The 57671-nt window shown below is 61.3% G+C and carries 41 protein-coding genes and 1 tRNA gene (1 of these 42 cut by a window edge); 28 read left to right on the top strand and 14 right to left on the bottom strand.

Annotated features, from left to right (window positions below):
- Nucleotides 1-283 carry the 5' portion of a hypothetical protein gene (locus ISP15_RS01125; RefSeq protein ID WP_404544130.1) on the bottom strand. Its footprint begins 446 nt before the window's first position, so only the first 283 of its 729 coding nucleotides appear in the window; the start codon lies at nucleotides 281-283; its stop codon lies beyond the left edge, outside the window.
- Between the two features lie 279 nt (nucleotides 284-562).
- On the opposite strand from ISP15_RS01125, the gene ISP15_RS01120 reads away from it, so the two are divergent.
- Both ISP15_RS01120 and ISP15_RS01115 read left to right on the top strand, forming a co-directional pair.
- Nucleotides 563-1969 carry a serine hydrolase domain-containing protein gene (locus ISP15_RS01120; protein WP_404544128.1) on the top strand — a complete coding sequence of 469 codons (1407 nt, stop codon included), beginning with the start codon at nucleotides 563-565 and terminating at the stop codon, nucleotides 1967-1969.
- A gap of 141 nt (nucleotides 1970-2110) precedes the next feature.
- A complete protein-coding gene (locus ISP15_RS01115; protein WP_404544125.1) occupies nucleotides 2111-3169 on the top strand; it encodes a DNA topoisomerase IB in 1059 nt (352 codons plus the stop codon).
- 68 nt (nucleotides 3170-3237) lie between these two features.
- On the opposite strand, the gene ISP15_RS01110 is transcribed toward ISP15_RS01115, so the two are convergent.
- Complete coding sequence (locus ISP15_RS01110) at nucleotides 3238-3717, bottom strand: DUF1641 domain-containing protein (RefSeq protein WP_404544121.1); 480 nt, start codon at nucleotides 3715-3717, stop codon at nucleotides 3238-3240.
- Nucleotides 3717-6689 (bottom strand): formate dehydrogenase subunit alpha, encoded by a 2973-nt coding sequence (gene fdhF, locus ISP15_RS01105; protein ID WP_404544120.1) that lies wholly within the window; start codon nucleotides 6687-6689, stop codon nucleotides 3717-3719. Before fdhF ends, ISP15_RS01110 begins: the two co-directional genes overlap by 1 nt.
- A 316-nt stretch (nucleotides 6690-7005) precedes the next feature.
- On the opposite strand from fdhF, the gene ISP15_RS01100 reads away from it, so the two are divergent.
- The 3 genes from ISP15_RS01100 (at nucleotide 7006) to ISP15_RS01090 (ending at nucleotide 9781) form a co-directional block, all read left to right on the top strand.
- Nucleotides 7006-8967 carry a hybrid sensor histidine kinase/response regulator gene (locus ISP15_RS01100; RefSeq protein WP_404544118.1) on the top strand — a complete coding sequence of 654 codons (1962 nt, stop codon included), beginning with the start codon at nucleotides 7006-7008 and terminating at the stop codon, nucleotides 8965-8967.
- A gap of 133 nt (nucleotides 8968-9100) precedes the next feature.
- On the top strand, nucleotides 9101-9346 hold the full coding sequence (locus ISP15_RS01095) for a hypothetical protein (protein ID WP_404544116.1): 246 nt from the start codon (nucleotides 9101-9103) through the stop codon (nucleotides 9344-9346).
- Between the two features lie 126 nt (nucleotides 9347-9472).
- Nucleotides 9473-9781 carry a DUF3247 family protein gene (locus ISP15_RS01090; protein WP_404544113.1) on the top strand — a complete coding sequence of 103 codons (309 nt, stop codon included), beginning with the start codon at nucleotides 9473-9475 and terminating at the stop codon, nucleotides 9779-9781.
- 29 nt (nucleotides 9782-9810) lie between these two features.
- Here the strand turns inward: ISP15_RS01090 and ISP15_RS01085 are convergent, their stop codons facing one another.
- The 3 genes from ISP15_RS01085 to ISP15_RS01075 all read right to left on the bottom strand — a co-directional run bounded on the left by ISP15_RS01085 (nucleotide 9811) and on the right by ISP15_RS01075 (nucleotide 14734).
- On the bottom strand, nucleotides 9811-12666 hold the full coding sequence (locus ISP15_RS01085) for a bifunctional diguanylate cyclase/phosphodiesterase (RefSeq protein WP_404544111.1): 2856 nt from the start codon (nucleotides 12664-12666) through the stop codon (nucleotides 9811-9813).
- Nucleotides 12667-13354: 688 nt separating this feature from the next.
- The gene (locus ISP15_RS01080; protein ID WP_404544110.1) at nucleotides 13355-14380 is read right to left on the bottom strand and encodes an aldo/keto reductase; all 1026 of its coding nucleotides are present in this window, start codon (nucleotides 14378-14380) and stop codon (nucleotides 13355-13357) included.
- Nucleotides 14381-14467: 87 nt separating this feature from the next.
- On the bottom strand, nucleotides 14468-14734 hold the full coding sequence (locus ISP15_RS01075; protein WP_404544107.1) for a hypothetical protein: 267 nt from the start codon (nucleotides 14732-14734) through the stop codon (nucleotides 14468-14470).
- Between ISP15_RS01075 and ISP15_RS01070 the strand changes: the two genes are divergently transcribed.
- From ISP15_RS01070 to ISP15_RS01040, 7 genes are all read left to right on the top strand, one after another.
- Nucleotides 14733-16040, top strand: a complete 1308-nt coding sequence (locus tag ISP15_RS01070) for a diguanylate cyclase domain-containing protein (RefSeq protein WP_404544104.1) — start codon at nucleotides 14733-14735, stop codon at nucleotides 16038-16040. The two genes, ISP15_RS01075 and ISP15_RS01070, sit on opposite strands and share 2 nt — an antisense overlap.
- Before the next feature lie 141 nt (nucleotides 16041-16181).
- A complete protein-coding gene (gene folC, locus ISP15_RS01065; RefSeq protein ID WP_404544100.1) occupies nucleotides 16182-17492 on the top strand; it encodes a bifunctional tetrahydrofolate synthase/dihydrofolate synthase in 1311 nt (436 codons plus the stop codon).
- Nucleotides 17493-17687: 195 nt separating this feature from the next.
- Nucleotides 17688-18665, top strand: coding sequence for an SPOR domain-containing protein (locus ISP15_RS01060; RefSeq protein WP_404544097.1), 978 nt, complete (start codon nucleotides 17688-17690; stop codon nucleotides 18663-18665).
- A 25-nt stretch (nucleotides 18666-18690) separates the two neighbouring features.
- The gene (locus ISP15_RS01055) at nucleotides 18691-19287 is read left to right on the top strand and encodes a CvpA family protein (RefSeq protein ID WP_404544094.1); all 597 of its coding nucleotides are present in this window, start codon (nucleotides 18691-18693) and stop codon (nucleotides 19285-19287) included.
- A gap of 14 nt (nucleotides 19288-19301) precedes the next feature.
- Complete coding sequence (gene purF, locus ISP15_RS01050) at nucleotides 19302-20777, top strand: amidophosphoribosyltransferase (RefSeq protein WP_404544092.1); 1476 nt, start codon at nucleotides 19302-19304, stop codon at nucleotides 20775-20777.
- Nucleotides 20778-20833: 56 nt separating this feature from the next.
- A complete protein-coding gene (locus ISP15_RS01045) occupies nucleotides 20834-21637 on the top strand; it encodes a ferritin-like domain-containing protein (protein ID WP_404544091.1) in 804 nt (267 codons plus the stop codon).
- 1005 nt (nucleotides 21638-22642) lie between these two features.
- Nucleotides 22643-27394 carry an Ig-like domain-containing protein gene (locus ISP15_RS01040; RefSeq protein ID WP_404544089.1) on the top strand — a complete coding sequence of 1584 codons (4752 nt, stop codon included), beginning with the start codon at nucleotides 22643-22645 and terminating at the stop codon, nucleotides 27392-27394.
- A gap of 134 nt (nucleotides 27395-27528) precedes the next feature.
- Here ISP15_RS01040 and ISP15_RS01035 read toward each other — a convergent pair whose 3' ends face one another.
- Nucleotides 27529-27687, bottom strand: a complete 159-nt coding sequence (locus tag ISP15_RS01035; RefSeq protein WP_404544087.1) for a hypothetical protein — start codon at nucleotides 27685-27687, stop codon at nucleotides 27529-27531.
- Between the two features lie 10 nt (nucleotides 27688-27697).
- On the opposite strand from ISP15_RS01035, the gene ISP15_RS01030 reads away from it, so the two are divergent.
- Nucleotides 27698-28867, top strand: coding sequence for a glycoside hydrolase family 5 protein (locus tag ISP15_RS01030; protein ID WP_404544085.1), 1170 nt, complete (start codon nucleotides 27698-27700; stop codon nucleotides 28865-28867).
- Between the two features lie 187 nt (nucleotides 28868-29054).
- Here ISP15_RS01030 and ISP15_RS01025 read toward each other — a convergent pair whose 3' ends face one another.
- Both ISP15_RS01025 and ISP15_RS01020 read right to left on the bottom strand, forming a co-directional pair.
- Entirely contained in the window at nucleotides 29055-29816 is a 762-nt protein-coding gene (locus ISP15_RS01025; RefSeq protein WP_404544082.1) for a class I SAM-dependent methyltransferase, read from the bottom strand.
- A 232-nt stretch (nucleotides 29817-30048) separates the two neighbouring features.
- Nucleotides 30049-31011, bottom strand: a complete 963-nt coding sequence (locus ISP15_RS01020) for a transporter (protein ID WP_404544080.1) — start codon at nucleotides 31009-31011, stop codon at nucleotides 30049-30051.
- A gap of 311 nt (nucleotides 31012-31322) precedes the next feature.
- On the opposite strand from ISP15_RS01020, the gene pdxR reads away from it, so the two are divergent.
- The 3 genes from pdxR to ISP15_RS01005 all read left to right on the top strand — a co-directional run bounded on the left by pdxR (nucleotide 31323) and on the right by ISP15_RS01005 (nucleotide 40006).
- Complete coding sequence (pdxR, locus tag ISP15_RS01015) at nucleotides 31323-32801, top strand: MocR-like pyridoxine biosynthesis transcription factor PdxR (protein ID WP_404544078.1); 1479 nt, start codon at nucleotides 31323-31325, stop codon at nucleotides 32799-32801.
- Between the two features lie 910 nt (nucleotides 32802-33711).
- Nucleotides 33712-39108, top strand: coding sequence for a DUF4011 domain-containing protein (locus ISP15_RS01010; protein ID WP_404544077.1), 5397 nt, complete (start codon nucleotides 33712-33714; stop codon nucleotides 39106-39108).
- Between the two features lie 130 nt (nucleotides 39109-39238).
- Nucleotides 39239-40006, top strand: coding sequence for a DUF2971 domain-containing protein (locus tag ISP15_RS01005; protein ID WP_404544075.1), 768 nt, complete (start codon nucleotides 39239-39241; stop codon nucleotides 40004-40006).
- A 137-nt stretch (nucleotides 40007-40143) separates the two neighbouring features.
- On the opposite strand, the gene ISP15_RS01000 is transcribed toward ISP15_RS01005, so the two are convergent.
- From ISP15_RS01000 to ISP15_RS00985, 4 genes are all read right to left on the bottom strand, one after another.
- A complete protein-coding gene (locus ISP15_RS01000) occupies nucleotides 40144-41376 on the bottom strand; it encodes a phospholipase D-like domain-containing protein (RefSeq protein ID WP_404544073.1) in 1233 nt (410 codons plus the stop codon).
- 330 nt (nucleotides 41377-41706) lie between these two features.
- Entirely contained in the window at nucleotides 41707-42825 is a 1119-nt protein-coding gene (locus ISP15_RS00995; protein ID WP_404544071.1) for an AAA family ATPase, read from the bottom strand.
- Nucleotides 42737-44392: a hypothetical protein gene (locus tag ISP15_RS00990; protein WP_404544069.1), complete on the bottom strand. Its 1656-nt coding sequence runs from the start codon at nucleotides 44390-44392 to the stop codon at nucleotides 42737-42739. The genes ISP15_RS00995 and ISP15_RS00990 overlap by 89 nt, the downstream gene beginning before the upstream one ends.
- Before the next feature lie 152 nt (nucleotides 44393-44544).
- Entirely contained in the window at nucleotides 44545-44868 is a 324-nt protein-coding gene (locus ISP15_RS00985) for a hypothetical protein (protein ID WP_404544068.1), read from the bottom strand.
- A 176-nt stretch (nucleotides 44869-45044) separates the two neighbouring features.
- Between ISP15_RS00985 and ISP15_RS00980 the strand changes: the two genes are divergently transcribed.
- A complete protein-coding gene (locus ISP15_RS00980) occupies nucleotides 45045-45533 on the top strand; it encodes a hypothetical protein (protein ID WP_404544066.1) in 489 nt (162 codons plus the stop codon).
- Between the two features lie 181 nt (nucleotides 45534-45714).
- On the opposite strand, the gene ISP15_RS00975 is transcribed toward ISP15_RS00980, so the two are convergent.
- Nucleotides 45715-45791 (bottom strand) — tRNA-Pro (locus tag ISP15_RS00975).
- Nucleotides 45792-45953: 162 nt separating this feature from the next.
- On the opposite strand from ISP15_RS00975, the gene hisS reads away from it, so the two are divergent.
- From hisS to hisIE, 11 genes are all read left to right on the top strand, one after another.
- A complete protein-coding gene (gene hisS / locus ISP15_RS00970) occupies nucleotides 45954-47327 on the top strand; it encodes a histidine--tRNA ligase (RefSeq protein WP_404544064.1) in 1374 nt (457 codons plus the stop codon).
- 249 nt (nucleotides 47328-47576) lie between these two features.
- On the top strand, nucleotides 47577-49466 hold the full coding sequence (locus ISP15_RS00965; protein WP_404544061.1) for an HAL/PAL/TAL family ammonia-lyase: 1890 nt from the start codon (nucleotides 47577-47579) through the stop codon (nucleotides 49464-49466).
- A gap of 806 nt (nucleotides 49467-50272) precedes the next feature.
- The gene (locus tag ISP15_RS00960) at nucleotides 50273-50608 is read left to right on the top strand and encodes a YerC/YecD family TrpR-related protein (protein WP_404544059.1); all 336 of its coding nucleotides are present in this window, start codon (nucleotides 50273-50275) and stop codon (nucleotides 50606-50608) included.
- Nucleotides 50605-51498 carry an ATP phosphoribosyltransferase gene (hisG, locus tag ISP15_RS00955; protein ID WP_404544057.1) on the top strand — a complete coding sequence of 298 codons (894 nt, stop codon included), beginning with the start codon at nucleotides 50605-50607 and terminating at the stop codon, nucleotides 51496-51498. Before ISP15_RS00960 ends, hisG begins: the two co-directional genes overlap by 4 nt.
- 9 nt (nucleotides 51499-51507) lie before the next feature.
- Nucleotides 51508-52815, top strand: a complete 1308-nt coding sequence (gene hisD / locus ISP15_RS00950) for a histidinol dehydrogenase (RefSeq protein ID WP_404544055.1) — start codon at nucleotides 51508-51510, stop codon at nucleotides 52813-52815.
- Nucleotides 52812-53873 carry a histidinol-phosphate transaminase gene (hisC, locus tag ISP15_RS00945; RefSeq protein ID WP_404544052.1) on the top strand — a complete coding sequence of 354 codons (1062 nt, stop codon included), beginning with the start codon at nucleotides 52812-52814 and terminating at the stop codon, nucleotides 53871-53873. The genes hisD and hisC overlap by 4 nt, the downstream gene beginning before the upstream one ends.
- Nucleotides 53870-54934, top strand: coding sequence for a bifunctional histidinol-phosphatase/imidazoleglycerol-phosphate dehydratase HisB (hisB, locus tag ISP15_RS00940; RefSeq protein ID WP_404544049.1), 1065 nt, complete (start codon nucleotides 53870-53872; stop codon nucleotides 54932-54934). The genes hisC and hisB overlap by 4 nt, the downstream gene beginning before the upstream one ends.
- Nucleotides 54934-55524: an imidazole glycerol phosphate synthase subunit HisH gene (gene hisH / locus ISP15_RS00935; RefSeq protein ID WP_404544047.1), complete on the top strand. Its 591-nt coding sequence runs from the start codon at nucleotides 54934-54936 to the stop codon at nucleotides 55522-55524. The genes hisB and hisH overlap by 1 nt, the downstream gene beginning before the upstream one ends.
- Entirely contained in the window at nucleotides 55521-56249 is a 729-nt protein-coding gene (gene hisA, locus ISP15_RS00930) for a 1-(5-phosphoribosyl)-5-[(5-phosphoribosylamino)methylideneamino]imidazole-4-carboxamide isomerase (protein ID WP_404544045.1), read from the top strand. Before hisH ends, hisA begins: the two co-directional genes overlap by 4 nt.
- Nucleotides 56243-57034, top strand: coding sequence for an imidazole glycerol phosphate synthase subunit HisF (hisF, locus tag ISP15_RS00925; RefSeq protein ID WP_404544043.1), 792 nt, complete (start codon nucleotides 56243-56245; stop codon nucleotides 57032-57034). The genes hisA and hisF overlap by 7 nt, the downstream gene beginning before the upstream one ends.
- The gene (hisIE, locus tag ISP15_RS00920; protein WP_404544041.1) at nucleotides 57027-57659 is read left to right on the top strand and encodes a bifunctional phosphoribosyl-AMP cyclohydrolase/phosphoribosyl-ATP diphosphatase HisIE; all 633 of its coding nucleotides are present in this window, start codon (nucleotides 57027-57029) and stop codon (nucleotides 57657-57659) included. The genes hisF and hisIE overlap by 8 nt, the downstream gene beginning before the upstream one ends.
- Nucleotides 57660-57671 lie beyond the last annotated feature (12 nt).

Genomic DNA, 57671 nt, shown 5'->3' with positions numbered 1-57671 from the left:
CCTTGCTGATCGATTTCCGGAATAGCCAAAAGTACAAGAAGTAAAACGCTCCATTTCCGATGCCTGGGCCGGCAAAGGCAATCAGCGCCGCGCTAAGGCCATGGTGTGAAGCGAAGATCGGGTCGTACTGAACGTTTTCGTCGACCTCCTGCTGGAAGAGGATGTTCGAAGCATTGCAACGGCCATAGTCCAAATCCAGCGGGTGTTGCTTGAATCCAAGCAGCCAAGCCGTGAACGAATGGAAGTATTCGTGCGTGAAATAGGCCAGGGCGTGGGCGATCAATATGAAAAGGCAGCTGGCTGCTACCCAACGAATTGCTGGAAATCCGGCTCCCTTGTGTCCTGCCTTCATAGCCGCCCCCGAACGGTATGGTCGAGTCGCATCAGCGCGCGATCGCCAAGGATAATGCCTATCCGGCCTTCGGCATGCAGCCGTGTCCGTCGTTAAAAGCGGCTTGCACGGAATTCGTCCCTGCCATGCCGGCGTTCGTCCCCAAAGCGCGCACTTCGCTCCCTGTGCCGGCGCATGCTCGTCTCATCGAAACCAACGGAGGACAACGGCATGGCGAAGCGGATCGGCAGATGGGCGGGGATGGTCGTATTGGTGGCGCTGGTTTCGGCGTTGGCGATCTACCGGCCGGATCGCGCTGGACGGGTTGGTGCCGGCATGGCGGCGCACAACCTGTGTTCGGCGGTATTCGTGGCGGGCCTGGACCCGGATGCGACACTCAAGCAACTGGTGCAGCCGATCATCGGCGCTCCCTTGGGACAGTTCGTGCACTATCGCGTCGATCGCGCCGAGCGCAGCGTCGAAACGAGCTTCCTCGGCATTTTCCATGCGCGTGCGGACTTCACGCCGGGCTACGGTTGCCGGCTTGCGTATGCGCATACCCCACCCGCGCCGCCGCCGCGCCCTCTATTGCCGGCGCCGGTGCTGGACGGATTCGCTCCGGCCGCCGCGGTAATCAGTCGCGATCCGGCGATCAACGCGGCGCTGAACCAGGTCTTCGACGAACACGCCGGGCAGCCGATCAAGGATGTCAAAGCCGTTGTGGTGGTAAAAAACGGCCGTGTGATCGCCGAGCGCTATGCGCAGGGTTTTGGCGTCGATACGCCGCTGCTGAGTTACTCGGCGGCGAAATCCTTTACCAACGCGCTGCTCAGCATCCTGGTGCGGCAAGGACGCCTGCGTGTCGACCAGCCGGTTGGTGCATCGGAATGGAGCGGTCCGGGCGACCCGCGCGCACGCATCACCATTGAGGATTTGCTGCGCATGCGCAGCGGGCTCAGCGTGGAAGAAGCCGACAACGGTTTCAGCCCGGTAGCGCGGATGGAATATCTCAGCGACGACATGGCCGGCTATGCCGCCAAGTTTCCGCTAGGCCATCCCGTTGGCAAGGAGTGGGACTACACCTCGGGCAACACCTTGATCCTGGACCGCCTGCTGGGCCAGACCGTGGGCGGGGGCGCGGCGGGCATGCGCAGCTTTGCGGAACGGGAATTGCTGAAGCCGGCGCGGCTGAGTGGTTTGACGATGGAGTTCGATGGCTCCGGCGTGTTCTTCGGCTCGTCCTATGTCTATGCACCGGCACGCAGCTATGCCCGCTTCGGCGAGCTTTATCGCAACGATGGCATCGCTCCCGACGGACAGCGCATCCTGCCGGAGGGTTGGGTGGAATGGTCGCGCCGCGCCACGCTGGGTACCGGTTATGGTGCCGGCTTCTGGACCAATGACGGGCCCAGCGAATCGGCTGCCTGGCGCGTCGCGCACGGCTTTCCGAAAGACGGGTTCTACGCCAGCGGTTTCCTGGGACAACGCATTTACGTCATTCCTTCGGAGAAGCTGGTCGTCGTGCGCTTCGGTTATTCACGGCCGCCGGATTTCGGCATGGAGGACGACATGGCGCTGATTGCCGCGGTGATTCGCGCCACGCGGCCTGGCGCGGATGCGACTGTTGCACAGCGATAGCCAGTGACGTGGCATGGCAGGCAGGCATGGCATGCCTGCCATGCCGCCGCGTCCGATGAAACCGGGTGTCGGTACGACCTATAAAAGGTTCGGCAGGCTAGTGCACGAATCATTGACCGCCGTTGCTGATACTCGACAGCAATGAGCAAACGCAGCCCCGATCCCGCATTGCGCAAGGAGGTGCGATCCGCCGGCCTGGTCTACGTCAGCGACCTGCAACCCGGCTTGCTGCGCATGCGCCGGGGCAAGGGCTTTGCCTATTACAACCACGCCGGCCGGCGCGTGACGCACCCGCGTGAACTGGCGCGTATCCGCAAGCTGGCCATACCGCCGGCCTATTCCAAGGTATGGATTTGCGCAGATCCGCGCGGTCACTTGCAGGCCTGTGGACGCGATGCGCGCGGCCGCAAGCAGTATCGCTATCACCCGGACTGGCGCCGCCTGCGCGATCACGGCAAGTTCGACCGGCTATTGGCGTTCGGTAAGGCGCTGCCCTCCTTGCGCAGGCGCGTCCGCCACGATCTGGCGCTGCCGGGGCTGCCCTGCGACAAGGTGCTGGCGCTGGTGGTGCGCCTGTTGGACGACACCCTGATTCGCGTCGGCAACGAAAGCTACGCGCGCGATAATCAAAGTTATGGCTTGACCACGCTGCGCTCCCGCCATCTGCGCCAGGAGCGCGGGCGATTGCACTTCGTGTTCAAGGGCAAGAGCGGCGTGCATCGCGATGTGGTGCTCGATGACAAGCGGTTGATGCAGATCATCCGTCGCGTGCAGCAACTGCCGGGACAGCAACTGTTCCAGTATCTGGACGACGATGGCAAACGGCATCCCATCGATTCGACGCTGGTGAACCGTTATCTATGCGAAGCCGCCGGCAACGGCGAGCAACGCGAGTTCAGCGCGAAGGATTTCCGCACCTGGGGCGGCACGGTGACGGCGGCGGGCGTCCTCTGCCGCACGCCACTGCCGACCAAAGGCGGCGAGAGGGCGCGGCGCGCCGCATTGGCCGACGCGATCAAGCAGGTGGCGCAACGGCTGGGCAATACGCCAGCGGTCTGCCGGGCGTCGTATATCGCACCGCAGGTGCTCGATGCATGGCTGGACGGAAGCCTGGGCCAATGCATTCCCGCTGCCGTGGCGGCGCATCCGCGGCAATTGGAACGCGCGACCTTGCGCTTCCTGAAGCAGCGTGCGTCATAGGCGAAATACAAACTATGCGACGGCGCGCGGCGTATCGTTCCGTCGCGCGCACGCCTGCTCCATCGCAGTTATGCGTTGCTGGGTTTGCCGGTAAAGGCGGAAATGGGTTTTTCGGGCGCGGGTTTGCGCAGGCCTGCGCCGAGTGCGCTCCACGCGCGCAGCAACGGCGAGAAGGCGCGCCAGGTGTCATCATCATTGAGCAGACGGTAAAGGCCGCGCACGCCCGGCGCTTTCTGGTCGGGATCGGGTTCGGCTGCGGCGGCGAGCAGCATATCTTTCAAGGTGGACGCTGCCTTGTAGAACTCCGGCGGCGGCACCTGCGCCAATACCATCGCGAGCGCGGCGATATTCTGCATCGCGTTGCGCGAGCCTTCGAGGTTCAGGCCATGCACGAGGATGCCGGCGATATCCTGCCGTCCGGCGGCAAAATCGTTGGCCAGCCGCAGCACGCCGGTCCGGTGCAGGGTTTCGAGCAAACGATCGAGCTCTTGCCGGGCGGTGGGCTCGATCCGCGGAGGAATCGTCTGATAGGAAATAGGTTCGGCCATCACAGTGTCTCGGGATGTTCGATGGTTGCCGGCGGTTCGGCATATTCGCGGCGCTCCCACTTTTGCTCCGCGCTGGGCCCGAGGTTGGGCGTGCGCCGTCCGTAGCGATGGTTGCGGTAGGGCAAGGGCGGCTCGCCTTTCGGCTTGGGCAGCTTTTCGATGCGCACGGCCAGTTCCTTGTAGGCCGGCGTATTCACCTCGGTATCGCGATGTTCGCCGGTGAGCGTGTTCACGCCAGGCTTGGATTGATGGATGGGTATGTACAAGGTATTGCCGCTGACGCGATCGGTAATCGTGGCGCGCACTTCGACCTCGGCGCGGCGGGAAATGACGCGCAGCCAGGTGCCATCCTCGATGCCGCGTTCGGCGGCCAGTTCCGGGCTGACTTCGACGAACCAGTTCGGCGATTCGTGCTTGATGCGCGGCCCGCGCCCGGTTTGGTTGGTCGACTGGAAATGTTCCAGCAGGCGGCCGTTGTCGAGCATCAGGTCGAATTGTCCGTCGGCGGCTTCGGCGGGTTCTTCCCAGGTCAGCGCAAACAGCCTGGCCTTGCGGTCGGGAAAGTGGAAGCCGTCGGTGTAGAGCACGGGCGTATCGCTGCCGTCGGCGTTGACCGGCCATTGCAGTGACTTCCAGCCTTCCAGGCGTTCGTAGCTGACGCCGGCAAACATCTTCGCGATCCCCGCGCATTCGGCCATGATCTGCGAGGGATGCGTGTAGCCCCAATCGTGACCGAGACGGCGCGCCAGTTCGGTGAGGATGCGCCAATCCGGCCAGCTGTCGCCCAGCGGCTCCATCACCTGGTAGAAGCGCTGGATGCGGCGTTCGGTGTTGGTGAAGGTGCCGTCCTTTTCCACGCTGGGGCAGGCCGGCAATACCACATCGGCGAACTCCGCCGTGCGGCTCACGAACATATCCAGCACCACCAGGAAATCGATCTTGCTGAAAGCTTCGATCACGTTGCGCGTATCGGCATCGGCAATGGCGGTTTCCTCGCCGATCACCACCATTGCCTTCAATTCGCCCTTGGCGGCTTTTTCCACCATGCTGAAGTTGTCCAGGCCCACTTCGCCGGAAAGATATTCCGGCGCCACGCCCCAGGCCCTGGCCCAGCGTTCGCGTGCTTCTTGATCGGTGACTTTCTCGTAGCCGGGATAAACATTCTTCAGGCAACCGAAATCACTCGCGCCTTGTACGTTGTTGTGGCCGCGCATCGGATAGCCGCCGGTGCCGGGCCGTCCATAGTTGCCGGTGACCAGCAGCAGGTTGGAAAGCGCGGTGCTGGTATCCGAGCCATGGCTGTGCTGGGTGATGCCCATGGCCCACAACAGGCATATGGTGGGCGCGTGCGCGATCATCTCGGCGGCTTGTACGATCTGCGCTTGCGACAGGCCGGTCATGCGTTCGGCGAATTCGAGCGTGAACGGTTCCAGCGACGCGCGGAATTCTTCTACGCCATTGACGTGTTGCTGCAGGAATGCCTTGTCTTCCAGGCCGTGATCGAAAATGTAGCGGGCGGTGGCGCATGCCCACACCAGATCGGTGCTCGCCTTGGCCTTCAGGTAAATATCCGCGCGTTCGGCCATCTCATGCTTGCGCGGGTCGACCACCAGCAGCTTCTGGCCATGCAGTTTGTGCGATGACTTGATGCGCGAGGCGATCACCGGATGGCATTCGGCCGTATTGGAACCCACCAGGATCACTAGCGACGCCGCTTCGATATCCTTGATCGAGCCGGCGTCGCCGCCGTAACCCACGGTGCGGAACAAGCCTTGCGTCGCCGGGTTCTGGCAATAGCGCGACGAATTGTCGACGCTGTTGGTGCGGAAAATCAGCCGGGCGATCTTCTGGGTCAGATAGGCCTCTTCGTTGCTGGCCTTGCTGGAACCGATGAAGCCGATCGACTTAGAGCCGTGCTGCTCGTGGATGGTCGTCAGGCGCGTGGCGACCAGGTCCAGCGCTTCGTCCCAGCTGGCTGGCCGGAACTTCCCGTACTCGCGGATCAGCGGCGTAGTCAGGCGCTCCTTGGCATTGACGAAATCCCAGCCGAACTTGCCCTTGATACAGGTGGAAATGCCGTTGACCGGCGCTTGCTCCATCGGCTGCACCTTGAGAATGTGGCGATCGCGCGTCCACATCTCGAACGAGCAGCCCACGCCGCAATAGGTACACACGGTCTTGGTGCGCTTGATCTCGCTCTGGCGCAACGCGATATCGATCTTGGAGACGGCCGTGACCGGTGGCGTCCCGGTGGTGTCCTCGAGTGCCTTGACCAGGTCGATCAACGGACGCTTGGTGACTGCCGGAATCGCGGTGAAGGGGCCGGCATCCGGTTGCATCGTGCGTTCGAGCAACGCATTGCAGGGGCAGACCGTTACGCAGTGGCCGCAGGAGACGCAACTGGATTGTCCGATCGGCTTGCCGCCATCCCACAACACGCGAGGATGAGGGCTGCTGTAATCGATGCTCAGCGTTTCGTTGACCTCGACGTTTTGGCACGCCTCCACGCAGCGGCCGCAGAGAATGCACTGGTCCGGATCGTAGGTATAAAACGCATTCGATTCGTCCTTTTGGTACGGCTTGCGCTTGAAAGGATAGCGCTGGATGGCGATATCCATGTTCGCGAAAGTATTGTGCAGCTGGCAATCGCCGGTATTGTTTTCGCATACGGTGCAATACAACTCATGCTTGGACAGGATGCGGTCCATGCCTTCTTCGCGCGCCTGGCGCGCTCGCGGCGAAGAAGTGACGATTACGTCGCCCTCGTGCACCGTTGCCGCGCAGCCGCGAACCAGATCGCCGTTGATTTCCACCAGGCAGGTATCGCAGGTTTGCAGCGGCCCGAGGGCCTTGAGGTAACACACGTGCGGAACGTCGATGTCCAGCGTTTTCAGCGCATCGATCAGTCGTTCGCCGGATACAAGACGGTGTTCGAAGCCGTCAATCAGAACTGTGCACAGGGCATCTTGCATGGCGCGCTCGGCAGAAAAGGGCAATAAGGCCTTGATATGTCACAAGGCTGGTTTGCTTTTTGCCATCGTGCCGGTGTGCGTGCCGGTTAAGCCAGGTGATGCGCGGGTGAAACGGCTGCATTGATCGGTTGTCGTGAATTGTGCGCCAGGGGGTTTCGTGAAATTCATCCAGGGTCCACAATCGGCCGCTAAGCGCCGCCGCAGAAATGTTGCGTGCGGAACGGTCATCATCGCAGGTAGTCGCCGTGAGTCCCCATCAGTTATTGACGCAGTGTTGTGGCTTGTTTCAACTATGCCCGGAAGGCGAATGGCACCCATGTCCGCAAAACCTGTCGCGTTATCCAACGCAACGATGACCGCCGAGCGGAAGTACCGCCTCCTGGTCGAGGCGATCACCGACTACGCCATCTACATGCTGGACCCCCAAGGCCTGGTGGCGAGTTGGAACCTGGGCGCGGAACGCATCACCAAGTACACCGCCGAGGAAATCATCGGACGCCATTTCGAATGCTTCTATACGCAAGAAGAAAAGGCGGCAGGCGTGCCCGGCCGCGAACTGGAAATCGCCTGCAGCAAGGGACGTATCGAAACGGAGGGGTGGCGCCTTCGCAAGGACGGCAGCCGCTTCTGGGCACAGGCGTTGATTGACCCGATCCGCGACGATCACGGCCAACTGATCGGATTTGCCGAGATTACCCGCGACCTGACCGATCGCAAGCGAGCCGAAGAAGCCCTGCGCCGCAGCCACGAGCAGTTCCGCTTGCTGGTGCAAAGCGTTACCGACTACGCGATTTACATGCTCGATAGCAGCGGCCACGTATCCAGCTGGAATTACGGCGCCGAGAGGATCAAGGGTTATTTGCCGGTGGAAATCATCGGCGAGCATTTTTCCCGCTTTTATACGCAGGCCGACCGCGAAGCGGGCGAGCCGCAGAAGAACCTGGCGTTGGCCGCGTCGGTGGGACGCACGGAAAGCGAAGGCTGGCGTGTGCGCAAGGACGGCTCGCGGTTCTGGGCGCACGTGGTGGTCGACCGCATCCTGGACGACAACGGCGACCTGATCGGCTTCGCCAAGATCACACGCGACGTCACCGAGCAGCGCGACGCGGCCAGGGAGCTGGACCGTGCGCGCGACGCGCTGTTCCAGTCGCAGAAGACCGAGGCGATCGGCAAGCTCACCGGCGGGGTGGCGCACGATTTCAACAATCTCCTGATGGTGATCCAGAGCTGCCTGGATATGGTGGAGGTTAAATTGCCCAGCGATTCGCCATTGCACCGATTGCTGGGCAACGCGCAATCGGCGGTAAAGCGAGGCTCGGCGTTGACGCAGCGCATGCTGGCTTTCGCCCGCAAGCAGGAATTGCGCATGGCCCCGGTCGACATCGTGTCGCTGGTTGCGAACATGACCGACTTGCTGCGCCGTTCGCTGGGTCCGCTGGTCCATATCAGTACATTGTTTCCGGCATCGCTGAATGCGGTGCGGACCGATGCCAACCAGCTGGAACTGGCCTTGATGAACCTGGCCGTGAACGCGCGCGACGCCATGCCGGAAGGTGGCCATATCACCATTGCCGCCAGGAACGTGGCCATCGACGCCTCGCACACCACCCGGTTGGCGCCGGGCGAATACGTCTGCCTTTCCATCACGGACGAGGGCGAAGGCATGGACGAGGAAACGCTGGCCAAGGCGACCGAGCCGTTCTTCACCACCAAAGGCGTGGGCAAGGGCACCGGGCTGGGGCTGTCGATGGTGCATGGCCTGATCGAGCAATCGGGCGGCCGGATGGTGATCAAGAGCAGCAGGAATTTCGGCACCCGCGTCGAACTGTGGCTGCCCGGCGTCCATTCCGGTACGGTCGTGCTGGCGCCAAAGGAAGAGCTGCCGCCGCCCAAATCCTTGCAACGCCTGCGCAGCCTGCGGGTGGTGGTGGTGGACGACGATCCGCTGGTCTTGAACGCCACCGGCGCGGTACTGCAGGACCTCGGGCACGACGTTATCGAAGTTCCGTCGGCGGAAGATGCGCTGCAGATACTGGAAAACAAACCGGACGTCGATATTCTGATTACGGATCACGCCATGCCCGGCATGACGGGCGCCCAGTTGATCGGCGAGGTCAACATCCGCTGGCCCTCGTTGCCGGTAGTGCTGGCCACCGGCTATGCCGAGATTCCCGCGGACCTGAGCGACGGCGCCACCCGCCTGGCCAAGCCCTATGATCGGACGGACCTTGCCGAGGCGATCACCAAGGCCATGTCGGATCGGCGTCTGCACGCCTGAGCCCATGTGCGCCGGATGGTAAGTCTTCATTACCGTCGGCGTTACGGACACGTAACGGAACCTGGGGCACATTGGTCGTCCGCCCAGCGCATGGCTGCCGCGGGTCATTGTCCATTGTGGTGGAGGCCGATTCATGAACGCCCAAGACTCGTCTCATTCGCCATGGCATATCCGCACATGGTCCGATTACTTCAACCGCATCGTCCATCCTGCGGCAAAATCCACCGCGCGACCGGCTCCTGCGGGCATGACAAGGCGGCAGGTATTGCTGGCCGCGCAAGACCAGAAGCGGCGGGAAAAGCGCGCGCGTGTGCTGGAACTTTTGCGGGAGGTCAAGGACAAGCATCAAGTGCCTGCGCAGATGAAGCTGAAGGCGTAGGCGTTCGCGCTGCCGCGATTCCACAGCGCAGGCTGGAGGATGCGGCAAACGCATCACGGGCCTGCCACATCCGCTTTACGCGCGGCCTTTCAAGCTGATCTCCTACGAACCAGCGAAGGTCAGGTCATGGGACGCAGAGCCGAACGGGTCTACACCGCAGCCAGCGATATCGCGCTGCTGCAACAGTGGGTGGACCAACTTGCCGTCAACGCAGCGGTGCGCATCGTCAGGCGCGATGGCGCTGCCGTGGAAGGCGTCGTGAGCGTCACGCCCACCGTGCAGGTTTTTCTCGACGCCGACCATCAGGAAGGCATGAACGGGGTAGTGCGTCTGATCGATAGCCAACGTCCGGAATGGGATGGCCTGGTGTGGCTGGATGACATCCGCGACATCGAACACCTGGACTCGGTGCGGACTGGCACGAGCAGGGCGTAGTGCGAGCTATGCGTGGAAATGGGCAGTGGTCACTCCGTCCAATGCGCCAGCGGCGCGGGACGGCCGAGCAGGTAACCTTGTCCCATTTCGCAACCCATGCTCAGCAACGTATCGAGTTGGGCCTGGGTTTCTATGCCTTCGGCGATTACCTGGATATTGAGGGCGTGGGCGAGCGCCAGAATGGCGGCGACCACCGTCGTGCTGTTGCTGCGGCCGTCCTTGTCCAACTCCAGCACGAAGGCGCGATCGATTTTCAACATGCGCAACGGCAGCGAATGCAGGTAGCTCAGCGATGAATAGCCGGTGCCGAAATCGTCGAGCGCCGCCCCTACGCCGGCGATCCGCAGGCGATCGAGCACGGTGCGCACGCTCTCGGGATTATCCAGCAAGGCGCCTTCTGTTACTTCGGTAATGAGCCTGGACGGCGAAAGCCCGGTGCGTTCCAGCATCTTCAAAACCCGGGTGTCGAAATCAGTATGGCGAAGGTGCAACGCCGACACGTTGAAGGTAATGAAGAGGTCGCTGGGAGCCTGTTGCGCGAGTAGCCGGCAGCTCAGTTCGAACAGGCGCCAGTCGATGGCCTCGATCAGGCCGCTGTCCTCGGCGATCTTGACGAAATCGTGCGGCTTGAGCAGGCCGCGCTGCGGGTGGTTCCAGCGGATCAGCGCTTCATAGCCGACCACCTTGTTGTCGGCGAGCCGGTAGATGGGTTGGAAATGCGGTTCGAATTCATTCTGCCGCAGCGCCTTGCGCAGTTCGCTCTCCATCGCCAGCACGTCCACCATGTCCTTGGCGAGCGCTTCGTCGAACACGGCAAAGCGTTTGCGGCCGAGTTGCTTGGCCTGATAGAGAGCCATGTCGGCATCGCGGATCAATTCGTCGGCATCGAGGTAGCTGGCATCGCCGCAAGCGATGCCCACGCTGACGGAGGGCTCCAGTTCCTTGCCGGAAATGCGCAGGGGCACCGCCACCGCTTGCAGTACGCGGTCGGCAATGGCGGTAGCGGTGGCGATCATTTCGATGTCTTCGAGCAGAATCGCGAACTCGTCGCCGGAAAGCCGCGCCACCATGTCCGGCTCGCGCACGTGCGTGAGCAGTCGCATGGCGATGGCTTTGAGGAATTCGTCGCCAGCCAGGTGACCAAGGCTGTCGTTAATCACTTTGAACCGGTCGATATCCATGTACAGCAGCGCGCAGCGGCGATTCGGCTCGCCCTGGATGCGCTGGAGCACGCGGTCCAGGCGTTCGCGCAAATAGCCGCGGTTGGGCAGGCCCGTCAACGGATCGTGCATGACCTGATGGTGCAATTGCTGCTGCATCTGCTCGCGCCGCACGATTTCGGCACGCAGTTCGCGGGTGCGTTCTTCGACGCGGTGCTCCAGCCGCAGGTTGGCCATGTGCAGTGCCGCGGCGGAACGCCGGCGATAAATGCTGTTGGCGATCTGCAGGGCGACGAAGCTGAGCAATTCCTGTTCGGGCGCGCCGTAGCTGGTGTTCTTGTCGTAGCTCTGCACCACGACGAGGCCGATCACCGCCTCGTCGACTTTCAGCGGCACACCCAGCCAGCAGACGGACGGTTCGCCGATATGGTGCGGCACCATTTCGCCTTTGCGCGCCAGTTCCATGATGTCTTCGCGGCTGCCGGACCACGGCTGGCCGCGGCGCAGCACGTATTCGCTCAGGCCGCGCCCGATCGGGCGGGTCAGCGTGTGGTGCACGCCGGCATCCATGTAATAAGGGAACTCCAGTTTGGTGCGATCGTCGCTGAGCAGGGCGATGAAAAAATTCTTGGCGTCCAGCAGCCGGCCAACCACGGTATGCACGCGCTCGTAGAAAGTGTTCTCGTCGATGTCGGCGGTGGCCAGTTGGGCGATCTGGAACAGCGCTTCCTGCAGGCGCTCGGCGCGGTGGCGTTCACGGACCTCCTGGCGCAGGCCGCGATTGACCCGGTCCAGCTCTTCGGTACGCTGGCGCACGCGCAGTTCGAGTTCGTCCTTGCTTTCCTTGCGCGCCAGCGCGGTGAGGATATGGCTGCCGACGAATTCGAGCAGGGCGAGGTCGTCGCGCGAGTAGACGATGCCGCTGCCGTAGCTCTGCACCACCAGCGCGCCCAGCACCTGGCCGTTATGCAGCATCGGCACGCCGAGCCAGTCATCGCTGTCCGGGCCGGAAAGGATGAGCGGGCCATCGACCTGTTCGAGCAGTTGCTCGTTGCTGCCCATCAGGGGCTTGCCCTGAGCCAGCAAGTACCAGGTCAGTGTGTGCTGGCGATCTTCCAGCCGGATGTCGCGGTTGGTGTCGGGCTGGTCCTGGTCGTTGATATCCGCGTAATACAGGAAGCGCAGGGTTTCCCGTTCCGGGTGATAGCGGACGATAAAGAAATTTTCCGCATACATCAGGCCGCTGACGATGCGATGGATTTCGCGCAGCATTTCCGGCATGTCCAGGTTTGATCCGGCCAGGTCGGAAATGGCGAACAATGCGCGCTGCAGGTTTTCCGAATGTTCCAGCTGGCTGTGCGAGTCGTACAGGTCGGCCAGCTTGATCGCGTGGTGCAGCTGGCGCACGCCCAGTTGCAGGTATGGCCCCGCATTGGCCAAGACCGTCTTGGCGGACCCTTCGGCGGACAGCATCAGCAACAGCACGACCCGTTCTTCGTTGAGCAGCGACAGCGCGTATTGCCTGCCGTCGACCGAGACCTTGACGCCATCGACCGCCCTGGTGGCCTCTTGTGCCAGGAGCAGTTCCTCGGCGGAGGTGGGGGCTTCCGGGTGCTCGCTCTGCACGTCCAGCCGCAGCACCCTGGCCTGGAGACATCCTGGCTGGGACTGGAACAGGTTCTCGATAAGTGTGCCGACTTCGCCGGGTGTGGCCGCTTCGATCAAACAGCCCAACCAAGCCGCGTTTTCCGGCTCGCGTGTGGGTCGTGCTGGGATAGGAAGAGTTCGGCTCATGGCCACCCAGTTTGCCGTTAATGGCGTCCCTATCAACGAGTACCTACCGTGCAAAAAACGTGAAAGTATTTGGAGCGGAGGTAAACGTGCAGGTACATTGCCAAGCTATCGACCAAATAGCCAGCGCCTTTAGTTAAAGCGTAATCTTTCCGTTATTGCATGGACGACACAAGCTGCGGCCGCCGCGCTTGTCCAAGCCGAGGCCGAGCTGGGACAGCCGTTGCAAGCCACACACCTGCCGGATGGTGGCTAACAGCCGCGATGCATCAGCAAGGTGCAGGCGGTGGACGACCTGCCCTCAACGGGCTCATTGATTTCCCAAGCATGCGCAAAAGATCGTCTCCCCCTGCTGAGCTTCGACCCGAACGGCCACTGCGTGCGCGCATGACCAATTCGACCGGCAAGGGCGGCAAATGGCCAGCGATCCTGGCACGCCCGATCAGTGCGACATCCTGATGCGTGCCGGCGGCGGGTCGCGACCCGCCACGCGGCATAAGCCAAGCCCGCTCCGTGGCGGGCTTTTTTTATTCTCGCGCCTGGGCTGCGCCCTGCCGGAGATATGACGTACGGCGTTATTGGACCGCAGGCGCGTATCCCCGAGTTATCAATGCACGGGTGATCAAACTGGCGACGGGTTGCGCTCGGCAAAGCCGCGTTGGTGCCAATAGGGGTAGGCGGGGGTGAGATCGCTGGCGGCATCGAGCCTGGCGACCTGCTCGGGGGTGAGGTTCCAGCCGACCGCATCCAGGTTCTGGCGCAGTTGTTCCTCGTTCCGCGCGCCGATCACGACGGTGGAGACGGTGGGACGCTGCAGCAGCCAGTTCAGTGCAATCTGCGGCACGCTCTTGCCGGTCTCCTTGGCGATTTCGTCCAGCGCGTCGACGACACGGTAGAGGTAATCATCCTGTACCTGCGGACCGGCGTCGGCGGTCTTGTGCAGGCGGCTCGTGGCCGGCAACGGTTGGCCGCGGCGGATCTTGCCGGTAAGGCGGCCCCAGCCCAGCGGGCTCCACACCACCGCGCCGAGGCCCTGGTCCAGGCCCAGCGGCATCAGCTCCCATTCGTAATCGCGGCCGACCAGCGAGTAATAGGTCTGGTTCGCGACGTAGCGCGAGTAGCCGTAGCGGTCGGCGACAGCCAGCGACTTCATCAGGTGCCAGCCGGAAAAATTGGATACGCCCAGGTAGCGGATCTTGCCGGCGCGCACCAGGTCATCCAGCGTGGACAGCGTTTCTTCTACCGGCGTCATGGCATCGAAGCCATGCAGTTGGAACAGGTCGATGTAGTCGGTGCCCAAACGTTTGAGCGCCGACTCGCACGCCTGGATCAGGTGATAGCGCGAGGAACCCACGCTGTTGGGCCGATCGTCGGAACGGAAAGTGGCCTTGGTGGAGATCAGCACTCGATCGCGCTTGCCTTTGATCGCCTCGCCCAGCACCGATTCGGCGGCGCCGGAGGAATAGATGTCGGCACTGTCGAACAGGGTGACGCCCGCTTCCAGGCAGATGTCCACCAGCCTGCGCGCCTCGGCTACATCGGTATTGCCCCAGGCGCCGAAGAATTCGCCCTTGCCGCCAAATGTGCCGGTGCCGAAGCTGAGCACGGGAACCTTGAAGCCTGATGCGCCTAAACGTCGATATTCCATGGAGCTGTCCTCTTGGAGATTGGGGTGCGATGGTTTTATCCCCGCATCTGATAGCGGCGTGCGCGTTGAATGCAAGTGAGCGTTGCGTCATGCCGGAGGATCGGGCAGGAAACGAAGCCAACCGGGCAGTGCCGTGCAATAGCGGAAAACGCCCCTGGCTTTTTTTCTTTTGTTTGCGTGGCGCAACCAAAAGAAAGTGCGTTTTTTCCTGCATGCCGCCTCAAGTTTTTGTTGCTGCGGCCGATGCAGCGGCGAGCGACCAATGCCCGGCGGCCGCGCAGCGTACAGCGGCAAGGCCCGGGCGGCAGCGCAATTTTCCATGGTCTTCCCGCGAGGTGGTTCAGGCGCCTGCATGAATTTCTCCGTCGTACCTGACTTCGTCGCGATAAGTGGCCTGATCGGGGTGTTCGGGTCGTTGCTCCGACGCACGCGCCAGACACGCCTCAACTACTGGCTGGTCGGTTGGATCATGTTGTTGATCCATATCGCGGCGCAGTTCGTTTGCCAGAATTCCGAAGGGGATGCATCCGGCGCCAATGCGATATCGGTGTCGATGCTGGTGCTGGCCGCCAACGCCTTCATCTGGGCCAGCAACGGCCGCCACGGCGACCGCTGGCGCAATTTCACCCGGGCCCTGGTGAGCGCGCTGCCGGATGCCGCGTTCATTGCCTGCGCGACGTATGGCGTGGATTCGCCATGGCCGTATGCCTTGCTGACCTGCGCCGGACTGGGCCTTTCCATCTGGGCGTTCGGCAGTGCCAGCTCAGGTGCGGGGCAGAACCATGGTGGATGGCGAACCGCGATGACGGTGGTGGTATATGCGGTCCAGGGTGCGTTGCTGGCCAGCCACCAGCTGTCCTCGGCGGTGAGCTGGATCCTGTGTTGGCACTACCTGGCCGTTGCCGCGTTCTATCGCCTGGGCGCGCCGGATGCTTCAACCGGCGTCATGTTCACCATGGTCAGTTTCATCGCCTGGGCCTTTGTTTTTCCGGTCGGCGATCTGATGGACGTGCTGTGGCCGGCGGTGCACGTAGAAGAGGAAGTGTGGAACCTGCCCAAGTTCCTGGTCGCCACCGGCATGATTTTCACGTTGCTCGAAGAGCAACTGTCGAATGCCGAACACGCCTCGCTGCACGATGCACTGACCGGTCTTCCGAATCGGCGCATGTTCGCCGATCGTCTCCGTCGTGCGTTATTGGACGCGCGTGCCGAAGGCGAGTCGCTGGCGTTGTTGATGATCGACCTGGATGGTTTCAAGCAGATCAACGATCGCCTGGGCCATGCGGTGGGCGATGAATTGCTCCGCTGGGCGGCGATGCGCTTCAGCGAAGAGCTGCACGGGGAAGACGTGCTGGCGCGCGTGGGCGGGGATGAATTCGCGGTGATCCTTTCGCGGGTCGATCATCGCGAAGCCGCCCAAGGCATCGCGCACAGGTTGCAGCGCTCATTGGCGGCGGGCATGTCGATCCATGGACATGCGCTTTCGATCCAGGCCAGTATCGGCATATCGATGTACCCCGAGGATGCCGGCGATGCGACGCTGCTGTATGCCGCCGCGGACCTTGCCATGTACGAGCGCAAACCCTATCGGCAGGAAGGTAGCGGCGGCGAAGGGACGGAGAGCGAGGCTGCGTTAGCCGCCACTCGTATGGACGACTAGTTTTCTGTTGCATGCCAAAAGCGCAGGCTTTTACGTCAATGGCATGCGGTAAAAAATCGAGCGCAAGTCTTCATCGTGGTTGCTGCAAGGCCCGCTCGCCGCGGGCTTGGGCCAGCCAACAAGGATTGTGTCGCGGGCTCGATGCCCGTATGTTGCGCGGGCCCAGGCCCGGAGCTTCGCGTGAAGCCAACCACCCTTTCCGAATGGCTCGATTATCAGCAGCGCATCCACGCACTGGGCGTCGACCTGGGCTTGGAACGGGTGCGCGCCGTGTGGCAGCGCATGGGGGCGCCGGCGCCGGCGCGCCGGGTGATCACCGTGGGCGGCACCAACGGCAAGGGTTCGACGGTCGCTTTCCTGGAGGCCATGCTGGCCGCGGCGGGTTTGCGCGTGGGCAGCTATACCTCGCCGCACCTCATCCATTACAACGAGCGCATTCGCATCGGCGGGGCGGATGCGGACGATGCCGCGCTGGTGGCGAGCTTCGAGCGCATCGAATTCGCTCGCCGCGACATTCCGCTGACCTATTTCGAATTCGGCACCCTGGCGGCGCTTGACCTGTTTGCCCGCGCCGATCTCGATGTCGCCCTGCTGGAAGTGGGCTTGGGCGGGCGCCTGGATGCAGTCAACGTGGTCGATGCCGATGCGGTGATCATCACCACGGTGGACCTGGACCATGTGGAATGGCTGGGACCGGATCGCGACAGCATCGGCCGCGAGAAAGCCGGCATCGCGCGCCGTGATCGCCCGGCGATCGTGGGCCAGTCCGATCCGCCGGACGGTTTGCTGGAAGCGCTCGCTGCGCACGGTGCCCGTGTCGAGCGAGCCGGTCGTGATTTCCAGCTGGAGCGTGGGTCAACCGGCTGGCGTTGGCAGCACCGTGACGGCACGCGCCTGCAGTTGCCCGATCCCGACCTGGCCGCGCCGGTGCAATACGCGAACGCCGCGGCGGCCATTGCCGCGCTGCATGCCTTGCCGCTGGTCGATGCGGTGGAGCTTGAGCGCATCGCCTCCATCGGCATGCAGTTCCCGCGCGCGCCGGCCCGCTTGCAATCGCTGGGTGGCGACCCGGCGCTGATTGTCGACGTGGGCCACAATCCGCAAGCGGCGAGGGCGCTGGCGGAGTGGCTGGATGTTCAGCCTGGTGGACGTGTGCATGCGGTATATGGCGCGCTGTCCGATAAGGACGTGGGTGGCGTAATGGGGGCGCTGGGCGCGCGCGTCGCGCATTGGCACCTGGCGGGGCTGGAACAGGACACGCCGCGCGGCCTGCCGGCGGCGGTACTGGCGGGCGTGTTGCACCAGACATTGCCGCGCGCGCCCTTCGACACCCACGACGATGTACGCCAGGCACTGACCGCCGCGCGCAACGCGGCCCGCCGAGGCGAGCGCATTCTTGCGTTCGGCTCGTTTTTCGTCGCTTCGGCGGTGCTGGCGCAGTCCGGCAGCTGAGCGCGCTCCATCCAAACGATGCGCTTTCCCTCCGTGGAGGTGGCTTAGGGGCCCGCTTCGCGCAGGCCGCAAGATACTGTCGATGGACCTGAAGCCGCGCATCCATAGGCGCCCGATCCAATAACTGTCATGCAAGGCGACGTGGGCAGGTATAATCCGCCGCGTCACGCACAAGCTGGTTGTCTGGAGTCGATCTTGAACACACGCCTGTTGGGAGCTGCCGTCCTTGTTGCGCTGGCGATCCTGTTCGTGCCGATGTTCATCCCGGGGAAGTCGCCTTCGACGACGGGCACTGATCAGTCGGTCAGCCTGGCGATACCTCCGGCCCCCGATCGGGACCTGCAGACCAAGACGGTCAGCCTTTCCGGACAGCCCGCGACGCCGGATGCGAGCGTCGCGCCAGCCGTTTCCGTGGCGCCGAGCGCGAACGGCATGTCGCCGGTAAACGTGGCTGGCAAGCCGTCGCAACCATCGGTCAATACGGCAACGCCGGTCATTTCCGGACCCGCGCAGCCACAGGCATCACAGCCGGCCATCCCCACCACGCCGCCCAAAAGCCTGGTGACCAACAGCCGGCCGGCCATCGCCCCGCCGCAAGCCAATACGTCGCCACCTCCGCCAACGCCCGCGTTGCCGCCGGCTACCGCGGCGCGCGGCATCTATACGGTGAATCTCAGCGCGTATGCTTCGGAGGGCGCCAATCGGCTGATGCAGCGTGTCCGTGCCATGGGGTATCCGGTACGCGGCGAGCCTATCCAGCGCGCCGGCAAGACCTTGGTGCTGGTCAGCGCCGGCCCGTTCGAGACCCGCGCCCAGGCCGAAGCGGCGCGGTTGAAGATCGGCCAGACCGTGCAAGGTGTCCGCGCCCGGCTGGAAAGCGGTGCTACCACGCCGCAAGGCGACGTGCCGGCGCCGGCGGCGGGAACGCCGGTTCGCGCCGGTGCCTGGGCCGTGCAGGTAGCGGCGATGGGCAGCCAGGCCGACGCCATGGCCCTGCGCGACAAATTGCGCGCCAATGGTTTCGACAGCTTCGTGGATTCGGTCAATGCCGGCGGCAAACGCCTTTGGCGCGTGCGCGCCGGTCCGCAGACCCAACGTAGCGACGCGGTGAGCCTGCGCGAGCAGATCAAGGCCAAGCTCGGCCTCGACGGCAACGTCGTAAGCGCCAACTGACCAGACTGGACAGGCCCATCACGCCATGAACGCGGTCGACCTCATCATCATCGCGGTATTGGTGCTCTCGGTCCTTGTGGGACTTTGGCGCGGCCTCATATCCGAGGTGCTGGCGCTGGCAACGTGGATCGCGGCGTTCTGGGTGGCATGGACCTACGGCCCGGCGGTCTCGGCGCATTTCGAGCATGCGATCCAAACGCCGATCTTGCGGCTGCTGGTCGGCTATGGCATCTGTTTCATCGCCGTGCTGATCGTGGGGGCACTGGTGCGCTTCGCGATCCAGACGCTGGTGGACAGCACCGGGCTGGGCGGCACGGATCGCCTGCTTGGCATGATCTTCGGCTTCGTGCGCGGTTTGCTGCTGGTCACGCTGCTGGTATTCCTGGTCGGCCTGACTTCGTTTGCGCACGAGCCGATGTGGCAGCAATCGACCCTGCTGCCGCAGTTCAAGGGCATGGCGGCATGGCTGGAACGCGAAATGCCGCCGAACGTGCGTGAACACCTGCGTCCGGAGAATTTTTCGGCGCATCTGTCAAAGGTATTGCCGGGCGACCTGCCGGCGCACAGCTCCACTTCTCCGGCTGCCGCTTCGAGCGCGGCCAACGCAACGCATTACAAATAACAGGTAGCAACACCATGTGCGGAATCATCGGCATCGTCGGTACCACCGAGGTGGCATCGGCGCTTTATGACGGCCTTACCGTCCTGCAGCATCGCGGGCAGGACGCGGCCGGTATCGCGACCGTGGACGGCGCGCGACTGCGACTGCACAAGGACAACGGATTGGTGCGCGACGTCTTCACCCAGGCGGCCATGAGCCGCCTGCGCGGACGCATCGGCCTGGGCCATTGCCGCTATCCCACGGCGGGTTCGGAGGGCTCGTCCGAATCGCAGCCGTTCTACGTGAACTCGCCCTACGGCATCGCCTTCGCGCACAACGGCAACCTGGTCAACACCGAGACGCTGCGGCGGGAAATGTTCGAGGACGATCGCCGGCACATCAACACCGATTCCGATTCCGAAGTGCTGCTCAACGTGCTCGCGCACGAATTGCAGATCCAGGACCGGATGGCATTGACGCCGGACCACATCTTCAAGGCCGTGGCCGGCGTGCATGCGCGGGCGCGCGGCGGTTATGCGTGCCTTGCCTTGCTGCTGGGCTATGGCCTGCTGGCTTTCCGCGATCCGAACGGTATTCGGCCGCTGGTGCTCGGTGAGCGCATCACCGCGGAAGGGCGCGAATACGCGGTGACTTCGGAATCGGTAGCGCTGGATATCCTGGGTTTCAAGCGCCTGCGCGACGTAGCGCCGGGCGAGGCCGTGTTCATCACCAATGATGGCCAGTTGCACACCCGCATGTGCGCCGAAGGCGCCGTGCATGCGCCATGCATCTTCGAATACGTGTACCTGGCGCGCCCGGACTCGATGATCGAGAACGTGTCCGTCTACAAGGCGCGCCTGCGCATGGGCCAGAAACTGGCGGAAAAGATTTTGCGCGAACGTCCCGATCACGGCATCGATGCGGTGATTCCGATTCCGGACACCGCGCGCACCGCCGCCAGCGCGCTGGCCGAAGCCCTGGGCGTGCCGTTCCGCGAGGGCTTCGTCAAGAATCGCTACATTGGGCGCACCTTCATCATGCCGGGGCAGGGCGAGCGCGTGAAATCGGTGCGCCGCAAGCTCAATCCGGTCGAGCTGGAATTTCGCAGGAAGAACGTGTTGCTGGTGGATGATTCCATCGTGCGCGGCACCACCTCGCGCCAGATCATCCAGATGGCGCGCGACGCTGGCGCTAGAAATGTCTATTTCGCGTCCGCCGCGCCGCCGGTGCGCTATCCGAACGTGTACGGCATCGACATGCCGGCTGCTTCCGAACTGGTAGCGGCAGGACATACCAACAAGGAAGTAGAGAAGATGCTTGGGGCCGACTGGTTGATCTACCAGGACCTGCAAGACCTGATCTGGGCAGTGCAGGACGGCAACGAAAACCTGAAGCACTTCGATACGTCCTGTTTTTCCGGCGAATACATCACGGGGCTGGATCAGCACTACCTGCAACAGATCGAAATGCTGCGTTCGGACGATGCAAAAGCCGCGCGGCGCAGCGCGTAATGTGTTTTCTTTTCTCTCTCCACCGGTGAGAGAAAAGGCCAATGGCCACGCCCGCCATGAACGACCTCCATGCCGCCGCCAGGCGCTGCCTCGATGCATGCGATCCTGCTGAAAAGCTACAGCTGACCCGCGCGACCTGGAATGCATTGCAATCGGGGCATTTGGCGCCCGATCCCTCATCGCCAGCGCCCACCCCGATTGGCGATCCAGGCCGTCCCGCGCGGCCGCGCCTGGTTGCGCAGCGGCAAGTTCCGCGTCGCGGCCTCGGCACCCCGGAAGGCCGGGCGGCGCTCGTGCATGCGGTGGCGCATATCGAATTCAATGCCATCAACCTGGCCTGGGATGCGGTTTACCGTTTCCGCGGCATGCCCGCGGCGTATTACCGTGATTGGGCCAGTTGCGCCAACGACGAAGCGCGTCATTTTGCCTTGTTGTCCGACCGGCTGGCCGAACTCGGCCATGCCTATGGCGATTTCGACGCGCATAACGGCTTATGGGAAATGGCCGGAAAAACTGCCCATCACGACACCGCGCGCATGGCGCTCGTGCCGCGCGTATTGGAAGCGCGTGGCCTGGATGTCACGCCGGGCATGATCGAGCGCCTGCGTGCCGTCGGCGACGAGCGCACCATCGCGATCCTCGAAGTAATTTTGCGCGAGGAGGTGGCGCATGTGGCCGCCGGCACGCGCTGGTTCCGCTGGTGCTGCGAGCGCGACGGGCTGGATTCGCGCGAAGCGTTTCTCGATCTGCTGCGCGAATATATGGGATGCAACCTGCGCGGCCCTTTCAATCGTCCCGCCAGGTTGCAGGCCGGTTTCGACGACGAAGAACTCAACCGGCTTGCGATACTCGCCGTCTGAACTGGCTTGAGTAGGCGCGGCATCACTCAACTGCGTTGGCAAGATGCAGAGGCGTGCGGTCTAAGGCATGGTGGCGGTGGTTACTACCCTCCGGTAAGTAGCGCGTGGTAGTCGCAGCAAGAAAGTCTCGGCATGCCCCTGTTTTTCTCGCCTTGCGCAGTACTGTCCGCGACGACGCAACGAGGATTGCGGCTCGACGCCAACACATGGCGGCGAAGCTTCTTTGCCCGATATAAGGAATGTTCTATGGAATTGGCATTTGCCTATTTCCATCATAGACATTCTCATTTCTTTCTGGATTTCATCCGGAACTTCACGTCTTCCCAATAAATAACTTGCATTTCATCCAAGGTAAGTGGAATCGGCACCGATCAACTTGGCCGCAAGGCGGCCATGCAATGTTGCATGGAATTTCCGTCTTTTTTATGCCCCGGACTGACAGGCGGTCAAATTTTGAACGATGCGAAGGGCATCTGCCTGACTGGCACGCGACCTAATACTCGTATGAGTGAATGGAGCTAATGATGAAGTCACACGTAACCACGTATGAGGCCTATGCGAATCCACGCCGTAGAGAAATCCATTCTCGATGCGGAAGTCCAGGAACAAGGGGAAATCAGGACAAGGAGAACCCACAAGGAGAATCCAGCAAGAAGGCGAATGGTTCATCGGTGTCGCGCTTGAGCCAGCCATACACATCGGCTTGAAACGCGCGTGATGGGTTGCATATGGCGTGTGGCTGATCATGTTCGGTCTGTTAGCGTCGGCGCATGGCGTCAGTGCGCAGGTGATGTAAAAACCGTGCGTACCGGCCGTACACGCCGGTACGCACGTATCGGAAACGTCAAACCGGCGCGTGTCGTGGTGCAGGCATCCGTCGCTTTCCCAAAAAATCCAGCACGATCGCCAACGCTCGCGCAATGCGTGCGCGTGACTCATGGCTGACTGGTTCCTGATATTGGCTTTCCGGTGTCAGCACTAATCTGAAAAAACAAGGACGAAGTAGTGAACGATCCAAACAGCAGTACAGTGAATAACGAATTGAACACGGACCAGCTTTATGTACGCATGAGCGGTCTCTTCGACAGATTCAATAACTTTGGAAACATTATCGAGGGCTACTCCACCGATGCGCGTCCGGCTATCGAAGGCTACGGCACGCCCGGCTGTGTCGTTACGATCTATGACAAGTTTAGTGCCGGTACGCCGCCTCTCGGCACCGCCACGGTGGGCGCCGATGGCAAATGGCTGTTCGTGCCGACCACGCCGCTTACGAACGGCACCCATGTATTTTCTGTCTCGATAGTCGATGCCAACGATCCGTCGAAAGAGGTTTTCAACCGAGGCTATTCATTAGAAGTGTCCTTTAATCCTCACGGCCTGACTGGCGGGCTGGGGATCCATGCGCTTTACGATGGAGAAGATGTTTTTCATGGCGGCTATCGCGGCAATGGTTCGGTCACGCACAATGGCCACCCGCTGCTCGAAGGGACGGCGGCCGCCAATGCCCTGGTCACGATCAAAGACGGTAGCCAGGTATTGGGCACGGTCACCGCGGACGAATGGGGCTACTGGTCCTATAGCGTCCATCTCGATCTCGGCTCGCATGACCTGGTAGCGATGGTCGGCGACCAACCGGGCATACCCTTCCACGTTACGGTGGAAGCCCCCCTGCCGCCGAGCTTGCCCGCCGCTTTCATTGATAATGCGTATGACGTGGCCCGCCCCGAGCCAAGCTTGATTGCCGATGGCGGGATGACCGACAACGGTAAGCCCATGTTGGAGGGCCACGCCGATCCGTTTCGCCAGGTCACCATTTTCGATAACGGCCAGGCGGTCGCCACGGTGGATGCGGACTACCAGGGTTTCTGGCTTTACGTGCCCGATACGGCCCTGTCGACCGGGCAGCATGCGTTTACCGCAGCCATTGCCGACTGGCCGGCCAGCGAACCGTTTGTGCTCCAGATCGAGGCACCCGTGATCACGCCGGTGGAGATCCTTTATGCGGACGACATGGCAGGCGCCGCGCAGGGACAACTGCACGACGGCGATACCACGGACGACCGGCATCCCACCCTCCACGGTACGGCGGCCCCGAACAGCTGGATCGATATTTACGACAACGGCTCATTAAGCGGCCAGGCGCATGTCAATGAGCAAGGTATTTGGTCCTACCAGCCGGCTGGTCTGTCCATCGGTACGCACAGCCTGACGGCGGTGAGCCAGCAGGGCGGGAGCGTGCCCAGCGCGCCCTTTGTCATCCAGGTGGTCACGCACGCCTTCATCGACCATGTCTACGATAGCGTCGGCTCGGAGCAGGGCGCGGTGGCCGATGGCGCGACGATCGACGACAACCGGCCCGTGTTGGATGGCCATGCCGATCCTTACTCCCGGGTCACGATTTTCGATAACGGTCACGCCATCGGCACGGCCGATGCGAACTATCAGGGCTACTGGAATTTCCCGACCGGGACGGCCCTGTCGACCGGACAGCATGTGCTTACCGTCGCCGTAGGTGACGGACCGGCGAGCGAGCCGTTCGTGATCGAGATCCAGGCACCGGTCGTCACGCCGTTGGCGATCCTTTACGCGGACGACATGGGCAATGCCGCGCTCGGACAACTGCACAGCGGCGATAGCACGAGTGACCGCGCGCTCACGCTGCATGGCACGGCCGAGCCGAACAGCGTGGTCTATATCTACGACAATGGGAACGCAATCGGCGTCGGGTATACCAATAACGAGGGCCTCTGGTCCTTCACCCCATCCTCCGGGCTGAGCAATGGTACCCATGGCTTGACGGCTGTCGTCGCCAGTTCGGACGGCCTTGGCGCCCCTAGCGAGTCCTTTGTCATCAAGGTGACCGCGCAAGCCTTCATCGACAATATCTATGGTCCAACGCAAGGCTGGATCGCCAATGGCACCACGACCGACGACAGCCAGCCTGTGTTGGCGGGCCATGCCGATCCTTATAGCCAGATCACGATTTTCGATAACGGCCAGGCGATCGGTACGGTGGACGCGGATTATTGGGGTGGCTGGAGTTACCCGATCGAGAACGCCCTGTCGACCGGGCAGCACGTACTCGCCGTGGCGGTGGGCGACGGGCCGGCGAGCGAGCCGTTCGTGATCCAGGTCGAAGCGCGTGTCGTCACGCCAGTGGAGATCCTTTACGCGGATGACACGTTCGGTTCCGAGCAGGGACAACTGCACGACGGCGATACCACGGACGACCGGCATCCCACGCTCCACGGTACGGCGGCCCCAAACAGCTGGATCAACATCTACGATAACGGCTCCTTCAAAACCTACGTGCAGGCGACTGACCAGGGCACTTGGTCCTACAGGCCTTCCAGCGACATGTCCGTCGGCACGCACAGCCTGACGGCGACGAGCCAGCAGGACGGGAGCTTGTCCAGCGAGCCCTTTGTCATCCAGGTGGTCACGCACGCCTTTATCGAGAATGTCTACGATGGCGTTGGCCCGGAGCAAGGCTCGGTTGCCAATGGCGCCACAACCGACGACAGCCACCCCGTGTTGGCGGGCCATGCCGATCCTTATAGCCAGGTCACGATTTTCGATAACGGCCAGGCGATCGGTACGGTGGTCGCAGATTATTGGGGTGGCTGGAGTTACCCGATAGAGAAAGCCCTGTCGACCGGACAGCACGTGCTTACCGCAGCCGTGGGCGACGGGCCGGCGAGCGAGCCGTTCGTGATCCAGGTCGAAGCGCGGGGCGTCACGCCATTGGAGATCCTCTATGCGGACGACACCGCCGATGCCGCGCAGGGACAACTGCACAACGGCGACAGCACGGATGACCGGCATCCCACGCTGCATGGCACGGCCGAGCCGAACAGCGTGGTCTACATCTATGACAATGGAAGCGCGATTGGCGTCGGGTATACCAATAACGAGGGCCTTTGGTCCTTCACTCCGTCGGCCGTGTTCAACAGTGGCACCCACGACTTGACTGCTGTCGTCGCCGGCCCGGATGGTTTAAGCCCTCCCAGTGCGTCCTTTGTCATCCAGGTGGTCACGCATGCCTTTATCGATAATGCCTATGACCGGGTTGGCCCGGAGCAAGGTTCGATCGCTAATGGCGCCACAACCGACGACAGCCATCCTGTATTGGCAGGACACGCCGAACCCTATAGCCAGGTCACGATTTTCGACAACGGCCAGGCGATTGGCACGGTGCAGGCGGGCTATCAGGGCGACTGGACTTACCCGATCGGGATGGGCCTGTCGACCGGGCAGCACGTGCTTACCGTCGCCGTGGGTGACGGGCCGACGAGCGAGCCGTTCGTGATCGAAATCCAGGCACAGGTCGTCACGCCATTGGCGATCCTTTACGCAGACGACATGGCCGGTGCCGAGCAGGGGCAACTGCACAGCGGCGACAGCACGGATGACCGGCGCCCCACGCTGCATGGCACGGCCGAGCCGAACAGCGTGGTCTACATCTATGACAATGGAAGCGCGATCGGTGTCGGGTATACCAATAACGAGGGCCTCTGGTCCTTCACCCCGTCGCCCGGACTGAATAATGGTACCCATGCCTTGACGGCTGTCGTTGCTGGTGCGGATGGTTTAAGCCCATCCAGCGAGCCTTTTGTCGTCCAGGTGATCACGCATGCCTTTATCGACAACGTCTACGATGGCGTTGGTCCGGAGCAAGGCTGGTTAGCCAATGGCGCCACGACCGACGACAGCCACCCCGTGTTGGCGGGCCATGCCGAACCTTATAGCCAGGTCACGATTTTCGATAACGGCCAGGCGATCGGTACGGCGGATGCGGATTACTGGGGCAACTGGAATTACCCGACCGGGACGGCCCTGTCGGTCGGACAACACGTGCTTACCGTCGCCGTGGGTGACGGACCGGCGAGCGAGCCGTTCGTGATCCAGGTCGAGGCGCGCGTCGTCACACCAGTGGAGATCCTTTACGCGGACGACAAGGTCGGTGCCGAACAGGGGCAACTGCACAGCGGCGACAGCACGGATGATCGACGCCCCACGCTGCATGGCACAGCCGAAACGAACAGTTATGTCAACATCTACGACAACAGCATCCTCATCGGCACCCGGCTTGTCGGCGCCGACGGCCACTGGTCCTTTACGCCGTCGGGAGATTTGAGCAATGGCATGCACGGCTTGACCGCTGCCGTCGACAGCGAGAATGCATTCAGCCAGCCCTTCGTGGTGCAGATCGATGGACCTGCAACGCCACCTTATGCCATCACCGGGATTTATGATGTCAATGGCGAGCTGTATCACAGCGGCGACGTCATGCATTCGTCCCAGTTGATCCTGACCGGTACCGCCCGCGGCTATGTCCTGGTCGCTGTCTATGACGAGAATCACGAAAGGATAGGCGTCGCGGCAGCCACGCCGGACGGATGGGAGCTTCCTGTCGATCGTAGCTTCAGTAATGGCGAGCATCGTTTCACCGTGGAATTCGCTGACGGTACGGTGAGCCAGCCTTTCGTCATCACGGTGGACAACCCTGCCGCGCCTGATGCCAAGAATGATTCGCCGGCGATGCACGACGTGCTGACCCATGGTGGCGAAGAGTTGTTTTCGACGGCCGCGTCGCATGACGATGCGCGGCTCGCCGAACATGACATGGCGATGGAGCATGCCGGCCCCGACGCCGCGACAGCAAACTTGCCGATGGTTGCCGTGCAAAACGTGGATTCGGTGCATGCCGGCCTGGTGTTGCCGAATGACCAGCCTCATGTGCATGTAATGTAAGAGGTGCCATGCGTATCGGCTGTCGAGGCCGGTACGCACGGCCGTAAACGCATGTTGCTGCAAGGAAAGGGAAAGAGCCGGGGAAATCCGGCTCTTTCTTTTTTGGCGCAGGAACAAGTAGCCGTGGCGTCCGCCTACATTTTTACCGAAGCTCGACCGATAGGCTTTTTCATCGCCGCGCACGGGCGATTAATGCGCTCGATGATCCGACCGATCAAATACAGCGGATCGCCGCTTTGACTATCGGATAAGGCGGCATCGATCACATCGGGGCTTATCTGGAGCAAGCGCATGCGAGCCATCATGCTATCTACATGGTTGACCCTGTTCGCGCCGGCGCTGCTTGCCGCTGACCTGATGGCTTTCTGGGATACGCCGCGCCATGGCGGCAACAGCTTCAACCGCTTGCCGCCCGATGAGGCTTACTTTCGTGCATTGAAAAAATATGGCGCAAGCTGGGTGCGTGTCTCGTATGACAAATGGCGGCCAACGCAACGGGACTTCCTGCTCGGTAACGCCGATCGCTACCAGGGATTGGTGGCAAGCGATCTGGCAACCCTGCAAAAGGTGCTCGACAACGCGCAGGCGGCCGGCTTGAAAGTGGTGGTCGTGCCTTTGTCCTTGCCGGGCATGCGCTGGTCGCAAAACAATCGCGGCAAGTTCGATGACCGCCTGTGGCGCGACAAGCGCTATCAACAAGAAGCCGCGCAGTTCTGGCGCGATCTCGCGTCCGCACTGAAAGATCATCCAGCGGTGGCCGCCTACGACCTGATCAACGAACCCGCGCCGGAAAAGCACGGCGACCTGTATGAGCACGCGAGCGCCGCTGCCATGCAGGCCTGGTATCGAAAAGCGCGCGGCACCGCACGCGACCTGCCGGCGTTCTATACGATGTTGGCCAAGGCCATTCGGGAGATCGACGCCACGACCCCGATCATGGTGGAAAGCGGCTGGTACGGCGCCGCGGACGATTTTGCTTATTGGCCCGCGCCGCTGGACGATGCGCACGTGTTGTACAGCTTTCATATGTATGAGCCGTATGCCTTCACCAGCGCACCGAATCTCAGGCGCGCGGTGCCGTATACCTATCCTGGGCGCGTGCCATTCGCTGGCCGGCTGGAAAACTGGAATCGTGAACGCATCGATGCCTATTTGCGGCAGCCGCTGCAATGGGCTCGTGCCCGACACATACCGATGAACCGTATCGTGATGGGCGAGTTCGGTTGCGTTCGCAGGGTTTCCGGTTGCGTGGCCTATCTCGACGACGTGCTTTCGGTAGCCGATCGTGCCGGCATTCACTGGGCTTTCTACAGTTTTCGCGAAGACAGCTGGGATGCGATGGACTACGAATTGGGCGATGCCAAGGTACCCTGGTCTTATTGGAAGGCCATCGACGAAGGCCGGCCCGATCCGCTCGAACGCCATGCCATGCCAGCCTTCGAGCCGATTCGCCGCCGCTTGCCGGATCACTGACAGCAATGCCGGATGCGTCGTGCGCAAGCAACGGCACAACAGGTACGCGAAGCGTATGAGCACGATGCCACGCAGATTCGCCTAAGCCCTGCGTAGTTGTGGCTAGAAAGGCCAGCGCGAGCCTTCGCACGCCGGGTTACCGAAGCCGGATAACCCGGCGGGCCTGCCATGCCATGTCGCAGGCTTGCTACGGCTTGCGAAACTTCAGGATGAACCTGTCCGTCTTGCCTTTGATCGATTTGTCGAACACTGGCAGCGAGTGGTTATCCGCCGGATTGGCCAGCACATCGCTTTCGCCGACAAACTGGAAGCCCGCGGCGGTCACTTCCGCTTTCACCGCGGCCGGGTCGATGCGGTGCAGGTCATTCGTCCTGGATGTGCCGGTGCCCGCTGCCGCGGCATGATCGAGCACGATATAGACGCCACCGGGTTTCAGCGCGTCATAAATAGCTTTGTTGATACGTGCGATATCCGGCGATCCCATGAAAGGGTCGTGCAGGTCGTGATAGTTTTGCGACGTCCATACGATATCGACGCCCTGCGGAATCTGCAGCGCGGCGGTCGGCTGCACGAGTATCTTCACATTCGGATAATTGGCCGTGCCGGCAAAGCCGCGCACGCTTTGCAGGCCCTTGGGCGCGGCCTTGTCCATCTCGGTGGGCTGCAATGCATATACCACGCCGTGCGGACCGACAGCCTTGCTGAACAGGCGCGTGTAATAGCCCTTGCCGGGCATCAGGTCGACCACTTTCTGGCCGCGCGCGATACCCATGAATTGCATCACTTCGATCGGCTTGCGCTCGGCATCCATCGCCCGCTCGTCGGCGGGCCGGTTCGGATCCGCTACTGCAATGGCGATGAAGGAGGGTAGGGCGGGGGCCGCCTTCGCGGGAACGCCGGCGAGCACCAGCAAGGTGGCTGCGGCGGCAAACAAACCATGGAGCTTCATCGACGATCTCCTTTTGAACCGTGGGGTGGCGAACCATAGGATCATACTGGCGGGCTGGGCGGAGCGGCGCAATCCGCTTTACCTCTTGGTTCTTGCCGCAAGCATGGGATGACGCGCTCGTTCGGATCGACGCGAGTCGTGGTGATCGCGCATCGCCAATTCGTGTGGCAGTCGACTTACTGCTGATCGATAAGCATGCGCCGTATTGCATTGCTGCCGTTGCTCACGTTTTTCAGTACACGTAATTGATTGCGATCGCAGGCGTGACCGAGCCGGTGCTGTTATGTCCACCGAAAATCACCCGCGTGCCCAGCAGCACGCCCAATGTCGGCGACCAGTTGTATTCGATGGCCGGCGCAATGCCGAACGCTTCGCTCGGGCCGGAATCCAGCCGTACCTGTTGCGGAAAGGAAAGGCTGGCCGGATCGAGGATGTTTTCACCCGCCACGCGGGTATTGCCGTTGTGGCTGTAGGTGGCATCGAGCGCCAATACCCAGCGCTCGGTCAGGCTGTACTCGATGGCCAGGTCGGCAAACAGGCCCTTGCCCGGCTGCACGGTGCCGCGAAATCCCTGGCTGGTGCCGTAGACGCTGACATCCTTGACGCGCGCGGGTTGCGAGAACGCCTCCGATACGTTGAAGCGCACACGCAGGATGCGACCAGTCGGCAGCCACAGGTACGTCTGCGTGTTGAGCGCCAGGGTCGTGGTGTACGTACCCGCGCCAAGGCCATTGGCCGGATGATTGCCAAGTTCGTCATAACGACCGGTCGGCAAGGTTTCCTGCCACTGGATCGCCGTCGTGGGCAGCCAGCTGCCTTGCTGGAATTCGGTCAGCCGATATTGCGCCTGCACGGTCAAGTCGCCGGCGCCAATGCCGGAACTGTTCGGTCCGTTGCCGAGCCGGTTGTAGCCGAACACGGGAATGATCCCGATCGACAAGCGGTTCATCAGTCCATACAACATGTAGGTACGCGAACCGAAGCTGTCGGTGTGTGGCGAGCGTATATCGTAGAGATAAGGCTCGAACAGAAAATGCCCGGGTGGCAGCGTTTCGGCCGAGTTGGCCAGCATCGGGCCCGTCCACCAGGCATCGCTCATCGATTGCTCGGTGGACACGGCGGGCGGCAAGGCCGGAGCGCTCTGCGCGAGCGCGGGTACTGATCGCACAAGCCAGCCCAGCAAACTCAGCAGCATAGGCCAGTACCGCCTCACACCCGTCATGGGGCCCGCGCCAAATGGATGGCGCATCGTTCCAGAGCCTTGCTGCCGGCTTCCGGAAAAAAAGAGCGAGTGAAACGGTGCGGACAAGTACTGATGTCCGGCCGCATGGTGTGAACCAACATTCCGCAGCCGTGGCAGCCGTTCCGTTCGGTCGGTTCGCGGCCTCCAGCTCATCCGTCTCACGGTTCACCTCCCTTGGCTGTCCGGGGCAAAAGGTAGGCTGGACAGTGGTCGGCTTGAATAGCCACTTCGCTATGATTTGCCATAGCCACTTGAGGGCCGCCATGAAACGAATGCCCGCAGCGTTCCTGCCCCCCATCGCGCTCGATGCCGCAGCCAGCGCGCCGATGTACGGCCAACTGGCCGAATGGTTCCGGCGAGCCATCATGGATGGCCGGATGCGGCCGGGCCAACGTGTGCCATCCACCCGCAGCCTGGCCAGGGAGCTGGGCATTTCACGTGTGCCAGTGCTGAGCGCCTACGAGCAGTTGTACGCCGAGGGCTACCTGGAAACCTTCGTTGGCGCGGGTACCTGCGTGGCGCGATCGATCCCGGGCGCAGCGTTCAAACCGGGCGCCGCCGCTGCGCGTATCGCGCCGGATGACGTTGCGCAAGGCAACTCGCGCCGGGCGTCGCGACGGGTCGACGGTTTACGTGCGCCTGCCCAGACATGGGCCAATAACCAGGGGGCCTTTCGCGTCGGCCTGCCGGCGCTCGATCACTTTCCGGTCGCCGCGTGGTCGAAACTTGTCCATCGCCACGCGCGCCAGCCGCTCGTCGAACACATGGTCTACGGCGATCCAATGGGGTACCTTCCACTGCGCGAAGTCATTGCCGACTACCTGGCGACGGTCCGCGCGGTGCGTTGCGATGCCTCCCGGATTCTGATCACTACCGGGTCGCAGCAGGGCTTGCAGATCTGCATGCATGCCCTGCTGGAAGCGAAGGATCGCGTGTGGATGGAAGATCCCGGCTATCCCGGCGCGCGGCAGGCGCTGAAAACCGTGGGCGCGGACATCGTGCCCGTTCCGGTGGACGAGGAAGGGCTCGTGGTGGATGAAGGTATCCGTCGCAGCCGCCACGCGCGCGCGGCGTATATTTCCCCCTCGCATCAATTTCCGCTTGGTTGCACCATGAGCGCCACACGCCGCATGCAACTGCTCAATTGGGCTACCCGCACCGGAGCCTGGATCATCGAAGACGACTACGACAGCGAATACCGCTTCGGCGGCCGCCCGCTCGCGTCGCTGCAAGGCATGGATAGCGGCGATCGTGTCATCTACGTCGGCACGTTCAGCAAAGTGATGTTTCCTGCGCTGCGGGTGGGCTATGTGGTCGTTCCCGAAGACCTGGTTTGCGCATTCGCCGCGGTTCGCGATGCCTTCGATACGTTCTCCTCAACGCTGTACCAAATTGTCCTTGCCGACTTCATTGGCGAAGGACAATTCGCACGGCATATCCGCCGCATGCGGATGCTTTACCTGGAGCGCCGGAACGCCTTGCTGGAAGCCATCGACAAACATATGGACGGCCGCTTGCAGGTCATCGGTGCCCAGGCGGGCATGCAACTGGCCGCCTTGCTGCCGCGCGGCGTGGACGATGTGGCGGTATCGATCAAGGCCGCGCAGAAAGGCATCTCCGCCCGGCCGCTTTCGCTCTGCTATGCCGCGCCACCGCCGAGAGGCGGCGTGATCCTTGGCTATTCCGGGGCGAGCGTGCACGAACTTCGCGAAGGTGTGCGTCAGCTCAAGGCGTGCATCTGATGTAACCGGCAGGCCCGCTGCGTGGCATGAAAAAGCCGGCTGTTTGGCCGGCTTTTTCGGAAAAACATTGGTCGGGGAGACAGGATTCGAACCTGCGACTTCTACGTCCCGCCAGTAGAAGTCAATTTTTTTGCGCTTTTGATGATTCAAAAAATCTTTCAAATACAGTGAGTTGGTGTCAGTTTTCGCCCATTGTGACATCTACGTTCAAAACGTAGATGTCATATCAGAAAATGACGGAAGAACAATGCATTACGGGACGTGGGGACACCGATGGGGACACCACATATTTTTGAATAAACCTGAAGAAAATATTTTTCCTGACGTTCACGGTGAGCGTTTTGGGGTTCCTTGGCGCTCCACAGTTCTCGGGCAGGGCGAGAGGGGGCTTGAACCCACATATCACTTCTCTCCTTCCGCCCCCGTTTCGAGTGGTTGAATGCTGAGATGTGGCCCGCGTCGCGGCGCCCCGGCCGGACTGTAGAAGGAGCGGCACATAGCGGGGTGTCTCAAGTGCCGAGAAGGCTGGCAGGTATCCTCACGGGTCAGGGTACCGTTGCCATTTCCCGGGGAACCCGATTCGATGCCCTTGTTGTCCTGGTTCAACCGCGACGCCGACCTGGCGCGCGCCGCCGTGGCTCCGTATAGGCTCTTGGGGCCCGTGACCAGCCTTTCCTACGGCGATCCGGACTCGCTCAATGCTGATCGAAGACGGCAGCCTCGATGACCTCAAATCCGCGTCTGCGAGCGAGCGGACGAAATCAACTGAGGCATAATCCGGTCATTGGGGGGCGAATGACTATTTCGATGGGGTTTTTCAACACCAACGTCGAGGGTCATGCGGGGGCGTGCAACGCCGCCCGCGGCGGTTCTTTGCCCAACATTTTTGGCGGTTGGTGAAGGGAGAGGAATGGACGCCGAAACGACCAATGTCTTCGATGGCAGCCTGCCCATTCCAGAGGTGTTGCGCCGACTTCAGCACCGATTGCTGGATCTGACCGCGCGCAACCGATTGCTCAACTTCAAGATCACCGCTGGCAAGGCGTTATCCTTGGTGCCAGGGCGTTTGGATGACACATACCGTCGGTTGACGGGCGCCAACCCTGGCACGGTTCAAATCGTGCCGATTCCCGATCCGAGACGCGACGAGTGGGTCGTCAAGCACGATCGCTCGGTCAAACCCGAGCCGAAGGAACACGCGCTCCGCCTGGGTTTGAACATCGAACTGGAAGAAATCTCGGAGAGTCGGGGCGATGCGAAGATCGCCCGCGTCCAGCACTACGACGAAGACCTTGCCAAACACTTTCGCAAGATCGATCGTGAAGCGCGCCTGGCGTTGGAAGAAACGGGCGCCAACATGCTTTATTTGGTGTTGGGGTGTTTGGATTACACGGAAAATCCCGGCTCCGACAAAGTGTTGTCGGCGCCCCTTGTGTGTGTGCCTGTCAAACTCGACTACATTCAACTAGCACATGAGGTCGTTTTCAACCTTGCGTACACGGGCGAAGAAATCGAGGAAAACCTTTCGCTCCGCGAGCGGTTGAAACGGGATCACAACTTCACGTTACCCGAGTTTCCAGAAGAAGACGAAGGCGTCGAAACATATTTTCGGCAAATCGGCAAATTGATCGAGCGGCGCCCAAAATGGAAGGTGCGTCGGAGCATGACACTGGCGCTGCTGTCGTTCGCCAACATGCTCGTGATTCGCGGTCTCGATCCGGACAACTGGGTGGACGTGAACGGCCAGTCCACGCTCTTGAACCACCCCGTGATCAAGCAGATTTTCACGGGGGGCAACGAAGCGACCGGGCAAGGCTACGCCGAGGAATACGATTTGGATCGGCTGCCGTCGGCGGACCTTCCGTTGATTTACGATGCCGACAGTTCGCAACACAGCGCCATCGTCGATGTGATGGCGGGCAAATCGCTCGTGATTGAAGGTCCGCCTGGAACCGGCAAATCCCAGACGATCACCAACATCATCGCCGCTTGCCTCCACGCGGGAAAATCGGTGTTGTTCGTGGCCGAGAAGTTGACGGCGCTGCAAGTGGTCCAGCGTCGACTTCAAGCCGCCGGCTTGGATCCTTTCTTGCTTGAACTCCACTCGAACAAAACGAACAAGCGCCAGGTCCTCGAAGCCCTTGAAAGCCGATTGGATTTGAGGACGGCTCCGCCGTCTGGGTTGGAAACAACCATCGAAAGGCTTGCTGACCGCAGGCATAAACTCGATCAATACGCAAAGTTGTTGAACACAGTGACGGGCAACCAGTTGGGTATCACGATCCACCAAGTGTTATGGCGTGCCGAACACAGCCGGGTCAAGTTGGGCGACTTCACCGAGAAATTGATCGGCGTGACCGTCAAGTCCGCGCCACAATCCAACGCCCCGACGCTCGAAAGCAATCTCAACCATGTCAAATCGCTGGCGCAGACCTTCAAGGACATTGGGTACTACGACACCAGTAGTCCTTACTGGGGGTTCTTTCCTGACAGCCTTGCACCAGGCGACGATTTGGCGATCGAAAAGGTCTTCCAGCGCGCGTTAACGTTCGTCGAAGCGGCCAAAGCGGCGAGCAAAGAACTGATGGATACGTACGGTTTGCGCGAAGACGAAGCGAACGGTTTGGCGGATTCATCCAGACTGATCGAGAAAGTCGAGAACCTGAAAGCGTTGTTGGCGGACGATACAGCCGTCGACGTACTTCCGGTGGTTTTTGGCAAGGATCACGCGAACCAGAAGAACGCGCTCGATGTTCTCAGGAAGAACAACGCGACGTTGAATGCAATCATGGAGTTGGAAGCGGCGACCCAGGGTAAGGTGGACTATGGGAAGGTGGTGCAATCGCACCTGACCGAAAAGGTCATGGTTTTTATCCGCCAAAACGGATTGGGTGGCCTGCAGGTTGGGGAACTGGAGGACAACACCCGACGATTGGATGCGCTGCTGAAGGCGGGGGCCCAAGCGCGCGAAGGCCTGAACAAGGTGTTGGAACGAGTTGGTCTTGCGCAGGATTCGGCCGAAGGAGACGAAAAACTCAAGGCAATCATCGAAGTTTGTGCCGCCGCGCCGTTGCCACAGTTGCACATGCGATCCGCCGCACTTGCGAAGCCCAACGCGGCGGACATTTTGAGCAGGGGCAACGCCGAACGCATTCGCCTCCAATCTATGGAGGAGGGCGTTTCGCAGCGGTTTTACATGGACCAGGCGCCAGAGGACGCGGAACTTCGCCAGTGGATCTTGGTGTTGCGCGAAGGCGATACGTGGTATCGCGCTTTTCAGAAACCATGGCGCACCGCCGTCAAGGCGCATCGTTCGTTGTCGCGTGACAAAACAAAAATGGTGGCCGCGCAGCGTTTGGCCGAACTGGAGGAATTGTCTGAACTCCGCAAAGGTTGGTCTCTCTGGACCAACTCAGGTCCACTGACCCACACGGCCGGCGTCTCGCCGTTGCCGTCAGACTTTCCGTTGTTGGATGCCGCCAAGATCGCCAAATGGCTGAAGGGCGCCAGCGAGCGTTTGGCGCAAGCCGGCGTGGGCGAAGCCGCGCTCGATCCTCTGACGGTCGAACGTACGACCATTGCAGGTTTAGCGTCCAAGCAAGCGGAGGTGGCCTCATACTTCGGCGCGCTTCAAAGTTTGGATGATTGGATCAACTCCAACTGCCCACGGCTTCAAGGTTGGAGCGACGCCAAGAACTGGAATCAACGCCTTTCGGCAGTGAACAACTTGCTGGGACAACTGCGCGTGGTGTCCAACGATTTCGCCGGCGCCGTCCACGCTGGCGAAACATTAGAGCAAGGCCAAGTGCTGATCCAACAAGCACACGAGTTGTTCGCAAAATCGAATCAGATCGCAGGCTCGTCGGAACTGAAGGCTGTTCTGGGTGAACGGGCATCGCGCTTCCGCGAAGAATTGCCTGCGATCATGGCTGCAGTGAAGTTCGGTCAGGCGGTGGCTGACAGCGATCTACCCTTGGCGGCGAAGCAGAGGTTGTGGGCACCGTCAGTGCGATCTGCACTCGACGATATGAAGAAACGTGTCGCGACGTTCGGCGAAAACTTGAAGCAGTTACGGGAAACCCTGCTGGAACTCGAAGAGTTCGGCACCCTGGAAATCGAGGCTTGGCTGCCCAACTCGACCGTAGATGAGATAGGAACCGAAATGACGCGCGGCTTCATCAAAGACGCGCTGGCGTACATCCACGAGTTGATCCCGTGGTCGTTGTACGTTCATTACCGAGCCGAGTGCGAAAGCGCAGGCTTGGACGCGTTCGTATTGGCGCTAGAAGACGCTGGTTTGTCCCCGGACTTGTTAGTAGATGCGTTCTTGTACCGCTTCTACGCGTCGATCGCTGAAGCCTTGTTCCGCAAGACACCTGCGTTGCAAAACTTTAGCGGTTCGGTTCATACCAATACGCGCGGAGAGTTTTCTCAATTGGATCGCGAACTCGTGGCCTTACGGGGCAAGCAGATCAGCCACCAAAACCGCCGCTCGGCCAAGGTGGATCTTGGGCATAGCGGAACACGGGTGGCTGATAAAACCGAGATGAGTTTGATTCAGCACCTTCTGCCGCAGGCGCGGCCACGGGTTGCTTTGCGCGATTTGTTGAAGCGTGCGGGGAAGTCGATCCAGCAGTTGAAACCCTGCTTCATGATGGGGCCGCAGGCCGTCGCACAGTATCTACATACCACGCCCGAAATGTTCGACGTGGTGATCATGGATGAAGCATCTCAAATGCGGCCAGAGCAGGCTATCGGCGCGATCGCCCGCGGTAAACAGTTGGTCGTCGTGGGTGACCCCAAGCAGTTGCCGCCAACATCGTTCTTTTCGCGAATGCAGTCGGACGACGACGGGCAGGAGCCCTCGGTCGCGGAAGAGGCGGAGTCGATCCTGGATTTGGCGAGCAGCCATTTCCGCCCGATTCGTTCGCTGCGTTGGCACTACCGGTCGCGCCACGAAAGCCTAATCGCCTTCTCGAACAAACAGTTCTACGACGGCAAATTGATTGTGTTCCCGGCACCGTTCCCGCGCTCACGCGGTCTTGGTGTTCGCATGCATTACGTCAGGAACGCGGTTTACGAAAGCCAGATCAATGTGCGCGAGGCGGCCGCAGTCGTGGACGCCGTGGTCGATCACATCATTCACACCCCGGAACTGTCTCTGGGTGTTGTTGCGTTGAACATTCGTCAACGCGATTTGATTGCCGAGTTATTGGAAGAGCGCCTGAAGTCGGTTCCAGGCGCGGAAGATTACCGAAGCAAGTGGAGCGATGAAGGGCAGGATATTTTCGTCAAGAATCTGGAAAACGTCCAAGGTGATGAGCGCGACACCATCGTTATTTCCACTACGTATGGTCCGCCGCCGGGCGCGAGCCGCGTCCACCAGAACTTTGGCCCGATAAGCCAAGGTGGCGGCTGGCGCCGGTTGAACGTGCTGTTCACACGTGCCAAATCGTCAGTGCTCCTGATCACGTCGATGAAGCACTCGGACATCGTCGTGGGCGCTGGTACCCCGTTGGGGACGAAGGCGTTGCGCGATTACTTGATGTACGCGGAAACGGGGCGACTGAACCTTGATCCGGGTGAGCCCACAGGTCGGACGCCAGAGTCCGAATTTGAGGTGACGGTGATTAGGGCCTTGGAGCAATGGGGCTACGACTGCGTGCCGCAAGTGGGCGTCGCGAGTTATCGCATAGACATATGTGTAAAACATCCGAAGTACCCACACTTGTTCTTGGCGGCGATCGAGTGCGATGGTGCCACCTACCATTCCGGGATCACAGTGCGCGATCGTGATCGCATACGCCAGGAAATCTTGGAAGGCCTGGGCTGGAAGGGAAAAATCTGGCGAATCTGGTCGACGGAGTGGTTCCGCAACCCTAAGCGCGAAATGTCACGCTTGATCAGTTTCCTTGAAGAACTCAAGAAGCAAGAAGTTGATCCGTCGATGGTCGTCGCTGTCGACACGCACTCAGTCAATTCGGAAGAGGACTTGCTCGAGCCTACGCCGGAGGAAGTGAGGCAGGTCAACGCGACGCTGGGGCAACTGTTGACGGAGGCGTCGCGGCCTGAAGTCGACGTGGGCGATTCCGTGATCTATCGGAACTTGTCCAATTCGACACCGGACAAGGAAATCACAGTTTTGATTACCATGAGTCAATCCGATCCGAATAATGGGCTCGTTTCCGCGGCGAGCCCACTGGGCCAGGCACTGATCGGCGCGATGGAAGGCGAGGAAGTGCCGTTCTCGACACCGGGTAAGCCCAATCAAACGTTGTTCGTCGTCGCAATAAAGCGGGCGAATTGAGGGGCTGCGGTGCTGGGAAGAATGTTTTAAGGGGATGAGCGTGATGAAAGCGAATCACGCTGCTGGAAACTAGGTGGAAGGTTGATTAGCCCATCCAAAACAGACAATTTGCAAGCAAGGGAGTGATGTAGTGGCAACATTTTTATCAGCGAATTTGGACGATAGCATTTTGGATATTCCAGACCTAGACCTGCCCATCTACCGAATCTTTCCAAGAATCTACTTTCTTGATCTTCTGAAGTCGAAACAAAATGTCTTGGTAAGGCCGCGCTTGTGGGATGATCCCTTTGAGAACTTTTTCCTAAAATGCATGACCGAGACTGATAAAGGCGAAAACGTCTCATTAGAGCCGATCCGAGAGAAGTGGTACGGACAGTGCTGGACAAAGAAAAGGGATACAGATGCGATGTGGCGGATTTATAGCCACAACAAGGACGGCATCCGGGTTCAATCGACACCGCGAAAACTTATTATGTCGCTGCGGAATACTGTTCGACTTGCCGATAGGGGCGTAAAGTGCTTCATAGGAACGGTTGAATACAAGAAGAAAGATGCCATCGAGGCGTGGCTAGAAGGCAGCGTCTTGGAGAACGTGGTCCTCAATAATGGGAGGGCGGCTAGGACTTTGCTGGTGAAGCGTGAGGAGTTTGAGCACGAGAATGAAGTGCGTATTTTGTATCAAGACATCTGGCATACAAATCACGAAACCATTTTCAAGTACGATTTTGATTTTGAAAGTGTCATTGATGAGGTTGCGACTGATCCGCGGTCCGGCGTAGATGAACCAAAGATGCTTGAGTGGTATCTAAAATCGTTCAATATATCAACGCCTGTTGTGCGATCGCCTCTTTATGAAGGGGTAAGGCCGATAAAAATTAGATCTTCAATCAAGGGCTAACTTACTTCGCGACGGCCCTGTAGGGCGCGCCTCTAGGGCGTCGTGGCACGACCATAAGGGCTCCCGCGGCACCCCGCGGCTCTGGAGCACTCCTTCATCGTGCGGTTATAGGGGCCACTCATCTGTCCTGCCGATCGTCAGGAGCGCTTGTTCTTGTAGAAGTTGTAGTTGAATAGCGCATCCAACTCTGAGAGATTGGTCAAGCCAAGGGCGTCGCGCACCGTGTCGGCATCACGGCAATAACGCGCATATTTCTTGCCATCGACGTTGGTCTTGAGCGGGCGCTCGGGATAGTCGTGGATCCCTGCGCTCACCATGCCAGCAACCGCGTTTTGATTCATGACCGCAAATTTTGTGGGGTCAATGGCGTGAAGGACTTCGGTCAAAATGTTGATGCCCGCACTTTTTATTTCCGAAAAATGCCCATGGAGAAGGTTGAACGCATCGCGCGGCTGAAGGCCTCTCCCATGAGCAACAATATCGGCGATGCCATCTAGGAATAGATCCGCCTTCTTGGCAATGACGGTCTTTGCACGAAATAACTGCCCCGAATGGAAGTGCTCGATCAAGGCTTCGTAGCGTTGCAGAAATGACTGCCCCGGGACCACGCGGTTCGTGGCGAGAGTGGTCAGCATGCCCCGGGCAATGACCAAGTCTTTGTCGCGGCGTTTCCTGTCGGCCGAGAAGCCTTCGTGACTTTTGTCTTCTTTCATCAGCCGAAGTGTTTCACGCAGCAAAGCGTAGTTGCCCGGAGCGCCAGCGCCATCGGTTCCATTTTTGCCATGAGCGATTTCTTTATTGGCGATCAGGTGGGCGCGCCGGTCCGCCAAGGCATGCAGTGTGCGATGGACGGTGTGCTCGTGTTCATACTCGTTGATAAGTTCCTTCGTTGCCGGGATGATCTCCTCGGCGTCAATCAATTCGTCGAAGTGCTTTTTTATCGACCGAGTTATGGTGCCGTCCGTGTCGGTGATCAGCGCGGACGCTTCGTAATTTCCCTCAAGTCCACCATAGGTCAAGTTGGCCGATCCAATGATGACCGTTTTCCCTTTTGGACCATCAAACGCGTAGATCTTGGGATGGAAGGTCACATCCGTATTGCTGAGATACAACTCCAGTTGATGTTTTTCACTCAAGGCCAAAAGTTCACGAAGCAGCGGTGGGTCGGTGAGGTAAAAACTGCGACCGATCACCATGCGCGCAGACATCCCGCCCGCAAGTTTTTTCTTCAGTTTGTCCAGTGTGGTGTCGGGTGTTCTTTTGGCGAAAGCCACCAGACATTCAAAGTGATGGGATGCGCCCAATAAACGCGTAATCTCTTGCACGTGGTGTTTCTGATCATCTTGGTTCAGCAACAACTTGACGCTCATGCCGATTCCCCCCCGTTGGTTGGTCTGTATTCGACCGATGGTACCGGACCATCGAGGATCTCGCGGACTTCAAGCCCCGTCAGATCCTGGAGAACGTGTTCAAAAATCCAGAAGCGTTGCGCCCCAACACCACGCGCGCGACGATCACTCAGGATGCGGCGCAGCGGTTTGGCTGGACAACCTCCACCGCGACTTGGATCAGGCGGTGGCGGAGGCATATGGTTGGGAATGGCCCCAACCGACTCCAGGCCGACTATGGGCGAACCTGTAGCCGGCGATGTAGCCCGCCGATGGACACCTCAAGCCGGGTCGGACAGCGACTCCGATCCGTCAGGGCTGTGCAAACGGTGTGCGGCGAGCAGTGGTCTGTTCACTTCGTGCATTTTGGTATGCACGCTTCCGTTGTTTGGCCTTTTCGAGCAGGCCTTTGAAGTTGCTGATGTCCTGCTCCAGTGTTGAAGTATCGGGAATGGCGAGTTGGTGGGCGGCGTTCGTGTCGTGCGCGTCGGTCACTTCACAGGATCGGGCGTAAATCTCTGTGACTTGGTCCCACTCATCTTGCGGGTGCCCGATAACCGCGCCGAAACTATCGACGGAGACTTCGTCGCTGAAGGGGCGCACCGTGTTGTTCATGAACACTTCGCGGACAGCGCGCTCGATGGTTCCGCGCAGCCTCGTATAGGCCATCTTGACCGCTTCCTTGGTGGCCTCATCCATGTAGTCGCCGCTGTGTTGCTTGAGCGGTGTGATGCTTTGCTCTAAGGCGGCCAGACGGGCAGATGCATCCATGGTTTCCCAGGTCAGGCCCGGGGCGACCAATCCAGGGTGATGCCTATCCCATCGGACTGTTTGATAAGCCACGGCTTGCCCGCTGCGCTTCACTGCAAAGTTGATCTCCGACAGGAACACCGCGTCGTGGGTGAGCACCAAGACAGGGCGGTCCACCGCCAACGCCGCCAGTCGTGCGGCCATGTGACGGCGGTGGTGGTGATCGAAAGAAGTGGAGGGATCATCGAACACCACAGTGGACTTGTGGTTCTGCAGCCGGACCTCGGCCAGAAACAGGGCTAGCCCCATCGCGCGCTGTTCGCCTTCCGAGAGAATCTGATTGGCACCGTCCTGAGCGTTCTTGATCTTCAGCGTCACCATGGTCTTGCCCGCATCGGTGCGGGTCGAAATGTCGGGTTCCACCTTCCTTCGATAACCCAATGCCTTGAGTTCTTCGTTCATGGCGGTGACCAGGGCATCGTTGATGTACGTACCGGCCAACTCCGTCATTTTGAGCGAGACCTTGCGCGGGTTGAGCGCAGCAGAACAGGCCTCCAAGTGGTGTTTTCGGGTGGCGTTTGTCGCGTACTGCTCAATTTCGGTGATCTTGGAATGCAGCGCCTGGCGGAGCAGTAACGCGGCGCGCTCGTTTTCCAACGTGGCTTTGGCGACGGGATCCAACGATTTTTCTGAGATCTTGGGCTTGGGTGCGAAGCGCGGTGGCTTTTGTCCGGAGGCGGACATCCAATGCATCGCCCTCCAGCAGGGCCGGACGCGGGGTATCCCAGTTGTTCGTTTCCACGCATTGCTGGACCCAATCACGGCGTTCTTTCCAGTTGGCCGTGAAGTCCTTGATGATGGTGTGCAAGGCGGGATCAGAGGTGGCGAGTTCTTCCAAGGTGGCTGCATCGATCGGATCCAGGTCGGCGGACCCTACTGCCACCATGGTGTCTTTCATCCGTTGGGTTGCATCCTCGGCGTTTTTGGACGCATCAGAAACCACATACTCGGCAAAGCGACGCATACGGTCGCTGGCACTTTCGTCCAACGGTGTCTGGCATAGAACGCATTTCGCGCCCACGTCCGTGTTCATATGGGCATGCGATGGATAGGCGCACTCGGTGGAGAATTTCTCAGCGGCTTCAAAAAGCGCTTTCCACACGTCGTTGCCGGTGCCAGGAAGAAGATCTGCACGGGTTGGTGTGATGCTGATGCCGTCTTGCTGATGAAGTCGGCTCTGCGCGAGCGACCAGGTGGCTTGGGCGGTGATTTGGTTTTGCAGGCGCTGGTGAACTTCGTCGAGAGATCGATCGGTGATGTAGCGCTGAGCACCCTGCGCGGCTGTTGCGGCCGTATCCAGACGCTGAGCCAACAGTTCGGCGCGACGGGCCTCGGGTTCCGGATTCATGCTCTCCAGAACCGATTTCAGTTCAGCAACGCGTTGCACCTCTTCAGGTGCAAGGGTGGCGAGGGTTTGGAGGCGTGCTACATCCGTATCCTTGCCAATGTTCGCCAGCATCGTCCCGATCTCGTGAGGACCTTTGAGCGCATCAAAAGCGCTGGCATTGAGGCTGATCTGCTGAGTCTCTAGGACAATCAAGTCCATCAACTGTCGCTGCGCAGCAGCCAAGCGATTGAGATGGGGAAGGCCGTAGGGCTGGTAATCGCTGGCGCCCGCATTGGCGACATAGTCGTTGCCACAAGCACTGTCGTACACCGTGATGTTTCCCAGCAGGAGATCTGCGGGGGTGCCTTGGGCCCACTTGGTTTGCGGCGCGGGCTGACCGTCAACGTCGAAACTGATGTCCGCCGTTGGAACAGGGCGAGGGCGGGTCGCGTCGAAGGCATCAGGCAGAACGGGGAGACGAACACGGGCGCGGCATGCGTTTTTCAGGACACGGGCATATCCGGATTTCCCTGCGCCGTTTTCGCCGAACAGCACGTTGAGTCGGTCGGGCTTGAAACTGACCGCGCGGCCCGACGGAAAACGATTGACGTGTTGGAGGTTGTTTAACCCCAGCAAGCGCACGGTCTCGCTGCCGCCGGCGTGGGGAATGTCGGCCCTTTGTAAGGGGATGGGTTGAACCTCAGCCTGTGCGCCATCGCCATGCTGTTGCTTGACCATGGCAAGCAGTTCAGTGAGATCCTGCGCATTCAATGCGCCACTATGGAACAGCCGGCGTAATGCGTCGCTTTGCCAGGTCGGCAGATTGCCTGACCAAGCGAGAATGTCATCCAAGAGTCCCATGACGCCCCCTGTAGCGTGTCCATGCGGCAGGATGGTGCCCGCCCCTTCGGAGATCATGCGGGCGGATAGGGCGACTTCACAAGGGGATAGATCGTTTCATACACGCCAAAAATCCCGAAGGGCATTGCCAATGGCGCCCACCGCAACCGCCATTACCGGAACATGCGCGGCCCAATGTTGGTCATCTTTCTCCCCCGCGGACGAGGGTGAACAGTCGGTGGCGCGCTGCTAACCGGGATCACGTATCGCTTTTCCAACGAGCGCGCCAAGGCCGCAATGGGGATCAGCCAACGGCCCTCGCTCGGGGCCTTCCGAAGGTCCGGGCACAATGTCCCGTTGTCGAGCATCTTGCGGACGCCTTCAATCCTTTTTCGGGTCGCTTTTTCATCACCATAGATGGCGCGGGCGATCTCGCGGGGCGAGAGCATGACCTGCCCGGGAAACTTGGCGCGGAGGAGGTCCAAGGTATCGTTCATGAATAGCCATAAAAGAGGGCGAAGGCGGCCCGATCACGGGGCACTGCTGAAGGATTCGCCCAGGGCGATAAACTTACTTATATGTGTCGAACTGATCGGACATGACCCCAAGGCGATATGCAATCTCGACCTCGGGGCGGGCCAACGGGCGGCCGATCTTACAAGGGTCTGAATCCATGCCCGACAACCTTTTCCTCGACACAGAGTGGAACAACGATGTAGCCAGGGAACTGATCAGCCTGGCGTTGATCCACGAGGATGGAGAGCCCCGTTTCTATGCCGAGCGATCGCCGCGACCAGAAGGGCCGTCCTCGTTCGTGCGTACCGTGGTGTACCCGCTGCTGGAGGGTCCGGTACTTCCGGATCAGGAGTTCGGCGCGCAACTGCGCACCTTCATCGCTTCGTTCGATTCCCCACGTATCCACTTCGATGGGGCAATTGACAAGGAGCAACTCACTCGGGCGCTTAAAAGTTTCGGAACATGGAACGGTGGTGTGCCGGAATGGGTGCCGGTGCTGGTGACCGATCTCAATGTGTTGGAGGCGCAGGAGCAATATTTCGCTGCGCATCCCGAGGCGGCCGCACGACGGCATCACGCCATGGTGGATGCAGAGGCGTTGCGCGTGTCGGTCGTGCTAAAGGTCTCAACCGCTACTGATCCATGATGGGACCATGTCCAGGGGGCGTAGATCGGGGACAGCGGGGACAGCGGGGACACCGCTGGGGACACAAAAGGTGCTTTTGGGAGTGTTTGAGAGCACATTGGTGCGTTTCGCGGCTCCCGGTTTTAGATACAAAAAACCCCGAAAAACGACTGTTTTTCAGGGTTTTTTGGGTCTTTCAATTTGGTCGGGGAGACATGATTCGAACATGCGACTTCTACGTCCCGAACGTAGCGCTCTACCAGGCTGAGCTACACCCCGTGGGAGCCGCGTATCTTATCGGGCCCGGTTAACCTTGGCAACAGGCTCCACGGCCACCCGGTCACGGGAATCGGCCCGCTGGCAGGCGGGGCCGATGGGCCTATCTGCTACCCTATGCGGCTGCCGTTGGACGGCATTTTTCATTTGCTAGCAGAGGATTCCATGGCGCTTACCCAGGCCCGCACCATGCCCGGCGTGCTCGAGCTGCTGCCGCTCGACCAGATTGCTTTCCAGCGCATGCTCGACGTGATCCGTCGCAATTACGAGCGCTTCGGTTTCCTGCCGGTGGAAACACCGGTGATGGAGTATTCGGATGTGCTGCTGACCAAGACCGGCGGCGAGACCGAACGGCAGGTGTATTTCGTGCAGTCGACCGGGGCGCTGGAGCAGGGCGAGAAGCCCGAGCTGGCGTTGCGCTTCGACCTGACCGTCCCGCTCGCCCGCTACGTGGCCGAGCATGAGCACGACCTGAGTTTTCCCTTCCGCCGCTACCAGATGCAGCGGGTGTACCGTGGCGAACGCGCCCAGCGCGGACGCTTCCGCGAGTTCTACCAGTGCGATATCGACGTGATCGGCAAGGATGGCCTGTCGATCCGCTACGACGCCGAGTTGCCGGCGGTGATCTATAGCGTCTTTCGCGAACTGAATATTGGCGCGTTCACCATCCAGTTGAATAACCGCAAGCTGATGCGCGGTTATTTCGAAAGCCTGGGTGTGACCGATCCCGAGCAGCAGACGCTTGTGCTGCGCGAAGTGGACAAGCTGGACAAGCGCGGCGCCGATTACGTGCGCGCAACCTTGACCGGCGAAGCCTTCGCCCTCAGTGCGGAGGCGGCACAGAAAATCCTCGATTTCGTGCAGGTGCGTTCCACCTCCTTGCAGGACGCGCTCGACAAGCTCGATGCACTGGGCAGCGGTCTGGAAGCGATGGAGCAGGGCCGTGCCGAGCTGAAGGAGGTGCTGGGCCTGATCCATGCGTTCGGCGTGCCGGAAACGCATTACGCGCTGAACCTGTCGATCGCGCGCGGCCTGGACTACTACACCGGCACCGTCTACGAGACCACGCTCAACGACCATCCGCAGATCGGATCGATCTGTTCGGGTGGACGCTATGAAAATCTTGCTGGGCAATACACCAAGTCGCACTTGCCTGGCGTGGGTATCTCCATCGGCTTGACGCGGCTTTACTGGCAATTGCGCGATGCTGGTTTGGTCGGCACCGCGCGCAGCACGGTCGACGTACTCATCACGCAGATGGATGCCGCGCAATTGCCGGCTTACCTGGCGCTGGCCGGCGAATTGCGCACGGCGGGCATTGCCACGGAGGTGGTGTTGGACGGCGGCAAGCTGGGCAAGCAATTCAAATATGCCGACCGCGCGGGGATCCGCTTCGTGATCGTGCTGGGCGAGGATGAATTGGCCAAGGGCGTGGTAACGGTGAAGGATCTGCGCCGCGAGGATCAGTTCGAAGTGGCACGGAGCGAGTTGATCAAGACTTTGCGAGTGGAATTGGCGCAGGCCGAGATCAGCAACTAGGCAGTTGCATCGGTTGGCAAGGCAGCCTTGCCGTTGCTTTCGCGCAAGCGGGAGTGCTTGTCGACAGCAAGGTCGGTCAGTCTCTTGCCGCGACCGCAGGCAAAAAGCAGTAAATGGAACCGCGCACGGAAGCCGGCATACAACAACACCGGTGATCCAGGCTGGCTCGATCTTCGAGCCATCCGCTGGATGAGCCACGGCTTCCCGCTGGCGCGGGCATGACGACATCAAGCACAGGTTGGAGATTTTGTGAGTCAGACCATTCTGCTGGACGGCAACAGCCTTAGCCGTCAACAACTCGTTGCCGTGGCGCGTAAAGGCCATGGCGTCCGGCTTGATGCCGCGCAATTGCAGCGCGTGCAGCGCGCGGCGGATTTCCTGGCGGAAAAAGTAAGCTGCGGCGAACCCACCTATGGTGTCACCACCGGTTTCGGCAGCAACGCTGACAAATTGCTGGGCGCCTATCGCCTGCGCGATGAATTGCCGGGCGGCCATCCGAACAGGCCGGAAGGCACGCTGCTGGAAGAACTTCAGCACAACCTGATCACTACGCATGCCGTGTGCGTGGGCAAGCCGTTCTCCGCTGAAGTGGTGCGCGCGATGCTGGTAATTCGCATCAATACGCTGATGCGCGGTCACTCCGGTATCCGTGTTTCCACGCTGGAAGCGTTGACCGCATTGCTCAACCACGATGTGATTCCGGTAGTGCCCGAGAAGGGCTCGGTCGGTGCCAGTGGCGATCTGGCGCCGCTCTCGCATCTGGCGATCGTGCTGCTCGGCGGCGGCGAAGCTTTTTACCGGGGCGAACGTTTGTCGGGCGCCGAAGCGCTGGAGCGTGCGGGCTTGCAGCCGATCCGGCTTTCTTTCAAGGAAGGCCTGGCGCTCAATAACGGCACCGCGCAGATGCTGGCTACCGCGGTACTGGCGCTTGATACGCTGGAATACCTGCTCGATGTCGCCGACCTGGCCGCATCGATGACGCTGGATGCCTTCGCCGGGCGTAGCGGTGCGCTGCGCGCGGAAGTCCATGCGCTGCGTCCGCATCCGGGGCAGGTCGGGGTCGCCGAGCACGTGCGCGGTCTGCTGGCCGGGTCCACCTTGCTGGATATTCCTTATCACCTGGTGCCGCGCTTCAAGCAATGGAGTGCGGAAGCGTGGAGCACGGCCGAGGACCAGGCGCTGAGTTTCGATATCAGCTGGGATTGGGTGCCGGCCAACCAGCGCCATGGCCGCGAAGCGTTCTATAGCCGGTTCCTGCCGTTCAAGGGCGGCAAGAAGCATCAGCCGCAGGACGCCTATTGCCTGCGCTGCATGCCGCAAGTGCACGGCGCGGTCCGCGACGCATGGGCACAGGCCTGCCGCGTGATCGATATCGAATTGAATGCGGTCACCGATAATCCGCTGATTTTCCCGGACAACACCGACGCCAGTCACATCGAGGAGCAGGTAATCTCTGCCGGCCACTTCCACGGCATGCCGCTGGCGCTGGCGATGAGCTATGTGAAGGCGGCGATTCCGGTATTGGCGTCGATCTCCGAGCGGCGACTCAACAAACTGGTCGATCCCGCCACCAGCGACGGCCTGCCGGCCTTCCTGACCGGCAATGAGGACGGCACCGATTCCGGCTTCATGATCGTGCAATACACCGCCGCGGCACTGGTCAACGATCTGGCCACGCGCGCGCATCCGGCCAGCGTGTATTCGGTACCGACCAGTGCGAATGCCGAGGATCATGTGTCGATGGGCGCCAACGAAGCACGCCATGTGCTCGAAATGACCGAAGACCTGGGCTACGTGCTGGCGCTTGAGCTCTATACCGCGGCCCAGGCGCTGGACTATCGCCAGGAAATGCTCAACGCCGCCCGCCGCCTGGCCGCGCGCGGCGACTGGCAGGCGCTGGCGTCCAAGGTGGTCAATGCGCCGCGCGAAGGTAGTCCGCAGCATGCGCAGTTCGTCGAGGAAGTGAAGCAGCTGATGGCGGCGCTGGCCGAGGTCGGCGATTTCCATGCGGGCACCTCTGTGCGCAAGGCGCACGCTACGCTGCGCGGCCGGATCGGCTTCATGCATCGTGACCGCGCGATGGATGGCGATGTGCGTACCGTGTGCGAACTGGTGCAGCAACGCGCGTTCGTGGGATAGAAAGCGCGTCCGGTCGCGAACGCAGCTTCCTGGCGCGACGGCGATATCAGGGTGGGTATTAGGGGCGTGCGCCAGCAGGCGTGCGGCCCAGCCCGGCCATGGCGGGATCAGCGCGATCACCAGCTTTTCCGGCAGGCCCTCGGGAGGCCCCGGCACGAGGGCCTGGAACCACAGCATTAAGGTAGCCAGCCAAGCCGGCACGGCTGCCTTTTTTCATGCATGGATCGCACCGCCCACGGCTCGATAGCAGCCACCAGCCGAAGCTCGGCCACAGGGAGGTTCCGGGAGCGGCGATCATGGCGCCAGGTTCTCGTGGAGGGCTCCGAAGAGGTATTCGCCGCTCGCCACCACGGGCAAGGCGATGCCTGCGGCAGCAAACAACCAGCACGCTCCGCTCTGCCGGTGCCGTGACACGGCTCGCCCTGACCAAGGCGAGCAGGGCCAGCGCCATCAGGTCGTACACCATTTGGCGCAGGCAGGCCTGGACCCTTCAGGTATGCGCCGAGCAGCGCAGTAATCCCATCAGGCGTCGAACGCCAGAATTGTGCGGTAGCGCGGACGGCGTTGAACGCGATAACCGCCAGGGCTAGCAGCCAGGCGACGATACGCACGAACGGTCCATCGGTGGAAGCGGTCATCGATACGCACACCGGCACGGAGTGCGGAATCCGACTTGCAAGCCGCAACGGATTATTCACGGATGCCGTACAGGCTTGTAATTTGGAGATTGTACGAGCAAGCAGCGCTTGTCGGCGCCGTCCATGCCGCGTAGAATATGATCTATTGTATTAACGCACTAGTACATTATGAAGCGCCGATCGATCGATCCCGAGACCCCGGACGAGTCCGCCAAGCAAAGCCTTTGCCGCGCGCTGCTGTCACTGAAAAATGCGCAGGAGATGGACGCATTCCTCAATGACCTGTGCACGCCGGCCGAGCTGGAAGTGCTGATAGATCGCTGGCGCGTGGTGCCTTATTTGCTGGACGGCGTGTCGTACCGCGAAATCCACGAACGCACTGCGGTCAGCATCACCACCATCGGCCGCGTGGCGCGTTACCTCAACCAGGGCAATGGCGGTTACCTGGCCGCCGCAGCGCGCGCCTCGCGCAGCCGTGCGGTCACGAAAAGGACCAAGGCATGAAACCGCGGGATCGCTTGCGCATCGCCATGCAGAAATCCGGACGACTTACCGAACCGGCGCTGGATCTGCTCAATCGCTGCGGCCTTACGTTCCGCCAGAGTCGCGACAAACTATTCTGCTTCGGCGAAGGCGAGCCGGTCGACCTGTTGCTGGTCCGCGATGACGACATCCCTGGGCTGATCGCGCAAGGCGTGTGCGATCTGGGCATCGTTGGCCGGAATGTCCTGCATGAATTCCAGGGCACGGCGGGTGAAGGTGCGACCGCGTTGACGGAATGGCGTCCGCTGGGTTTTGGCCGTTGCCGCTTGTCCATCGCGGTGCCGCAGGAGCGGGATTACCGCGAGCCCGCGGATTTGGCCAGCCAGCGCATTGCCACTTCTTATCCAGGGCTATTGAACGCATGGCTGCGCGAAAAACAAGTGGCGGCCACGGTCATCACCTTGGCCGGTTCAGTGGAAATTGCCCCCAGGCTGGGTACCGCCGATGCCATTTGCGACCTGGTGCAAAGCGGCGGCACCTTGGTGGCGAACCAATTGCGCGAAGCCGATGTGCTGCTGCAGAGCGAAGCCGTGCTGGCTGGCCCCCAAACCCTGCCGGCAGACGAGCGCGGCGACATGATCGAGTTGTTGCTCAAGCGCTTGGACGGCGTGATCCAGGTACGCGAATCGCGCTTGCTGCTGCTGCAGACTTCGCGCACGTCGCTGGATGCGGTCACCCGTCTGTTGCCAGGCGGCCCGCAGCCGACGCTCTTGCCGGTGGCCGGACAACCCGACCAGTTGATGTTGCAAGCGCTATGCGCCGGCGAGGTGAGCTGGCGTCAACTGGAAGAGATCAAGAAAGCCGGCGCCCGCGAAATGTTCGTGTTGCCCGTTGAAAAAATGCTCGCCTGAGAACACCGCATGAAATGGATCGACTGGAATACCCTGGACGAAATGGAACGCACGGCGGCACTGGCCCGGCCGGTGCAGGCGCGCGCCGATCAACTGCGGCATGGCGTGGAACGGATCATCGACGCGGTGCGCGCCAAGGGTGACGCGGCCCTGCGCGAACTCTCCGCACGCTACGATCGCTGCGCACTGGATGCCATCGAAGTCGGTGAAGACGAATTCGCGGCGGCGGACGCCAGGCTGGCGCCGGAACTGAAAATCGCCATCCAGGAAGCGGCTGCGCGCATCGACGCATTTCACCGCGTGGCGGCGCCACAGCCGGCAGGCGTGAATACGGCGGTTGGCGTGCGGGTGGAGCGCGTGCTGCGTCCGATCAACCGGGTCGGCCTCTACGTGCCTGCGGGTAGCGCGCCGTTGCCATCCACCGCCTTGATGCTTGGAGTGCCGGCACGCATTGCCGGATGCCGGGAGGTCGTGTTGTGTTCGCCAGCGCGCGCGGATGGAAACTGCGACGAGGCGGTGCTCTACGCTGCCCGCGCCGTGGGTGTCCACCGCGTGTTCAAGCTCGGTGGCGCGCAGGCCATTGCCGCCATGGCCTACGGCACCGGGAGCGTGCCGCGTTGCGACAAGTTGTTCGGTCCAGGCAATACCTGGGTGACCGAAGCCAAGCTGCAAGTATCGTCGGATCCGGAGGGTGCCGCGATCGACATGCCAGCCGGCCCGTCCGAGGTATTAGTCATTGCCGATGCCCAAGCCAATCCCATCTTCGTCGCGGCCGATCTGCTTTCGCAGGCGGAGCACGGGCCGGATTCGCAAGTGATCCTGGTAAGCCCTTCCGGCACGCTGCTCGATAGCGTCGCCGCCGAGGTAGAGCGCCAGTGCGCGGCGTTGCCGCGTGGCGCCATTGCCGAACAGGCGCTGGCGCAAAGCCGCCTGATCCAGGTCGACTCGCTGGCGCAGGCGATGGCGGTGAGCAACCGCTATGCGCCGGAACACCTGATTCTCCAGGTGGCTGCGGCGCGCGACCTGCTGGCGGATGTGGAAAGCGCGGGCTCGGTTTTCGTGGGCGCATGGACGCCCGAATCAGTAGGCGACTATTGCAGCGGCAGCAATCATGTATTGCCGACCTACGGCTATGCGCGCAGTTATAGCGGTGTATCGGTTGCCAGCTACCAAAAGCAGATCACCGTGCAGGAGCTGGATCCCAATGGCTTGCGCGCGATCGGTCCATGCGCGGCTACGCTGGCCGCTGCCGAACAACTGGAGGCACATCGGCGTGCGGTGACGTTGCGGCTCGCGGCCCTGGGGATGAACGTATGAGCGTGCTCGACCTGGCGCGGCCCGAAATCCGCACCTTGCAGCCGTATTCCTCCGCGCGCATGGAGGCCGGCGGCGGGCAGATCATGCTCAATGCCAACGAATCGGCGTGGGAACCGGCCGGCGCGTTTGGCTTCGGCTGCAATCGCTATCCCGATCCGCAGCCGCAGCCGTTGTTGCAGGCATTGGCGACGCTTTACGGCGTGCGCCGCGAACAGTTGTTCGTCGGGCGCGGTAGCGATGAGGCGATCGATCTGCTGGTGCGTGCATTCTGCCGTGCGGGACAGGATGCGATCCTGGTCCAGCCGCCAACGTTCGGCATGTATGCGGTCAGCGCGCGCATCCAGCACGCTGCCGTGATCGAAGTGCCACTGACGCAGGATTTCCAGCTCGACGTGGCAGCATTGCTGGCCGCACTCACGCCAGCGGTCAAGCTGGTGTTTCTATGCTCGCCAAATAATCCGAGTGGCAGCTCGATTCCACGCCAGGATATCGAACGTGTCGCGCAGGCCTTGGCAGGCAAGGCGGTCTTGGTGGTGGATGAAGCCTATGTGGAATTTTCCGATCAGCGCAGTGTTGCCGATCTGCTCGATCGCTACGAGCACCTGGCGGTTTTGCGGACTTTATCCAAGGCCTGGGCACTTGCTGGTGCGCGCATTGGCAGCTTGCTGGCCAATGCCGAGATCATCGCGTTGATTCGCCGCATCATGCCGCCCTATCCGTTGCCATTGCCATGCGTGGCGGCGGCGCTGGCGGCGCTGTCGTCCAGCGGCCAGGTGCTGGCGCGGGACCATATCGCGATCGTGCGTGAGCAGCGCGCGGTGATGAGCGAGGCGCTCATGAAAGTGCCGGGAGTGCGCGGCGTACTGCCATCGGATGCCAATTTCCTTGCCGTGCGCTTCGACGATGCGGGCGAGGTCTACCGCCGTTGGCTGCAGGCAGGCATCGTCGTGCGCGATATCCGCCGTTACCCCGGGTTGCAGGATGCGCTGCGCATCACACTCGGCACACCAGAGGAAAATGCACGCCTGCTCGCCGTGCTCAACGAGGGCAGGGCATGAGCCGCAAGCTTCTTTTCGTGGATCGCGACGGTTGCCTTATCGATGAGCCCGCCGACGAACAGATCGACAGCTACGAAAAGTTGTCGCTATTGCCGGGAGTGATCGCCGCCTTGCAACGCATCGTCTCGGCCGGTTACGAATTGGTCATGGTCACTAACCAGGACGGCCTGGGCACCGAACGTTTTCCGCAGCACCATTTCGATGGCCCGCATGCGCTGCTGATGCGCATCCTTGCTTCGCAGGGTGTGTGTTTTGGCGAGGTATTGATCGATCGCAGTTTTCCCCATGATGGCCTGGACACGCGCAAGCCGGGCGTCGGCATGATGCGCCATTATCTTGCCGATGACAGTTGGACGCGCGCCGATTCGGCCATGGTGGGGGATCGCGAGACCGACCTGCAATTCGCGGCGAACATGGGCGTGCGCGGTTTTCGTGTCGGCCCGCTCGGCATCAGCTGGGAAGAGGTGGCCCATCAGCTGCTCGATCGTCCGCGCACGGCCGAGGTGGTGCGGAATACCAGGGAAACCCGCATCAAGGTACGGGTGGACCTGGATCGGCAAGCCGATCCGGTGACACGCACCGGCCTGGGCTTTTTCGACCACATGCTGGAGCAGATCGGCAAGCACGGCGGCTTTGCCTTGTGCATCGAATGCGACGGCGACACCCATGTCGATGAGCATCACACCATCGAAGATTGTGCGCTCGCGCTGGGCCAGGCGCTGCGCCAGGCATTGGGCGACAAGCGTGGCATCGCCCGCTACGGCTTTACCCTGCCGATGGATGAAGCGCAGGCCAGCGCGGCGCTGGATCTGTCAGGGCGTCCATACTTCGTGTTCGAAGGACAGTTTCCGCGCGAGCGGGTCGGGGACATGCCGACCGAACTGTTGCCGCATTTCTTCCGTTCGCTGTGCGATTCGCTGGGCGCGAATCTGCATCTGTCGGTGCAAGGCGACAACGCACATCACATGGTCGAAGCCTGTTTCAAGGTCACCGCACGGGCCTTGCGCCAGGCGTTGCGTCGCGAAGGCGACGAATTGCCCAGCACCAAGGGAGCACTGTGATGAGGGTGGTCCTGGTCGATGCCGGCGGCACCAATATCGGCTCCGTGCGTTACGCCTTGCAGCGGCTTGGTGCCGACGCCGAACTCACCGCCGACGCCGAAAGCATCCGCAGCGCCGACAAGGTCATCCTGCCCGGCGTGGGGGCGGCGGGTCCCGGCATGGCGCGCTTGCGCGAACTGGCGTTGACCGAGGTGATTCGCTCGCTCACCCAGCCCGTACTGGGCGTATGCCTGGGCATGCAACTGCTATGCGAGCATTCGGCGGAGGGCGATACTGACTGCCTTGGCGTGGTCCCGGCAAGCGTCCGCCGTTTCGACGAGACGCCGGAGCGGTGCGTTCCGCACATGGGCTGGAACCGTTTGTCGCCGGTAGCGGAACACCCCCTGCTCAGACATCTGCAAGCGGGTGATTGGACTTATTTCGTGCACAGCTACGCGGTGCCGGTCGGTTCCTACACCCTTGCCAGCAGTGACTACGGCGGCGCCTTTTCCGCGGTCATCGCGCATGGCAATTTCCATGGCATGCAATTTCATCCGGAGCGTTCCGCGCGCGTCGGTGCCCGGCTGCTGGAGAATTTTCTCGAACTATGAACGTTGAAGTGATCCCCGCTATCGATTTGCGTGCCGGGCAAGTAGTCCGGCTGCGGCAGGGCGACTATGCGCAGGAAACCCGTTATGCCGATGATCCGCGCGCGCTTGCCGCGCGTTATGCCGATGCCGGTGCGCGCTGGTTGCACGTGGTGGACCTGGATGGGGCGCGTGCCGGCGACCTGGCCAACCTGTCGGTGATCGAGGCGCTGGCCAAGACCGGCATGCAGGTGCAGGCCGGTGGCGGAGTACGCAGGGAAAACGATGTCCACCGGCTGTTCGAGGCCGGCGTCGCGCGTGTGGTAGTGGGGAGCGCGGCCATTCGCAATCCCGAACGTGTGGCCGATTGGCTGCGTGAGCATGGCGCCGAGCGTTTCACCATTGCGCTGGATACGCGCCGGCGTGGCGAAAGCTGGAGCTTGCCGAGCGCCGGCTGGACCGAAGATGAGGCGCGCACGCTGGACGAACTCGCGCCCTGGTACGCCGCGTGCGGCGCGCGCCATCTGCTATGCACGGATATCGAGCGCGACGGCATGCTGGCCGGATTCAATCTCGATCTGTACCGTCATCTCGCGCAAACTGTGCCGCAATTGGCGGTGCAGGCGTCCGGCGGCGTGCGTTCGCTGGACGATATCCGCGCGGCACGCGCAGCCGGTGCGCGCGGCGTTATCCTCGGGCGCGCGTTGCTCGAAGGACGCTTTACGCTGGAGGACGCGCTGGCATGCTGAGCCGCCGTATCATTCCCTGCCTGGATGTACGCGAAGGCAAGGTCGTCAAGGGTGTGCGTTTTCGCGATCATGTCGTAATGGGCGAAATTGTCGAGCTGGCCTTGCGCTATCGCGACGAAGGCGCCGATGAGCTGGTCTTCTACGACATCACCGCGAGCCCAGAGGGACGCAGCGTGGACCGCGGCTGGGTGGAGCGCGTGGCGCGCGCGATCGATATCCCGTTTTGCGTGGCTGGCGGCATTCGCTCGGTCGGCGAAGCGCGCGAGGTGCTGCATGCGGGAGCGGACAAGGTGTCGGTGAACTCGCCGGCACTGGAACGCCCGGAACTGATCGATGAACTCGCGGCGGCTTTCGGCGTGCAGTGCGTGGTGGTCGGCATCGATTCGATGCGCGACGGCGACGGTGAATGGCGTGTCCGCCAATATACCGGCGATCCTGCCAAGACCCGCTCGCTGTCGCGGCGCACGCTGGACTGGATACTTGAGGTGCAGCGTCGTGGCGCCGGTGAGATCGTATTGAACTGCATGGACAGCGACGGCGTGCGCAGGGGCTACGATCTGCTGCAGCTTGCTGCCGCGCGTGCAGTTTGCCATGTACCGCTGATCGCTTCCGGCGGCGCTGGCCAAGTGCATCATTTCAGCGAAGCCTTCACCCAGGTCCGGGTCGACGGCGCGCTGGCCGCCAGCGTCTTTCATAGCGGCGCCATTGCCATACCCGATCTAAAACGCCACCTTGAACAGCAAGGTATAGTGGTTCGACTGCAAGAGGCATGCGGCCATGAATGACAAGAATCGCGAGTTCAACCCGCTCGATCTGAACCACATCGACTGGACTAAATCGGACGGGCTCGTGCCTGCCATCGTCCAGCATTGGCTGACCGGCGAAGTATTGATGCTCGGCTACATGAATGCCGAAGCGCTCGCCCTGACGCGACGCAGCAGCCGGGTGACTTTCTACAGCCGCAGCAAGCAGCGCCTGTGGACCAAGGGTGAAAATTCCGGGCATACGCTGCACGTGAAATCGATCCGTGCCGACTGCGATGCCGACACCTTGCTGGTGCTGGCCGATCCGCATGGCCCGACCTGTCATCTGGGAACCACCAGCTGTTTCGGCGATGCGGTGCAACCGCCGCTGGGCTTTCTGGCGAAATTGGATGCCCTGGTGGAAAACCGCAAGACGCAGTTGCCGGAAGGCAGCTACACCACGCGGTTGTTCCATGAGGGCACGCGGCGAATTGCGCAGAAAGTTGGCGAGGAAGGCGTGGAGACGGCGCTCGCGGCGGTGGCGCAGGGTGACGACGAACTATTGGGCGAAGCGGCGGACTTGGTTTTTCATCTTACCGTGCTGCTGCGCGCGCGCGGATTCGGGCTTGCCGATGTGGCGCGCGTGCTGGTTGAGCGGCATGGGTAATCGGTCGCCTGC

This window comes from Dyella jejuensis, from assembly GCF_044904675.1.
Lineage (GTDB): Bacteria > Pseudomonadota > Gammaproteobacteria > Xanthomonadales > Rhodanobacteraceae > Dyella_B > Dyella_B jejuensis.
The sequence above is the reverse complement of the archived record's forward strand: the minus strand, read 5'-3'. Positions and strand labels throughout refer to the sequence as shown.

Coding starts and splice junctions, on each gene's coding strand:
- ISP15_RS01095 (WP_404544116.1), top strand. CDS start 9,101: ATGAACGCCCAAGACTCGTCTCATTCGCCATGGCATATCCGCACATGG.
- ISP15_RS01110 (WP_404544121.1), bottom strand. CDS start 3,717: ATGGCCGAACCTATTTCCTATCAGACGATTCCTCCGCGGATCGAGCCC.
- ISP15_RS01020 (WP_404544080.1), bottom strand. CDS start 31,011: ATGCTGCTGAGTTTGCTGGGCTGGCTTGTGCGATCAGTACCCGCGCTC.
- hisH (WP_404544047.1), top strand. CDS start 54,934: ATGAGGGTGGTCCTGGTCGATGCCGGCGGCACCAATATCGGCTCCGTG.
- pdxR (WP_404544078.1), top strand. CDS start 31,323: ATGAAACGAATGCCCGCAGCGTTCCTGCCCCCCATCGCGCTCGATGCC.
- purF (WP_404544092.1), top strand. CDS start 19,302: ATGTGCGGAATCATCGGCATCGTCGGTACCACCGAGGTGGCATCGGCG.
- ISP15_RS01010 (WP_404544077.1), top strand. CDS start 33,712: ATGGACGCCGAAACGACCAATGTCTTCGATGGCAGCCTGCCCATTCCA.
- hisF (WP_404544043.1), top strand. CDS start 56,243: ATGCTGAGCCGCCGTATCATTCCCTGCCTGGATGTACGCGAAGGCAAG.
- hisIE (WP_404544041.1), top strand. CDS start 57,027: ATGAATGACAAGAATCGCGAGTTCAACCCGCTCGATCTGAACCACATC.
- hisB (WP_404544049.1), top strand. CDS start 53,870: ATGAGCCGCAAGCTTCTTTTCGTGGATCGCGACGGTTGCCTTATCGAT.
- ISP15_RS01075 (WP_404544107.1), bottom strand. CDS start 14,734: ATGCAGGCGCCTGAACCACCTCGCGGGAAGACCATGGAAAATTGCGCT.
- ISP15_RS00990 (WP_404544069.1), bottom strand. CDS start 44,392: ATGGGACTCTTGGATGACATTCTCGCTTGGTCAGGCAATCTGCCGACC.
- hisC (WP_404544052.1), top strand. CDS start 52,812: ATGAGCGTGCTCGACCTGGCGCGGCCCGAAATCCGCACCTTGCAGCCG.
- ISP15_RS01035 (WP_404544087.1), bottom strand. CDS start 27,687: ATGCGCTTGCTCCAGATAAGCCCCGATGTGATCGATGCCGCCTTATCC.
- ISP15_RS01000 (WP_404544073.1), bottom strand. CDS start 41,376: ATGAGCGTCAAGTTGTTGCTGAACCAAGATGATCAGAAACACCACGTG.
- ISP15_RS00980 (WP_404544066.1), top strand. CDS start 45,045: ATGCCCGACAACCTTTTCCTCGACACAGAGTGGAACAACGATGTAGCC.
- hisS (WP_404544064.1), top strand. CDS start 45,954: ATGGCGCTTACCCAGGCCCGCACCATGCCCGGCGTGCTCGAGCTGCTG.
- ISP15_RS01055 (WP_404544094.1), top strand. CDS start 18,691: ATGAACGCGGTCGACCTCATCATCATCGCGGTATTGGTGCTCTCGGTC.
- hisG (WP_404544057.1), top strand. CDS start 50,605: ATGAAACCGCGGGATCGCTTGCGCATCGCCATGCAGAAATCCGGACGA.
- ISP15_RS00960 (WP_404544059.1), top strand. CDS start 50,273: ATGAAGCGCCGATCGATCGATCCCGAGACCCCGGACGAGTCCGCCAAG.
- hisD (WP_404544055.1), top strand. CDS start 51,508: ATGAAATGGATCGACTGGAATACCCTGGACGAAATGGAACGCACGGCG.
- ISP15_RS01090 (WP_404544113.1), top strand. CDS start 9,473: ATGGGACGCAGAGCCGAACGGGTCTACACCGCAGCCAGCGATATCGCG.
- ISP15_RS01120 (WP_404544128.1), top strand. CDS start 563: ATGGCGAAGCGGATCGGCAGATGGGCGGGGATGGTCGTATTGGTGGCG.
- ISP15_RS01030 (WP_404544085.1), top strand. CDS start 27,698: ATGCTATCTACATGGTTGACCCTGTTCGCGCCGGCGCTGCTTGCCGCT.
- ISP15_RS00985 (WP_404544068.1), bottom strand. CDS start 44,868: ATGAACGATACCTTGGACCTCCTCCGCGCCAAGTTTCCCGGGCAGGTC.
- folC (WP_404544100.1), top strand. CDS start 16,182: ATGCCCGTATGTTGCGCGGGCCCAGGCCCGGAGCTTCGCGTGAAGCCA.
- ISP15_RS01115 (WP_404544125.1), top strand. CDS start 2,111: ATGAGCAAACGCAGCCCCGATCCCGCATTGCGCAAGGAGGTGCGATCC.
- hisA (WP_404544045.1), top strand. CDS start 55,521: ATGAACGTTGAAGTGATCCCCGCTATCGATTTGCGTGCCGGGCAAGTA.
- fdhF (WP_404544120.1), bottom strand. CDS start 6,689: ATGCAAGATGCCCTGTGCACAGTTCTGATTGACGGCTTCGAACACCGT.
- ISP15_RS01070 (WP_404544104.1), top strand. CDS start 14,733: ATGAATTTCTCCGTCGTACCTGACTTCGTCGCGATAAGTGGCCTGATC.
- ISP15_RS01080 (WP_404544110.1), bottom strand. CDS start 14,380: ATGGAATATCGACGTTTAGGCGCATCAGGCTTCAAGGTTCCCGTGCTC.
- ISP15_RS01045 (WP_404544091.1), top strand. CDS start 20,834: ATGAACGACCTCCATGCCGCCGCCAGGCGCTGCCTCGATGCATGCGAT.
- ISP15_RS01025 (WP_404544082.1), bottom strand. CDS start 29,816: ATGAAGCTCCATGGTTTGTTTGCCGCCGCAGCCACCTTGCTGGTGCTC.
- ISP15_RS01100 (WP_404544118.1), top strand. CDS start 7,006: ATGTCCGCAAAACCTGTCGCGTTATCCAACGCAACGATGACCGCCGAG.